The organism is Paenibacillus sp. LBL, from assembly GCF_029893715.1.
Lineage (GTDB): Bacteria > Bacillota > Bacilli > Paenibacillales > Paenibacillaceae > Paenibacillus_AQ > Paenibacillus_AQ glucanolyticus.
In genome coordinates this window covers 115,344-173,014 of the sequence record NZ_JARXYU010000009.1, presented here as the reverse complement: position 1 = coordinate 173,014, position 57,671 = coordinate 115,344, and the positions used below count along the sequence as shown (strand labels likewise).

Here is a 57,671-nt window from a genome sequence, read left to right as displayed (position 1 = left end):
AAAGGGCAGCGTCTCAAAAAATCCGCCCTATTTCAATAAAAGTCCGTCCTATGCTGTGCACCTGAATGCTTGGCGAGAACGAACTTTTTTATCCAATACGATAGCTTGAGGAGAATCTGTGTTCCGTACTTCCAACGTAACCCAAAATCCATCAACTTGCAAGTCATAACAGGCTCGTCTCATGGTTTTAGGCATTTACTTCGATGGACGCCCCGTCCAGAATCGTTACACCCTCTCCCGCATAATCTCCCAAATCCTTCATCAGACCAAACAAGGCGCCATCCTTCATCTTGGCTTCAATCATAACGTCCACCTTCGGCGTAGCGCCCGCAATCTTCCGTAAAAATGCCAGCAAAGGCACAACGTCCACCCCGTCTGCATGGCTTCGGATATCTGTAGGGCTTTTGGGACTGGACACATGAATCTTCGGCGGCAGCGGTTGTATCGGCTCAGAGCCTTCTTGAGCCAGCGGCGTCTCCCAGGTGCGGAGAATGGCCGGCCACAGCTCCCAAGGCGCCTCACCATCATTATTGACCCACTGATGATGGATATCCAGCACCATCGGCAGCCCGGTCTGCTGGCATACCGCCAGCGTCTCCTGTGCGGTAAAGGTTTTATCATCATTCTCAAGTGTCAGACGTTCCTTGATGCTCTGATCAAGCGCATGAAAGTGCTCAACGAATCGGGCTGAAGCGCTGGGCTTGTCCCCGTAGGCGCCGCCGATATGGATGTTGTTTTTCATGGAAGCAGGCAAACCCATCGCCTTCAGCATATGGACGTGTGACTCCAGGTCCCGAATGGAATTAATCAACACTTCAGGTCGAGGCGTGCTCAGCACCGTGAAATGATCCGGATGAAACGACACCCGCATCTCATGCTTCTTCACAAACTCCCCGATGGCCTGGAAGCCCTCCTTCAGCGCCGGGAAAGGGTTCCAATCATGCATATCATTGTGCGTGGCAAGCGGAATCAGCTTGGACGAGAAACGGTACACCTTGATATCATGGGCCAGATTATGTCTCAATAACCGAAGGGTATTATGTAAATTCTCGTTCGCGATCCGCTCCAGTTTGTGTATGCCGGCCTCACGGTCATCCAGCTTCGTAAAACTCTTCATGGTCATTGTCTTGGAGGGAGAAGCGTTCTGCACAACCGTGGACATGGCTACATAACCGAAACGGACAATCATGCATGGTCTCCGAAGAACATCTCATGAGCGAGCGCGGTCTGAACGCGTGCTTCCTCATCCGTCAATTTGCGGATCAGCTGCAGCTCAACCGAGGTCACCTCACGACCCTGGAAGTTAATCTCCGATACACATGCCGTAATCAGGACAATCGCTACCGCCTGGTTATCCGGCGTATAGGCGATGACCTTCTGTCCTGTCGGAAACACCCTCAGTCCGTCCTTCAGCATTTTGCCGCGGCCGTATTCCAGCAGCTCGTAAAGCTCCTGCTCACTCTTAAACTTACAAACGGAATTGAACTCGGTTTGAAATCCCATATCACGAATCTTCCTTTCATCCCAAAATATTAGACTCAAGGGGAGCCGTGATGAATAGCGCGGACTCCCCCTGGTCAATCGTATCCTATTGTAAAACGGCTAGCTTATGTCTGGTTCTCATAAATCAAGGATTGCTTGCGGTTGTACCGCTCAAGCCCCAGCTCAATCATCCGGTCGAGCAGCTCGCGGTAGGAAACGCCTGTCTCCCGCCATAGAAGGGGATACATGCTGAACGGCGTAAAGCCGGGCATCGTATTCACTTCATTGATCAGAATCGCGCCGTCGGAGCGGCGTACAAAGAAGTCCGCGCGAGTGATTCCGCCGCCTTCAATCGCTTTGAACGCGTTAATCGCGAGCTCGCGCAGGCGATCAGCCACATCCGGCTCGATCTCCGCCGGGATTTGCATCTGTGACTGTCCGTCCGTATATTTGGCCGCATAGTCATAGTATTCACTGGAAGACACGATTTCACCCGGAACGGATGCCATCGGCTCATCATTGCCGAGCACGCTGACCTCCACTTCACGGGCATCCACAAACTCTTCCACGATGATCTTGTCATCGAACCGGAGGGCGGATTCAATTGCCGACTTGAGCTGCTCCCGGTTCTTCGCCTTGGAGATGCCGACGCTGGAGCCGAGGTTAGCCGGCTTGACGAAGCTTGGGAAACCGAGTTTGTCCTCGATGTCCTTAAGCACGTCGTACTGCCCCTGTTCCCACTGCGTGCGATTGAAGTAACAATATTCACATTGCGGTAATCCCGCTTGGGCGAACAGCTTCTTCATCACGACTTTATCCATGCCTGCAGCCGATGCAAGCACGCCGGTGCCTACGTAAGGAATGTCCGCCATTTCGAACAATCCCTGAATGGTCCCGTCCTCGCCAAACGTTCCGTGCAGCAGCGGAAACATAATGTCCACTGCCTGATTTTCTTGACCATACAGCCTGCTGAACACAGCGTTCAGAGCCGTCTGCGTCCCTTCCCCTTCGGCCAGCTTCAAATCCTCCAGTTGGCTAAACGGAGCTGATAGCTTGCTCCCGATTCTCCAGGTTCCCTGCTTCGAAATATAAAAAGGAATCATTTCGTATTTATCAAAATCAAAAGCGTTCATGACTGCAAATGCCGTGGAAAGCGACACCTCATGCTCGCCAGATTTTCCCCCGTATACCAAGCCAACCGTTAATTTATCCTGTTCCATGTTTACCTCTCTCTTGTCCGTATTGCAGCATGACATGCTGTCATCTTAAAAATAATCGGGTATATGGTAAAACCGATACTCGGTGTTGTCGTTCCATGCGTAGGAATCCCGGTAGTCCCAGTAGCGATGACGGCTTGATACCGTATGAGCATTGACCAGCGGCATACCGCCAGCATCAAATGCCGTCACAATGGTGCTGTGCTGAAACGCCCCATCACCGTCCCAATCATACACGATGACATCCCCAAGCATCAGCTGCTCAGGCCGTTCTACCCGCTCGGCTCGCAGTCCCGAGGTACTGGAGTTCAAATAATGCGCGAAGCTGTTCGAAACCGCCCAGCTGTAACTCCACCATTCCCGTTTGCTTACATACCCCTTGTACCACCATCCCGTTTCTCTTTTACCAGTATAGAGGATTGGGGCTTTACCTGCAAAGAGGCACTGGGAGATATAATTGGTGCAATCCACGTCAAATTCTTCAAACTCCGGATTGCCGGAATCCCACCACCTGTCGGCATAAGCAGCAGCGGCTTCACGCTCGTATCGACCGGACCGCGGACTGCTGCCAGCCGAGTAAACACGACCATTCATGAATGGAGTGGACGGTTCTCTTCCAGCCGAGTCCTGGCCTGTGAACGAAGCATCGGTTCTTTGCAAGGGATGGCGTTCGTCCTGCAGACGTTCAATGCCAACGATCAGCCAGGCTTCCCCATCACGGATCAGCGTCAGCCGCTCCCGTGACACCGTGTCCTCACGGTGCGTCATGCCTCTTTTCTCATAATAGAACACGCTATGAAGCCTTACATCGGCAACAACGTCATCCTCCGTCTCTCTGAGTACACGCTGGAGCCGTGCACGAGTCTCGCTCTTTAGCGGGGTTGCTTCGCGCAACTCGTACCATGACTGCAGTCGGAACTGCCTTTCTCCTCTCTCTACCAGGAAATTCAGATCTGCTACAATTTGCTCTTTCAGGCCTGAAGAATAGTCCACGCGATTTTGGTTATATTGATTGACGTAAATATATAAAGCTTGCTTCCATGGCTTCTCTGCTTGCTTCAGACTGTTCATCTTCTCTCCTCCTCTGACCTTGCCTTTCACGCAGTTCCCTATCACACTATATGAAGCAAATCTTCAGGCTATGAACTTCGGTAAAGAGAATACAGAAACACTGAATCAGGGCAGCCGTGTCAGCTTAAAAAACGGGCGAATTTTCACGGTTTTGAAATACGTTTCTTCTATAAAAAATGCTTTACGCGGCGAGTTGAAAACGTTATACTTAAGTTAGTTAATTTATGAAATTAGGTTTCATCTAGTGAAACCACAAAAGGTTTAACTCAGATCGTCATAATAAGATCAAATGAAATGACTCAAGGAGGTTCATCTATGCCAGCAAAGGATCAATTCTCCATCTCTCGCAACCTAGAGGTGGGCGGTAAAAATTACCGTTATTTCAGCCTGCAGGCGCTCGAAGAGCAAGGATACGGAAGTGTATCCAAGCTTCCTTTCTCCATTCGGGTACTGCTGGAAGCGGCCGTACGTCAATTTGACGGACGCGCCATTACCGAGGATCATGTAAAACTTTTGTCCACGTGGAATGAAGCACGCGACAACAACAAGGAAATTCCGTTCATCCCTGCCCGTATCGTATTGCAGGACTTCACCGGTGTTCCGGTTGTCGTGGATCTTGCAGCCATGCGCGACACCGTTAAAAAATCCGGCGGCGACCCGAAACAGATCAACCCTCTCGTTCCGGTCGATCTCGTTATCGACCATTCCGTCATGGTTGACGCTTTTGGTACCGACCAAGCGCTTGAATATAATATGAAGGTTGAATTTGAGCGTAACGAAGAGCGTTACCGCTTCCTCCGCTGGGCTCAAACGGCGTTCAACAACTTCCGCGCGGTTCCTCCCGGAACAGGTATCGTTCACCAGGTTAACCTGGAGTACCTGGCTTCCGTAGCAGCTACGAAGACAGTTGACGGCGAAACCCTCGTCTTCCCTGATTCCCTCGTAGGCACCGATTCCCATACAACCATGATCAACGGTCTTGGTGTAGTGGGCTGGGGTGTAGGCGGCATCGAGGCAGAAGCCGGAATGCTCGGCCAACCGCTTTATTTTGTAACACCTGAAGTTATCGGTTTCAAACTGACAGGCAGCCTGTCAGAAGGCGCAACGGCGACCGACCTTGCCCTCACTGTAACCGAGCTTCTTCGCAAAAAAGGCGTAGTGGGCAAATTCGTGGAATTCTACGGTCCTGGTCTTGCCAACATCAGTCTGGCTGACCGTGCAACCGTTGCGAACATGGCACCGGAATACGGCGCTACCATCGGTTTCTTCCCGGTTGATAGCGAGACGTTGGCTTACCTGCGCAACACCGGCCGCACCGATGAGCAGGTTGAACTCGTGGAGAGCTACTATAAAGCACAAAACATGTTCCGTACGGCTGACACGCAGGACCCTGAGTTCTCCGATGTAATCGAATTGGATCTCGCTTCGGTTGTACCGAGCTTGGCTGGTCCGAAGCGTCCACAAGACCGCATTGAACTGACCAACATGAAGCAGAACTTTAACGACATCATCCGTACACCGATTGATAAAGGCGGCTACGGGCTCAGCGATGACAAAATCGCGGAAACCGTTAAGGTCAGTCATAAAGACGGCTCTACCAGCGAAATGGGCACAGGTGCAGTTGTTATCGCAGCCATCACGAGCTGTACGAATACATCTAACCCAAGCGTTATGCTGGGTGCAGGTCTCCTGGCCAAGAAAGCGGTTGAACGCGGTCTGAAGAAACCTGGTTATGTGAAGAGCAGCTTGACTCCAGGCTCCCTTGTCGTAACCGACTACCTTGAGAAGTCCAACCTTCTGCACTACCTGGAAGCTCTCGGCTTCTATGTTGCAGGCTATGGCTGCGCAACTTGCATCGGTAACTCCGGTCCATTGCCGGACGAAGTAAGCGAAGCGATTACCGATAACGACATGACGGTAGCTGCCGTATTGTCCGGTAACCGTAACTTCGAAGGACGTGTGCATGCTCAGGTCAAAGCCAACTACCTGGCCTCACCGCCACTGGTTGTTGCTTACGCTCTGGCAGGTACCGTGAACATCGACCTGCAGAACGATCCGATCGGCTACGATCCAAACAATGAGCCAGTTTACTTGAAAGACATCTGGCCAACCAGTGCTGAAATCCGTGAAGCCATTGGTCAGTCCCTTAGCGCTGACGCTTTCCGTGAAAAATACGAGAATGTGTTCACAGCGAACGAGCGTTGGAACAAGATTCCTGTTCCTGAAGGCGAATTGTATGAGTGGGATGATCAATCCACGTACATTCAGAACCCGCCGTTCTTTGAAAGCCTGGGCAACGGTCTGAACGACATTCAGGATATCAAGGAAGCGCGTGTGCTGGCTCTCTTGGGTGATTCCGTTACAACGGACCACATCTCACCAGCCGGTAACATTGCACCGTCCAGTCCTGCAGGCAAATATCTGAGCGATCACAAAGTGGAACGCAAAGACTTCAACTCCTACGGCTCCCGTCGCGGTAACCACGAAGTCATGATGCGCGGTACCTTCGCTAACATCCGCATCCGTAACCAGGTAGCTCCAGGTACGGAAGGCGGCGTAACCACATACTTGCCGACTGAAGAAGTCATGTCCATCTATGATGCATCCATGAATTATCAAGCAGGCGGACAGAACCTAATTGTTATTGCAGGTAAAGAATACGGTACAGGAAGCTCCCGTGACTGGGCGGCAAAAGGTACGTATTTGCTCGGAGTCAAAGCTGTACTGGCTGAGAGCTTCGAGCGTATTCACCGCTCCAACCTCGTAGGCATGGGTGTGCTTCCGCTCCAGTTCCAGGAAGGTCATGGCTGGAAGAGCCTTGCGCTGAACGGCCGGGAAACATTTGATATCCTGGGTCTCAGCAACGATGTGAAACCAGGTCAAGAATTGACGGTTGTTGTTACACGCGAAGACGGTACTCAATTCGAGTTCCAAGCTATCGCTCGTCTCGACAGCATGGTGGACGTGGACTACTACCACAATGGAGGTATCCTCCAAACGGTACTTCGTCAAATGATCGCATCGAACCAATAAGACAATTCATCTAGGCGCTTTAGCCTTAGGAACAAATCCCCATCATCCGCTAATGGATGATGGGGATTTTTCATTTCACAGTACTTTTTTCCTGAATATTGGAAATTCCGTTTCGAATGATGCCGGAAAGGTTAAATGGTAGAAAACATTCCGGAAATCCATATCTAGGAGGATCGTACCTATGATCAAAATACATACGATGGCTTCGTTCCATTATCAATATCAACGGCCGCAGCCGGTGACGGCTCCGAAGAAAGAGGATTCGACAGATAAACCCGTCACATTTCAAGAGATTCTGAATCAAAAGATCAAAGAGAAGAATATCAAGCTGAGATAAGTACGCTCTCTTGTTAAATTACACATCGAGCAATGAAAACACGAGGACCGCCTTCCAATCCCAAGATTGTGAAGACAGTCCTCGTTTTTTTCGTTTATGAAAAACTGCGGATTGACCTTTACACCATCCGTTCCAACTGTTATACTACATAGATAACAGTTACAACGAATGCGGAGGTTCTCTTATGATTATCCAACTGGATATGCAGTCCGATGTCCCCATATACAACCAGTTAATGAATCAGATTATCGAAGGCATTGCCAGCGGCAGCCTTAAGCCCGGCGATCCCCTGCCCTCGGTTCGCAGCATGGCATCCGACATCGGGATCAATCTCCACACCGTTAACAAAGCGTACACGCTGCTGAAGCAGGAAGGCTTTATTCAGATACACAGGCAAAAAGGCGTGGTGATACAGCCGGATACCATGCCGGGCATTACCCCCGAATATCAGGATAAACGCAATGCCTATCTAAAACCTATCATTGCTGAAGCCATCTGCAGGGGCTTATCCGAAGAACAGTTGCTTCAGATCGTACGAGATATGCATAATGAGATCACCCAGACTGGGGAGGAGAATGTGTAATGGTTATGATATCAGCCTCGATTCTAGTATTTATGATTATTCCGATTATTGTACTGCTTGCCTTTATGCCTTATTACACCAGGGAAACAGTTAGCTTTGGAGTATCGGTGAGTGAAGAAATGTTCCACAGCGAAGCCCTTCGCAGGCTGCGGAAGCAGTTTGCTTCCATCAGCTGCGGTATTTATGCCCTTATCTTGATCGCCTGTCTGATCGGATTGTTATCGATTGGGAACACAGGGTTCGAATGGCTTATTGTCGGCTCCATCACGGCAATCGTCATTGCTTCACTTGCCCTGAACCTGACCTTTCATTTCAAAATGAAAGGGATCAAGGCCACTCTTCCCCCTGCGACAACCGGACGCCAGGTCGTGGCAATCGATACCAACTTCAGAAGGCAGAAGCTTGTCCTCTCTAACCGCTGGTTTATCATTCATGCCGTCATTACCATCATCAGCACCGTCTGGATTTTCCAATACTATGACCAGATCCCAGATACCATTCCCATGAAATTTGATTTTCAAGGCAGCGTGATCAACTATGCGGACAAATCATGGGGTGTAGTCCTGCTGCCCAACATTATGCAAGTATTCATGATCCTCATCTTCATGTTGATCAATTGGTCCATCCTAAACAGCAAACAGCAGATCGATCCGGGAGATCCGGCGGGCTCCTCAGCGCGCAACGCCATCTTCCGCCGCCGTTGGTCCTTCTTCAATACGATGGCTGGTCTGCTGCTTGTGCTGATGTTCTCCTTGATCCAGCTCAACATGATCGAACAGCTGAATCCCGAATTGCTGCTGGTCATCAGCTTAGCCATACCGTTGGTGATTGTCCTCGGTGCAGTGGTGTTATCCTTCACAACAGGTCAAGGCGGAAGCCGGCTGAAGAGAGATCCCAACACTCCGCACTCCACTCATAGTGCCAATGACGATAAGTATTGGAAGCTCGGCTCCGTCTATTTTAATCCGCAGGACCCTGCTCTCTTTGTGGAAAAAAGATTTAGCGTTGGCTGGACCATCAACGTAGCAAGTCCGTTAGCCTGGCTATTCCTTGCAGTTCCGATCGTGATTGCCCTGCTGACCATGCTCCTGGTTTAATTTAATCCCCTTACTTCATCATCCAGAATGAAAAAAGAGATGGCCCTGGTCTAAACTCAGGTGTCATCTCTTTGTATATTTGCAAGGGCTCCCGGCAAAACCCTGCACATCTTATCGCCATGCATCCTTCCACTCTCCGTTTAAGCTTTTTCATCATATAAGAGTAACGTTTATCCATGATATCCTCAGAATACAGACCGCCTGTAGCGGACATTTTTCTTCTCAGAGATAAGGATGGGGAGTCTTTGAAGTTTACGCTTTCTCATCTCATGTAAAATAACCGGGCAGCTGTATCACTCGGAGCTGCCCGGTCATTCAATAACTTATAGTGATGCTGTCCGCAACTCCGAAATAGAATGAATTAAATCATCATTCCCATTTCCCGCGCTGCTTCCATCAGGACGGGCGCATGTTCACGAAGTGTATCCGCCGGGAGGCGGGTGACCGGCCCTGACATCGACAGCGCGGCCGCCACTTGACCGTTCCGGTCAAAAATCGGCACCGATACAGCGGCAGCTCCAGGCTCACGCTCTTCAATGCTGATGGCGTACCCCTTCTCCAGAATTTCGGCGAGCTGCTGCCGGTACACGTCCCGATCAACAGACTCTGGCCAATCTGCCGCATTCAGCAGCTCCTCCTGATCTGCCGCAGGCGCAAAGGCCACCAGCACCTTGCTGGAAGCGCCTACCGACAGTGGCAGTCTTACTCCCACCTGGGCGACCCGCCGGATGCCCTGGTTACTCTGCACCGCCTGGATGCGAAGCCGATCGGCGCCATCCCGCAGATACAAGCTGACGGTTTCCCCCAGCCGGTCCCGCAGCGCTTCCATCGCGGGAAGAAGGCGAATGGCAGGATCATCGCTCTGGGACAGATGCATTGACAGCTCCCATATTTTAAGGCCGAGCCGGTATTTCTCCGTCTCTTTGTTCCGCACCACAAATCCTTGGTCTTCCAGCGTTGTAAGCAGTCGATGGACCGTGCTTTTATGCAACCCGATAAGGGAGGCTATCTCCGTCAGAGCAAGCTCATTATTTTTCGTAAAGCACATCAATATATCAAGTGCCCGCTCTACAGCACGTACCGTTAATTTTCGGTCTTCCATCCCGACCTGCTCCTCTCGTGTTTCATTGTATGAAACCTGGTTACAATAATTATATGAGAATTATTCTCAAAAGTAAACCATTCGCACCGGGACTTTACATTTGTCTTACAATCTATTGATTTGCATTGACTTTATAGGCCACCGGGCATACGATTATTATAAATTTCGATATTTTCACTTTAACGAAAAAAAATCCGACTATATGGTAAGGAGGGGCCACTTATGAGTACAACAACTGGTAGTAATGCCCCACTCTCCCAATTGAATGACACGCCAGCCGAGCTGTCGACAGGCCTGGTTCGTTTTAAGCATATTATATTAGCGTTGTTGTTATCTGTCGTTTTTTTTCTGGTTTTCTGTTTTATTGCACTGCATGCCTATATTGCTTGGGTACTGTCGAATCCGACGGTTGCTCCGCTCTATTCCAATCCCAAACTCGCTAAAGATATGAATTACGAGAATGTCACATTCCACTCGATTGATGGTAAACGGAATATTAACGGGTGGTATATACCGGCAGAGAATTCCTCCAAAACCATCGTGCTGAGCCACGGCTACGGCGCCAACCGGGAGGAAACCTGGGTTCCTATGTACGATATCGCCCATTACGCGCACAACATGAATTTTAATGTGCTGATGTTTGATTACGGCTTTGCGTCCCAGACCAGCAAGGAAGTGGCGACCGGCGGCAAGGAAGAGAAACGGCAGCTTCTCGGTGCCATTGAGCATGTGAAACAACGAGGCGCGAAGCAGATTGTCGTCTGGGGTTTCTCCATGGGTGCCGGTACTGCTCTCCAGGCGGGGCTTGAGACCAAAGATGTGGACGCCATGATCCTGGACAGTGCATTTTTGCTCGAGCCGGACACGCTTTACCACAATATCCATAACCAGATTAATCTTCCGCGGCATCCATCTCTGGAGATTCTGGAGCTGCTCTTCCCGGTCCTCAACGGCACAAGTCTGGATCAGATCCCTTACAACGAAGTGAAGAAGCATGACTATCCGTTCCCGACCTTGTTCATTCACGGAACGAAAGACGATAAGGCGCCTTACCCGATCGCCGAGAAAATTGCGTCCAATCAGAGTCATGCGGATTCGGATTCCTGGATCGTAGAAGATGCCCATCATGAACTTATCTTCCGTGAGCATCCTAAAGAATATTTACGCAGAGTATCAACCTTCCTCGGCAAACTTGAAACACCGGAAGGACCGTGACGTTCCGGATAATAGCATTCATTGCGAGATGCCGCAGCTCCATACTATGTTCCAACCCCCTACTGCCTGGAGCAGTGAGGGGATTTTATTTTTTCCACATAATACAGGCTGCAAAATGAATATAGTGAGTTTAGTGAAGCTGATACTGGAGGGAACGGACATGTTATTTCATTATGGAGCGAAACTCCCGGTACGATTATTGGAGGAAATTCGCTATTGGAAACATCAGGAAAGGAAACATACCGGGCTGATTAAAGCCGTAGTTCCTGATCTGGAACCGGTCTACGTTCAGATGCTGGATCAGTGGGCCCTCGTATTTGCCGATACAGAAAAAGTCGCTGACGAACTTCTGCGCCACATTCTCAGCAACCATGCGCCTCCTTCACCTCAAGTGCTGGCCCAGGTAGAGCAGCTGCTTCGAGCCTCCTGCGAGCAATCCAGAGAGTTCATCCGCCAGCTGCACGGACTGAAGGAGAATAGCGAAGCCGTTCAGAAGGTACCGCTTGCCGGTACGGTTGTACATCACGTCATCCGGGAGTCCGAGTATTTCCTGAACGCACTGGAGACCCTCAACTCCGCTGGAGCATTGGAGCGATTCATGGATATGCCGCAACAATCCATGACGCTTCATGAGGCCTCGTCCCCTCCACCATCTCTCTCAGAGGCTGAGCTATCCATTCAAGGCATGGGCGACAGCGGTCAGGCCGTCCCGATTGGTGGACACCGCCTCCCCCCTCTCCCTTACGCTTATGATGCGCTTGAGCCTTACATTGATGAAAAGACAATGCGGATTCATCATGACATTCACCATAAGAGCTATGTCGACGGCTTGAACAAAGCGGAGAAGAAATTGGAGGAAGCCCGAAAAAGCGGAGATTTCGAACTCGTGAAACATTGGGAACGCGAGCTGGCCTTCAATGGTGCCGGCCATTATCTGCACACGATCTTCTGGAATATTATGAACCCTCGGGGCGGCGGCGAACCGGGCGGGGAGCTTGCCCAGCAAATCAAGAATTATTTCGGCAGCTTCGATCGCTTTAAGAATCAATTTACCGAAGCAGCAGACAAGGTGGAAGGCGGCGGCTGGGCCATCCTCGTCTGGAGCCCGCGCAGCCATCGGCTTGAAATTTTACAGGCTGAGAAACACCAGAACCTGTCCCAATGGGATGTCGTCCCTCTCCTCACCCTGGATGTATGGGAGCATGCCTATTACCTCAAACATCAGAATAAACGGAAAGATTACATTAACGACTGGTGGAAAGTGGTCTACTGGCCAGAGGTTGCGGATCGCTTCAAACATGCCAGCAAGTTAAAATGGAAGCCGTTCTAAGCAAAATCCAGCTGGATTGCTTCGCAATGGTTAATATTGGGTATTAAGCTATAGCCCTCCTTACTTCGCTTCTGAAGTTTAGGGAGGGCTTATCCATTATTTCAGATAACCACGTTGTTAGGTCTTAATAACCATTACTCTGGTTATTTATTCGGTTGAAGTCTCCTATTTACTGGATTATGATAAAAAGAATGAATGAACATCTGGAAGGGATGAAATTGATATGCTTACCCGATTAGGGTGGAAAAAACCATTCATATTCCTTATGTTAACAATGGTTGTACTAGGGGGTTGTCAAAATATGAATTCAAATAAAAACAACAATACCTCAGGTATCACGGATGACATTACAAACCATGATGATGAATTAATGAGCCAAACCAGAGAAACTGCAATTCAATTCTTCAAGGAAGAATATGACCTGGAAGTTGAGATAACAAACCAAAAGAAAATGCCTACCTATGTCGCAGATGAGATTGATGTTGAAGGATATGTCATTGGACATAAAGATCAAACATTTAATATTTCTGTAAATTACAAAACCTTTCAAACCAAAAATTTTGTCATGAGTCCTGAACTAAAGAAGGTTATCCAATCTAAGAAGCAAAAATAATGAATTATGTTTGATGGAGGAACTCATCATGGTCAATGATGAAACATATAACATTTTATCCAGATTGGCATACAAGGATCTAAAAGAAGGCTCTCAAATTGAGGATCTTCCACAATGGGAGGTTTTAGAAAATACTAAAAGCTATAAGTTGTCAGGATTTGATGCTGTCACTTTTGTGAATAGAGATACTGGGGAAGCGGTCATTGCATACAGAGGGACAGAGGGAGAAACGCAGTTATCAGCATCTATACCTGATTATGTAAGTGATGTTGGAATTGGAATTGCGGAACTCAAAAGGAAAGCTGAAATTGAAAGACCATTTGAGGACCATCTAACCAAATTTGAGGATGCGGTTGGAATTAGCAGCATCAACGATGGGCTCGGCGAAACTTCAAGAAAGCTTGATAAGAATATGAATATTCTGGGTACCAATCAGATGTACCAGGCGGAAGACTACGCTAAAGAAATGCAGGAAAAACATAAAGATCTAAATTTTTCTCTGACAGGTCACTCACTCGGCGGTGCAAATGCACAATATGCTGCTGCTTATACAGGTATGACAGCTGTGACTTTTAGTGCCCCCTCTGTTATTGGGAGTCTGTCTCCGGAATTTAGAAGAAAAGCCGAGGATGGGGGGTTCGACTCCCAGATTATTAATTTTGCGCATCCAGGTGATATTATTGCCAGTGGCACTTTGGGAGGTTATGACGGCCACGTAGGCTCTACCTATTACATAGACTCTAGTTACCAAGATGCTAACGATGGGATTAGCATAAAACAAAAAATTGATAATACACTAGGGGGTCCGAATTATCATCAGCTTGAACGATATCAATTCGAGAATGGGTACATTTCCAACCCTCTGTATGACGGCAGCTCTGACAAGTCTATCGAGTCTCCCCGAGTCCCATCAGAAAGCATGCTCTTTGATGGGTTGAGGAACATGATACTTGGAACTGCAGGAGCCTTATCTCCATTCTTGGGCCTAAATAGAGATGCTGCAGGCAGTTCCTCCAGCACCATCCAGGTCACCCCTGCCGAGCTCCGAAGTGTGGCCGAGAAATGGAGAACACACGCCCAGCAAAGCGATGCCGAAGTTCAAGGAATCAGGCAGCGTCTCGCTAAGTATATGTATTCCAGTCACAGCAGACGCCTCCAGCCGATTGTACAGCAACTGGATGCATCCATCATGTCGATGAGCCAGTGGCATTTGCAGCATACCACGGATATTGTTCAGTACATTAAATTCAAGGCTGATCTATTTGAGCGGACAGACAACATCGGGTAAACATCTATAAGAAGTGACCGGGAGGGAAACATATGAGTCGAGAAATTTTGCTGGAACTTGATGATTTGCTTCAAGCAGAACGTGAGCTGTCGGGACTGCTGGCCGCCATCCAGGCTGACGAACAGGAAGCGAAGGTCATGTACGCCCGTCTGCAGGATTGGAAAGGCCAGTCAGCCCATGTTTTACGGGAGCAGATCGAAGCCTTCTTCCTGGAAATGTCCCGCCGGATCAAGGATATCGAGGAACACAAAAGCAACCTCACCCAGTATGTACAATATATGAAACAGGTAGATGGCGCATCATAGGTCCTCATGCTCATCTTGAAGTATTTAAAATATCCATTCATCATACAGCAAAAAAAGGCTTCGCCTCCGTGGGCGAAGCCTTTTTCCATTATCCTCATTCTTAGTCTTTGATCAAAGACAGGAATTCCGAACGCTGCGCGGAATCGCTCCGGAAGCTTCCGCGGACAGCTGACGTTACAGTCTTGCTGCCTGGCTTCTTCACGCCGCGCGCGCACATGCACAGATGCTCGCCTTCCACAACGACCATGACACCGTTTGGCTCCAGCGCCTCGACCATAATATCCGCGATTTGCGAGGTGATGCGCTCCTGTACCTGAAGCCGGCGGGTAACCGCCTCTACCAGGCGTGCCAGCTTGCTCAGGCCAGCGATTTTGCCGCTTGGGACATAACCGATATGAACTTTACCGAAGAACGGCGCCATATGGTGCTCACACTGACTGTAATAGACGATATCCTTTACAATAACCAGTTCCTCGTGATTTTCGTCAAATGTAACGCCGAGAACATCCTTAGGATCGACTTCGTATCCCGCAAAAATCTCCTCGTACATCCGTGTCACGCGGGCCGGTGTCTCAAGCAGTCCCTCACGCTCGGTATCTTCACCGATCAGCTTCAAAATCTGCTCTACATGGTACTCGATCTGCTCTCGGTTTTCGCCTACTTTGTTATTTACATAATCTTTTACGCCCGCCACAGTACATCCCCCTTTCCGTCCCAAAAAAAAGCAAACGGTTAACTTATAACCGCTGTTAGCGGCCTTTTTAAATAGAAATGCCCCTCCGTCCTAAATGTAGACGCGAGCGGGCCTTCTGGCATTATGATTTGCGTTTACGACCTTGACCTTTACCAGGCATTGGCTGATTTTTCATCATTTGCTGCGCACGCTGCATTTGCTTGCCGTTCATGTTGTACCCCATTTGTTTGGCCATCTTCTGCAGCATTTGCGGATCATTCTGCATCTTCTCCAGCTGCTTGCGGAGATAGAATACACCGATGAAAAATCCGCCAACCAGACCCACGATCAATGTAATAATCGGAATGACATAGTTCATCACTTGACCACCTTCTACTATACTAATATTTACCATTTAATGGCGCATATACGAACCTATCATAGCATGTCCTTTTCGACACAGCAAATGAAAATAACGGATATATAGCAGCCAGGCAGTCCCATGATGGCACCTTAGATCCCTTACGACCCTTTCCGGTCAGGCATAGCCCCTTCCAGCGTTAACAAGGTACGTTTAATTTCCGGGCCGCCGGCATATCCAATCAGCGCCCCGTCGGTTCCAATCACCCGGTGGCATGGCACGATAATCGGCACAGGATTTTTGTTGTTTGCACCGCCTACAGCACGCACGGCTTTTGGACGACCGATGGATTCGGCTATATCCTTATAAGAACAAACCGTCCCGTAAGGAATGGATTTCAAAGCTTCCCATACTTGCAATTGGAATGAGGTTCCCCGCATATCCAGTAGGATCTCAAACTCCTTCAGCTCACCTGAAAAATACCGTTCCAGCTGCGCTGTCGCAGGAGCTAACCTCGCCTCGTCCCGCTGGTAACCGCCGTTGCCGGCCCAGGTCCGAGACCACTGCTGGATGACTGCTTCCTTTACATAGAAGCTGCCGAACTCAATCAGACAAAGTCCCTTCTCCGTTGAACAAACCGTTAAAGGTCCGATCGGCGATTGAATTTCGTCATAATACAAAACTTCGGGTCCGCCTTCCGGAATGGCCATAGGCTCTACTCCATGAATGGCGGGGCTCTCCTGTTCCGGCTTATCTCCCTTATCCGGGGAAGCCGGCAACGCGTTGCCACTGGATAAAACTTCTGCCCCGGCTTGCGCCTCAGTTGGGGCCTCTTTCTCATTCGATTCAGGCTTCAATTTATTCAAGGCTTGCTGCAGCATATCTCGTACTTGGGAATCCCCTTCTGATTTCATGCTTTTCTCTAAGTTGTTCAACGCTTCTTCGCCTCCAATACGGCCCAGAGCCCATGCAGCGGTTCCCCGCAGCTCCGGGCGCGGGTCTTTCAGCAGTACTTCGCTCAGCTTCGGTACAGCTGAAATATCTTTAAAGTTGCCAAGCGCGATGACAGCGTTGCGCTGTATCGGCTTTCTGCCGCGCCAAGCGGCAGATGTATCTCCGAACGTTTCCTTGAATTCACGGTTGCTTAAATCAAGGATCGGCAGGAGCAGCGGCTTGGCCTTTTCAGGATCGGGTTTGAAGGCCTCTTGATGAGTCCAGTTCTTGCCCCGATTCTTCGGACAAACAATCTGACAGGTATCACAGCCGTACAGCCGGTTGCCAATCTTGCGCATGACTTCTTCGTCCAGAAACCCTTTGGTTTGGGTCAAAAAAGAAATACAGCGCTGGGCGTTAAGCTGTCCCGGGCCCACAAGCGCGCCGGTAGGGCAAGCATCGATGCACTTGGTGCATTCCCCGCAGTCCTCGGTAACCGGCGTATCCGGCGGAAACGGGATATTGGTGATCATCTCGCCAAGGAATATCCAGGAGCCTAACTTCGGAGATATGATGGCACAGTTCTTGGCACTAAAGCCAATGCCTGCACGCTGGGAAACCGCCCGGTCGACAAGCGCTCCCGTATCGACCATGCTTTCAAGTCTTGCATCCGGTACCCGTTCTCTTATAAAATCCTCCAGACGGCTCATGGCCTCCCGAAGCACCTGATGGTAATCTCTGCCCCAAGCAGAACGCGCCATAATTCCCCTGTACTTTCCAGGCTCCGATTTTGGCGGGTTGTCCATTTTGGAATGGTACGTTATCGCAATCGCGATTAAGGACATGGGCTCGCTTCCCGGGAGAGCCGGAGTAACCCTCTTATCCAGATCCGGCTCTTCAAACCCGGATTCATAACCTTTGTCCCGATGATTCTGCAGGATTCCCTTCAAGGACTGAAACGGTTCCGCCGAAGCAAAGCCGATATCATCAATACCAAGCTCTGGGGCAACGGATTTCAGTTCCTGTTTGAGCTCCTCCCAAACCGAAGGCGGAGGAGCGTGCGAGCCGAGTGTGTAGGTCATTCTCCAGCGCCTCCTTTCCTGGGATGATGTCCAATTGGCAGCTACAGCTTTTTGATCTCGGACAGCGGCCAGAATATGAATTCCGCCCTGCCTACAATGTCGCTTTCCTTCACACTGCCAAACATGCGGCTGTCCTTGCTCTTTCCGAGATGACGGTTATCTCCCATAACAAAATACCGTCCCTCCTCGAGGGTAACAGGCTCAAAGCCTGGATCTTCGATCGCAACATCGGTGTATCCTTCCTCCTTGGCCACACCGTTAACATACAGCGTCTGATCCTTTACTTCAATGGTATCCCCTGGAACGCCGACAATACGCTTCACCAAAAACTCCTTCTTGTCTGGACCATCGCTTGGATCCTTGAGCACGATGACATCACCATGACTCGGTTCTGCAAAGCGATACACTACTTTATTAATAAATAGCCGCTCCGATGCTACCAGTGTCGGCTGCATTGATTCACCTTTAACCATGGACAGGTTGAACACAAACATATTTAGAAGCACCATAATAACAAATGCAATCGTAATCGTCTTTACCCAGTCCCAAAGCTCGGCTGCCCACCCGTTCTTCTTGCTGGGTTGATTCTGTGGTCCGTTGTTCTCGCCATTCTCAGTTGAATCCGGAGGAATCACTTGTCCCATACTGCACCTACCTTACTTCGATTTCGCCTACAAGCTCCGACGGCGGCACCCTCAAAAAAGGTACATTAATAGAAAAGCATATCTCCCAACCATTTGCAACGGCCGGTAGATATGCTTCATATAGAAAAAATGTCGTTTCTTATCTCTGTCGAAGCTTAAAGCCGCCGTTTTACGTGGCTCGTATGTACCGCTAGTCGTTCAACTATTGACCTAGGATACTGAGCTTCTGGAACGACCGCAGGATTTGGCTGGCACCGTATCCCATGGCTTCATAAAATGGCATGGCTGCGGCGTTGTGCTCGTCTCCGGCTACCATAATCCGACTGACCTTACGTGATTGAAAACGCTGTTCCATCGCCGATATCAGAGCCTTGCCAATTCCTTTTCTGCGATAGTCAGGATGAATGGCAATGCGGTAATAACAACCATGATTGCGTTCGATCGTACCAATTAGGGCACCAACGATTTCACCGTTTTCTTCAGCCACCATAATCAGATCAGAGTCCCAAGCGAGCTGTCTGGAGAAGGGCTCCATCGTGTTTTCGTAGCAGTCTTCCGATAAAGCAATCTGTAGTAGCTCGGTTACGGGGGTACAGTCACTCAACTGAAAGGAACGAACATGCATTTCAAAATCTCCCTTTTCGTTAGCATGATGCGGTTTACCCGGTTTACAAAGATCTAGTATTCCGTTAACGCAAACCTGACATTTGTGTTTACTACAAAAAACGCGAAAATCCTGTTTCCTTGTCCATTAAACCACATCTTTCTCGTAAATTCACGAGTTTTCTTCTGTAAGCGCTTTATCTGAAGCGGTTACATTTTTATTGATGGATTTACTTCCATATTTTTGTTGAATGTATATGCTGTTTCCTGCTGAAAACTGTTAGCGCACTGTAAAAATCAACTCCAATACTTTCTATACATGCTTTTTGTATCTGTACTAATTTTACAAAGCGACCCACTAAATCCTCTGCTCATCTTATTGGGAAGGGGACGAATAGAAAAGCAGCGTCCTCCCGGCTATATGCCGTTAAGAACGCTGCGTAATCGATTTCTATTTTTACTGGAGAACCACAGTATCGCCTGATTTCAGTCCTGACAGGACTTCGATTTTGTCGAGAGTCTGCATACCGGTCTCAATATCCTGACGTTCAATTTGACCGCCGCCCCTATCCACCATGACGTATGATTTCCCCCCATCCGTCATGACGGCGAGTTTGGGAACGACAACGGCTTTGTCCTTCCGCTTGGTCACAATGTCTCCGTTAAGCGTCAATCCGCCGATCAAGCGGTCATTCTTAGGCAGCGAGACAATCACCTTGAACTGCGGTGTCTGAGACGTTTGTTTTTCCTGGGCGGTTGCCTCAGCGAATTTGGCCACCTCCAGCACTTTCCCCTTCAGCTTCAAATCCTTGATGGAAGGCATCTTCACCTCAACCGCCATATCCGGTTTAATGTTGAACACCTCGTTCTCCCCTACATATGCCACGAACCGGAGGGAATCCAGATCGACGATTTTACCGATATACTGGTTCGCCGTGACCGATTGCGGCACCTGCTGTGTCGGGTCGAACAGAAACAACCCCGTAGCCGGAGATTGATATGTGGACTTCTTCAGTCTATCATTCAGATCATTCATCGTCTGTCGTTCAATATCATTGTTCACTTCGTCCAGCTGGCTGCTCAGCCGCGCATTTTCCTGGTCTGCCAGCATTTTCAGACGCTCGGCCTCGGTTGCCCCGACTGGCGCGTTATCCAGGTCCTGATTCAGCGTGAATTCCTTCAGTTCCTGCTCCAGCTTCTTCTTCTGCAGTTCGGCCTCTTTCTGCTGAAGCTGCTGGCGGATCGCTGTTTGCTCCAATTTAAAGAGTGTATCGCCCTGCTTGATCTGCTGGCCATTCTCTACGCTCCATGACTCGACCTTCGCTTCAAAAGGGGCGTACACATTCGTCTCCCGTCCGTACTCGGACGTTCCCTTGACCTGCACGGTCGAAGTGATGGTTTCCTCGGTTACGGGAAACGAGATGACCTGGGGTTCTTCCATCATCGGAATTTCAGGCTCTTTCGGTTTCACCTGTCCATATCCCCAATAACCCACCACACCCAGCACAGCCACGATAATTGTCCATTTTATGATTTTTTTGATCATACCGATTTAGCTTCCTTTCCGATGCTCATAATCCTAATCCCGCTTAATGGCAAGGAGCGCATTTGTTCTTGCTGCGCTGATCGCCGGATAAATCCCCGAGAGGATTCCGGTCATCACCGCGAATGCGATGCCGATGGGCAGCGTGCCCAGCGTAACTGCAATCTGCAGCCCCGACATCCCTGCAGAAGCTGTAATGAATGAATTCAACCCGTTGATGATCAAATACGCGAACACGATGCCAAGCAAACCGCCAAGCAAACCGAGCAGACTGGCCTCCACGATAAACATATTGCGGATTTGCGGCATATTCGCCCCCAAGACCTTCATAATGCCGATTTGCCGGCGGCGCTGATGCGTAGACATTGTCATGGCTACAATGATCGAAATGGAGGCCAGCAATAGAATAAATACGCCTACGCCCAGTGCAATCGCCTTGAATGTGTCCAATTGGGAAGCGATCTGATCGCGCATCGCCAGATTGTCGCTTGCATTAAGCGCAAGTTTTGATATCAAATCCTCAAGTGGTTTAATATTCTGCAGGTCATCCACTTTGACCGTTACGCTGTCGTATACCCGCTGCTTGGAAGCCGTCCCATTTTGCAAATTCAGGCTGTCTGCAAGCCATTCAGCCGTATCAAAGGAAACATAGGCCTGCCTGTCGTAGATGGCAAACTGGGCTTCCCGCCCCGTAGGCACATCCAGCACACCCCCTACGTACATCTGCGGACCCAGCAGCTTCTTTTCGTTGTCCATCTGCTCAAGCTGAATGCTTTTGCCGCTCATGTCCGTCACGGTGCCCTCATACATCTGGAATTCTTCCCACAGCTTCGGATTGTTGGGATCGGTATTCATCATATTGGTCAATCTCTCGCTTGTCTCTGCATCCTTCCATCCTGTTGTGGCTCCATAATTGAGGACGACGGCGCCTATCTGCTCAAGCGCACCACCCTCCTTGAACCTTTGTCCCTGCTCTTTGAGTTTGGACAGGTCCACGGCCACTACATTAACACCTTCGCTAATCAGATTGTCGGACGAAATGGATCGGAAATATCCAAGCTGCTTGGTCGCGATAACGGATTTGACATGATTAAAGCCCTGAATCACCTGAACCTTATCATCCGTAAGCAATCCACGCTCCCCACCGGCAGCGCCGCCCCCCTCTCCGGGTCCACTGCTGCCCTGCGGGGTCACCGTAATCTCATCCAGCTTCATACCGCCTATAATCTCGGTCTCCAAATAACCCTGGGCGGCGTTGCCAATGCTGATCGCAACAATGATTGCCGCACATCCAATGGAAATACCGGTCATGCACAGGGCTGTCACTACTTTGCGGCGCTTGATCTGCCCCCATGCCAGCCGCATGCTGTCTAGAATTTTCAGCTGACTTCACCTGCCCCCTCCGAATGAACCTCGACACCGGACGGAAGCGATGAGGCATTAGGCGCCTTAGAGCCTCCTGCTGCCGGTCTCGTATATTCCTCCGGTTGAACTAAGTAACCGTCACGGAGCATGATCGTTTTTTTCATTTGAGCCGCAACTTCCATCTCATGGGTAACGATGACAAATGTCGTATTCATGGACTCATTCAGCGCCATCATAATCCGGATGATTTCCTCTTCCGTTTTGGTGTCCAGATTGCCTGTCGGCTCGTCCGCAAAAATGACGGAAGGCTCCGTGATCAGCGAGCGCGAAATACTGACGCGCTGCTGCTGTCCGCCGGACAATTGGGAAGGGTACAGTGCTGCCTTATCGCCAATTCCCGTCATCTCCAGAAGCTCCATCGCTTTCTTCCGGCGCTTGGACGGTGAAACGGACTGAAAAACAAGCGGCAGCTCCACGTTTTCCCGTACCGTCAGGGTCGGAATAAGCTCGTAGGCCTGAAATATAAATCCGATATGCTTGCGCCTGAAGACGGCAAGTTTGTTCTCCCCGTATTTGACAATATCCTGATCGGCAATATAAATATGGCCCTCCGTGGGCTTCATCAGTCCAGCCATCAAGTTGAGCAGCGTCGACTTGCCCGACCCTGAGCTGCCGAGGAGAGCAATCATCTCTCCCTTCTGGACTTCAAACTGGATGTTATGAAGCACCTTTAACACTTCGTTGCCGTTCTTAAAGCTGTGCGATACATTTTCCAAACGCAACATGTTCGCTGTTCCTTTCCGATTCTTAATCTATCTCTCCTCATTCGGATCCACAGTAGGCTGGAATGTCAGATTATAGCTTTGGCTGCCAAGCGTGATTCGCTCATTCTGGAATTCGTCCACAAGGGTCAGGTTAAACCATCCGCCGCGAAGTCTTTTATATTGATCGTCCGTCAACTCGATCGACATCGACCGAGTACCTGGCACCTGGATATCCGTACCTGGCGTAAGTGTGCGCTCCTGTGTCTGTCCCAGCACGTCTTTGATGATCAGAATCAGCTTGTGGCCGGAATCCGCGGCAGTAATACTCTCGCTGCGTTTCACGTCAAACGTGACATTCAGCGAAATGGAAGAGCTGCCTTCCTGCAAATGCCCTGACGCCTTCGTGACGGAGACGTTGTAAGGATACCAATCGAGCTGCGTCAGCCCGGAGCTTGCTGCCGGTCTCACCGGATTCAGCATCAGTTTCTTCACGCCCATCACACCGGTAACGTCTTTCCCCGTTTCCGCAAGCTTGCCGCCGGACATCGCCGTGCCAAGAGCTAGTCCCAGTTCGCCCGATACCCCTTTTGGCACCCTTGCCCAAAAGACAACGGACTGCTTGGACCCTGGCTGTAGCGCGGCTTCCGGCTGAATGGTGTCCGCTTCGTAAATCATTCCGTCCGCGCTCTGGAAATACCCTTTCAGCATGGCCGCTTGCACACGGCGCTGTTCATTGCTGGTCAGCAACAGCTCGGAATAGACAATGTCGGTATCTACCCCCTCATAGATCACGGTCCGTCGCTCCTGCGCATCTGCACGTTTACCGATAACGGTAACCGAGTAGGGTTTTCCCTTCTCCAGCACTTCAATCGACTGCGTGGCTCCTGAAGTGGTTACGGTCAGGAAAGAAGATTTAGCTGTATCTTTCTGGGTAAACAGCTCGAAGCGGAGCGAACGGATGTCCTTGGTATAAGGGATCCGCGCCATGACATACACCTCTGTTGATGACCCGGGGGCAATCAAAGAGCCCTGTTCCTCTGCAATAACCTCAGAGCCGGTCAACACCGTTTTTTCGTCCGATGTGACGTTTGCCTTAAGCTCAGGCAGCGGCAGCGATTTGGATTCCTGAGTATTTCGCAGACGCAGCTTGGCAACAATGAGATCTGTATCCTGCCATGGGAGACGCTGCATGGATACAAGCGTGTAAGCAAATCCCTGGGCAGACTGCGCGCCGTATTCGACACCGATGGAAGCCTTGCGCTCCGTTTGATACGAAATGTCAAAATAGGCAATCGGCAGGGCCACTTTCTCCTGAGCTCCTGACGCCGATTCGCTGCCCGGCTCGGCCGGATTAGCAGGGGTTTGGGTTGAAGGATCATCCCCGGCAGAGGATTCAATCATTTGCAGCTTCAGCTTGTCCTGCTTGAGCTCAAGCGGAAGCGAAATTTCCATCGACATCGTTTTCTCTTCGCCAGGTCGCAGTGTCAGACCCACTTTGTTATCCGGATTGTAAGGATGGAAGGAGCCTTCCGAGGCTTTAATCGCAAAATCATAACCCGGCACTGCCACCGATTTCTTGCCTTTGTTCTTGAAAGACATCTCGATGTTCCATATGCCCTCGCCCCCGGAGGAACGCAGCGAAGCCTGCCTGATTCTGGCTTCAACCGGAATCCCCTTGATCGTCATCTTCTTGGCTGCCCCCGCCGCGATATCCCATTTAGGAGCTGTTGCCGCTGGCAGCTTAAAGGACTCGACCGGCAAGGTGAGCTTCAGTGTGTCGTCGTTTTCGGTCCATAGGAAACGCAAACCGGCCGATTTAAGATAAGAGGGAATTTCCGTTATGTAATATACCAATTTCTTCTCTTTCGGCTGGATGGGTACCCCCTCTGTACCTGCTTCGTGATGAAGAAGGAATGAATTGCCGCTTGCTGTCACCAGATGAGGTTCGAAACCGCGGTCGCTCCACACTTTCCCGCCATGGTTTGTCATGTACATGCCGACTTTGGCTATCACTTTGCCGTCATACTTAATGATCTCCAGCGATTCCGCCTGAACGGTAACCGGCGTACCGCCCAATTGCAGCTTGGTACTCGATCCCGGTGCGGCAGCTGCCGAATAATTGGCAGGCAATCTGTACGTTCCGACACGCTGCAGGTAGCCTTTGGCTTTCGGATTCCATACGTCCATCACCAGCTTCATGCCGGATAAGGAGTTGCCTTCGGTTTTGGCATAGTAGGTCACGCTGAGGCTCTGACCCGGTTCAATCTTCTTCTTGGCAAGATCTCTGGTAATTGGATTAGCAGCTGTCACAGAACCGCCGGGTAGCACCACCTTAGGAAAATAGGATACCAGCCGTGCGGAGCTCTTGCCCCCGTTTTTGTACTTCAGGGTAAACACTGCAACATATGTGCCGTTTTGCTGCCATCCGTCGGCATGCTCCAGCGTTGCCGTAACGTTATTGCCAAGCGTTACGTTCCATGCAGGCACTGCATGATTCTGCGAATTGGATTTCGTGACTTGCGATGGCCCCGTCTTAGCTGCCGCTGCCTCTGCTTGCGGTGCCGCTGCCAGAATTGCAGCCATTAAGACGGCAGTCACTCTGAACTTTGTACTACTCATGTTTTGAAACGACTCCCTTCTACCTCGGCATATCCCTTTCATTGTCCCATGCAGATGTCATCGACTTGTGTCCATGGTCATATATATAACGACAAGTTTCACAGGAAAGTTCTTCATAAATTTTTGCTGATTTATCAGGTCTTTCGGACTTTTCAAACATAAAAGTTGATTTAATCACCCAAAACGGTTTAATATATGTAGTGTAGCCGGATTACATATCTCATTGCTCCGGGATGATAAAGACTTCCTGATGAAGGAAGACCTTTCATCATAACCAAAAACTAAATTTACAGGAGGTTTTTATTATGGCATTTCAATTACCAGCACTTCCTTACGCAAACAACGCGCTCGAGCCTCATATCGACGCACAAACGATGGAGATCCACCACGATCGCCACCATAATACCTACGTAACGAACTTGAACGCTGCGCTTGAGAACGCTCCTGAGCTTCAAGACAAATCCCTTGAAGAACTGATTGCTAACCTTGACGCTGTTCCAGAAAGCATCCGCACAGCAGTTCGTAACAACGGCGGCGGCCATGCAAACCACTCCCTGTTCTGGGAAGTTATCGGACCTAATGGCGGCGGACAACCGACTGGCGCATTGGCTGATGCTATCAACAATGAACTGGGCGGCTTCGATAAATTCAAAGAAGATTTCGCAAAAGCAGCTACAACACGTTTCGGCAGCGGCTGGGCTTGGCTCGTTGTTAAAGACGGCAAATTGGCAGTAACCAGCACACCTAACCAAGACAGCCCGATCATGGAAGGTCAAACACCTGTCCTTGGCCTTGACGTTTGGGAGCATGCTTACTACCTGAACTATCAAAACAAACGCCCTGATTACATCTCCGCTTTCTGGAATGTAGTCAACTGGGAAGAAGTCGGCAAACGCTACGATAACGCGAAGTAATATCGTTTAACTAAGCCGATGCATACAAAAAGGCTGCTTACAGCTGTAGATCATGTCTACCGCTGTAGCAGCCTTTTTTTGATGTCTACGACTATCGATTTAATGGATGCCGGTCGCCGTCACCTTATCGGACTCGTAATAGCGGACTTTGGATGGTGCATAGATGACACCCCATAATACGACCGAGATAAGAACCGCTGCACCTGCACCGATCAGGCAGACGGCCTGCAGTGACCATACATCAGCTGCAAAGCCTAGCAGAAGCGTAAGAGCGATCTGAAGCATTCCTTCCAACATACGGGTCACGCTGGTGAAACGTCCCATCAGATCGATAGGCACCTGATTTTGAAAGAATGTGGTAAACCCCGCATTGGCATACGAAGAGAAAAAACCAAAAATGATAAATCCGATTACTGCAGTCACAAGGCCGGAAGCTGCATAGAAAATCATATAACCCGCACTCGACAGCAGGACGCCAGCTCCGATAAACATACGCAGCGACAGCCATTTTACCGATAGAGACGCTGCCGCCGAGCCTGCCAAATACCCTGCTCCTGCTACACTTATAAGCAAACCGTAATCCTCATCTCCGAGCAGCAGCACCTGTTTAATGAAGGTTGCCTCCTGGGAATCGAGCGCAAATCCGAGCAGCATCGCGCATTGAAACAACAGGTAGACCAGCATGAAATATTTCGCGGCTTTGCCGAAATCAATGACAGCGATCCAGTCCTGAAGGAGTGTCTTCATCGTGATGACATTCCGTTTGCTGCCATCCAATTCCTCCCCATCCACATCGGGAAGAAAGTAAATGACCAGTGCGCAGATAAAGAATGATACCGCATTAATAACAATGCTGATTCGAATATCCGTATAAGCGATCAATAGTCCGGATATAGCGGGACCCAGCAGTACGGCTCCGGAAGTAGTAAAGCTGGACCATGCATTAAACCGCTTTCGTTCCTCTGTCGGAATCAACTTCGTGACATACGTCATTGAGGTAGGCCCGAAGAAGGAGCCCGCCACATTTATCAGGAACATGATGATATAAATCCCCCACACGGAGGACATAAAAGGGATTGTGGCAATCAGGACACCCCGAATAATATCGGTTGAAATCATAAGCTTGCGCTTATTCATCCGGTCAATGATGCTCCCTGCCCACGAGTTAGTCAATAAGGTTGCAAGCGGCCGGATGATGAACAATCCAGCCACGGCAGCAGGAGAGCCTGTCATATGCAGCACAAGCAAATTGATCGCAACCAGATAGATCCAGTTCCCGAGATTGGAAACCCCGATACCAAAAATGTACAACAGCGCATTCTTCCAGCTATGCAACAGCTTCACTACTCCTTATGCTGTTTCCTTCTATACTTCTCCTAGGAAGGAGAACAGCTTCAAGATGAGAAATACGAATGTAAAATACGGATGAACACGTTCGGGAACGCGTAGCGTTCCATGTCATGCACGTGAATCCAGCGGAATTGCTCGATGCCCGTCTCATACGCTGCTGCGCTTTCTGCGGCTTGCAGGGAAGATATCGGCGCATCCTGCCATGTGCAGCGGTATACCCCCATATTCCAATGAATATGGCTAAAGGTATGCTCCGCGTCCATCACATGGCCGATTGGCAAAACCGGAATCCCTTCCTCCAGCAAAGCGCCTTGCAGATGGCTCATAGCCGGCTCCTCGGGCATCACAGCCGGGTTTGCCGATGCCGGCACAATGACATGAGGCAGCTCCCACATTCCTGCCAACAGGCCGGTTGATGGCCGCTTGCGGATCAGGATTTTCCCTTCGTGCACGCCCGTACCCTCTACGATGGCTGTAAGGCGATATTCAGGACGAGGGGGCTTCGCCTTTGTCTTAATCGGAAGGGACTCCTCCTTGCCCTCATACCGTGCCGTGCAGTGCTCCATGACCGGGCACACCAGACATTTGGGCGACTTCGGCGTACAGATTAATGCCCCCAGCTCCATCAGTGCCTGCGTAAAATCCGATGCTCGTCCCTCAGGGACCAGAGTAAGCACCAGCTCCTCCATTTTGGTACGTGTCTTCACTTTCATAATATCTTCTTCAATCAAAAAATAACGGGACAGCACGCGCATCACGTTACCATCCACCGCGGCCGCGGGAATGTTGAATGCAATGCTGCGAATGGCGCCTGAAGTGTAAGGACCGATGCCTTTTAGTCCCGACACTTCGTCTTTACCGCTTGGCATAACGCCACCATACAGCTCCGTTACTTGCCTTGCAGCAGCCTGGAGATTGCGTGCCCTGGAATAATACCCTAGACCCTCCCAGCATTTCAGCACATCGTCCTCCGGTGCATCTGCAAGCGATTGGATCGTCGGGAACCGCTCGATAAACCGATGAAAATATGGAATAACCGTATCCACCCGGGTCTGCTGCAGCATAATTTCCGATACCCAAATATAATAAGGATCGCGGTGTCTGCGCCATGGCAGATCCCTTTTATTCACCTCGTACCAATCCAATAGCTCCTGGCTGAAATATCGTTTAAGTTCTGTGTTATACATCTATATAAATCCCCTTCATAACCTTACTATAGTGTCTCAACAACCGCGAAGGCCGAAGCCAGCTCTGTCTGATGCGAAATCGTCAAATGAATCGTGTAATCGGCAGGTTGGTCAATTCCGAGGCGTGTCCAGGCTTCCTTGGACAGAGTGGCGATGGGTTTCCCGAGGCCATTTGGCAGCACTTCAATGTCCCAGAATCCGATCAGGCGACCGATTCCGCAGCCAAAGGACTTGGATATCGCTTCCTTGGCAGCAAAGCGCCCGGCAACAAACTCCGTCCGTTTAGCTCCCTTACGGGCAGCGATTATCCGCTCACCCTGTGTAAGTACACGTTCCATGAATTTCTCTCCATGCGGGCCTGTCATCAGAATGTCCATTCGTTTCATGTCCAGCACATCATGTCCAATTCCGTAAATCACATCTTCCGCTCTCCTTCACTAACCCGTCTTCCGTCCATAATCAAACTCACTACTATATTGTATCAGTCGATGTACGTCAACGCGAGACTGTCGTGTTACAACAACATGAAATCATTCAATTTGTGTCATTTCAAATTTTATCTGTTTAGACGGTTCAAGCCGCATCCTGATGGGGTGTGGGGTCCCGAATATAAAAAAACAAAAGCCTTCTGGAAGGTAATCCCCCAAAAGGCTTTTTGGCCTGAAAATCGTTATATTAAATTCCTGGAATCGTGTTGCGCTTGTGAGCGGTTTTTACGTAATAACTCTCCAGTTTCTCCTGAACTTCAGGATTGATTGTCTTGCCCTCCAAATAGTCACTGTTATCATCGTAGCTGATTCCGAGCTCTTTCTCATCCGTCTGTCCTTCCCATAGCCCAGCGGAAGGCGCTTTGTCCAGGATCGATTGCGGTACTCCCAAATAGGATGCAAGCATACGGACCTGACGTTTGTTCAAGGAACTTAGCGGCGTGATGTCCACTGCTCCATCTCCCCACTTGGTGTAAAAGCCGGTGATGGCCTCAGACGCATGGTCAGTCCCGACAACAATCAAATTCTGCTCAAACGCCAGCGCATATTGCACCACCATGCGAACTCTGGCTTTTACGTTGCCTTTGCCGGGAACACTGATATGTTTATGAACACCAATATTTTTCAGACCATGCTCAACCTCAAGAGCAATCTCATTTACAGCTTCCTCGATATTGGTCTCCACGGTATGCTTCAGATCGAAGGCTTTGGCCGTAGCATAGCTGTCGGAAATATCGGCCTGTTCACCGAATGGCTGAAATACTCCAAGTGTTTTGTATTCCTTGCCAGTCTCCTCGGTGAGCTCGTCGGTTGCCCGCTTGCACAGACCCGCTGCCACAGCGGAATCGATCCCGCCGCTAATAGCGATCAGCAGCCCCGAAGTGCCTGAGTTTTTCACATAATTTTTCAGAAAATCAACCCGTTTGCTGACCTCTTCCTCCACATTAATGGTTGGTTTGACACCCAGTTCAGCAATAATTTGTTCTTGTAGGCTCATGATTCAAAGACTCCTTTCAGTATGCTCTCTCTTTCTTAAGTACGTAACATATACAACAAAAGCCCCGCGGCTTCGGAATATGCCGAATGCTTCGGGGCCTATGTAACTGCCAGCTTACTGGCAGTAGCGATTGAATGCGTCGGACAAATCAGCCGCGATTTCTTCTGCGGAACGGTTCTCCACTTGGTGACGCTCAATAAAGTGCACCAATTCCCCGTCCTTCAGCAGAGCAATCGATGGTGAGGATGGCGGATACGGAGCAAAATACTCACGGGCTTTTGCCGTTGCTTCCTTATCCTGTCCAGCGAATACGGTATACAAATGATCCGGCTTCACTTGGTTCTCAAGCGCTATGGCTACACCTGGGCGTGCTTGCCCTGCAGCACATCCGCATACGGAGTTTACAACAACCAGTGTTGTACCTTGCGCATTTGGCAGCACTTCCTCTACCGCTTCAGGAGTTGTGAGCTCCTTGATTCCCAAACTGGTGAGTTCATCCCGCATCGGTTGAACCATATCGCGCATATATCGGTCAAAAGACATACCCATAACTGCTTCACTCCTTATATAAACAAGATTGTTCGAATTATAACAGCTCATCGATATCTATATTATACAATCCTAAAGAGTGAAAGCAAGAAAATACAAAACGAGCAGCATCACAAAATGGGATACCGCTCGTCTTTAACTGTTTCCGGTGGTTTAAACTAGGTAGCAGGATAGTTGGCCCCATCCTTTTTCTTGTCAACGATGGGTTCGCCACGACGATCCTTGTTTTCGCGCTGCTGCTGCTCCTGCTGTTTCGAATCATTTTTACTCATCCGAATCCCTCCTTTGCCATTAGCTCTGCCTTATGATGCCTATTCATCCTCCTAATTATTCGGACGCGGCAGCGCTTTGGGATTCCATTAAGCCCTGAGGGTACGAGCGGACAGAAAATGAGATAATGAACACCGTTCCCTCGCCTTGCTGTGACTTCACATCGATCGTTCCATGATGCCGCTGAACAATGCTCATACACAGGGCGAGCCCAAGCCCCGTTCCCTTACTCTTCGTGGTGTAGAAGGGCTCAAACAAACGCTCCAGCTCGCTCTCCGACATGCCCGTTCCGGTATCTGCCACATACAGCTGCACTTGGTCCCCTTCGATCCTGGTTTCAAGGGTCAACGTTCCTTTGTCATCCATAGCCTCCATGCCGTTGCGACACAAATTCAGGATCAGCTGTTTCATCTCTTTAGCATTCAGGTGCAGCTTGGGGACATGGGTTCCGAGCTTCAGTTCAATGCTCTGTCCACGCAAGTTCGCGTCAGCCCACAAGAGCGGGCTCAGCTCATGGATAATATCATGAAGATGACAGTCTTCCTTCTCGGCAGCCCGGTTCTGGGCCAGAGACAAAAAGTCATTAATGATGCCATTGGCACGGTCCAGCTCCTCCATGACGATCCGGTAATAGTGATCGAGTGTCTCCGGGCTCTTCTCCTTCATCAGCTGCAGGAACCCGCGAACCACGGCCATCGGATTACGAATTTCATGGGTAATGCTTGCCGCCATTTGGCCAACCAGGCTCAGTCGTTCTACATTAATAAATTCGGTTCGAAGCTTCTCAAGCTCCGTGATGTCTTCCATAACACCCACCGCACCCAAGATGTCGCCTTTCTCATTATGTATAAGCGGATAAATGCCCGTTGAATAAACTCGCGTTGGGCTGCGCATAATCTCGCCGGTGCTTTCAATTCCCTCCATGGCCTTCAGAAACCGGTTGCGGAGATGTTCCTTCTGAATCATACCGTCCAATAAATCGAACAGCGGTCTTCCAATCACATCTTTGGACGTCAAATTCGGAAACACACTCCGGCAACTGCGGATAAGAAGTTGGTTAAAAGCGATGATGTTCCCTCTTTTATCCACGGCCACCATTCCTAAAGGGATCATCTCTATTATTTTTGTCAAAGAGATCATTTCTTCACTCTTCACGTCATATTGGCCCGAGGCCAGACGCTCGCTGGTCAGCTCGATCCAATACACAATCATGCCGGAATAAAAGATACCAATCAGCATATAGAGTATGGTCACCAGGATTGTATCCGGATTCAGGTGATCATTATTAACCTTTCCTTCAATGGCATGAGAGGCTACAATGATCAACATAGCCGGAATCAGTGCACTCCACAGCCAGCAGATCTTCTCGGTCTTGGAGCCTTTCTTGAAATTGGAGGAAATCCAGGGCAGAAGCGAGTAAACCAGGACCAGTACATTGAGGATGAAGTCGATCATCGACCAGCCGTTTATCAGCCCATGGCTTGTCATATACAAGACGGCAAGACATAACCCTGAACTTCGACTTCCATATAATATGCCTAAAAATAACGGGATCACGCCAAGATTGATCGGAACGTAATATTCGTTCATCGCTGAAATCAGGACGCAGAGTACGGTGCTGACTCCGCTCGAAATTACGATATGCTTGTGAAATCGAAGCAGATCATTCGGATTCTTCTTGTTCAGCCACTTGAGATGTCTGTCGAGGAGAAGGGGTAGATGAAAGATGAGTGTACCAGACAGCAAAACTTGCAGCAAAATATCCTTCCATAGGCTCAGCACAGTGATCAATCACCTCAATTGGACAACGTGTCTAATATTTCTGATTAAAACACAGGCGACATCATTTTACAATATCTTGTAAGTTCCTGTTGAAGCAACAGAAAACCCCGTCTTACGTCCTATTCATGAGGTTTGGGTTAATTCGCGAATACCTATATAATTATAATAAGATTCATCTATTCATTGATATAACCTCAAAGGAGCTATGAGCAAACATGCTTGATTATGATATTATTGTCGTCGGCGGTGGACCTTCCGGATTGATGTCCTGCGTAGCTGCAGGAGAAAGAGGAGCTTCCGTTCTGCTGATTGATAAAGGGGATAAACTGGGCCGCAAGCTGGGCATATCAGGCGGTGGAAGATGCAACGTAACAAACGCCAAGGAACAGGATGAATTGATAGCCAACATCCCGGGCAACGGTCGTTTTTTATATAGCGCTTTTCAGCACTGGAACAATCGGGATATCATGGCCTTCTTCGAGGGACTCGGCATCCGGCTCAAAGAAGAGGACAATGGGCGCATGTTCCCTGTGACGGACAAAGCATCCAGCGTAGTGAATGCCTTGATTGGCAAAGTGAAGGAGCTCGGAACCGATATCCGGACGAACAGTCCGGTTAAAAGCGTTCTGTTCGAGAACGGCCAAACGGCTGGAATTCAATTGAAATCCGGGGAAGTGATCAAATCCTCCTGTGTCATCATAGCCACAGGCGGTCAGTCCGTTCCTCAAACAGGCTCGACCGGGGACGGTTATCCTTGGGCGGAAGCAGCTGGCCATACCATTACTGAGCTGTACCCCACTGAGGTCCCTATCGTCTCAACCGAGACGTTCATCGCATCCAAAGAGCTGCAGGGTTTGTCGCTGCGTGATGTTGAGCTGTCCGTCTGGAATCCCAAAGGGAAAAAAGTGATCGCTCATCGGGGAGATATGCTGTTTACCCATTTCGGGGTGTCCGGCCCGATCGCTCTGCGCTGCAGCCAATTTATCCGCCAGGTGCAACGGAAGTTCGAAATCGTGAACGTGGATATGGCAATTGACATGTTTCCTGATCGCTCGCAGGCCGAAATCGAGACCGAGCTGAAGGAGCGCTTTGAGGCTGAGCCCAAAAAGAGTATTAAAAACGTTCTTAAGGGTATGCTGCCGGAGCGCATGATTCCGCTGCTGCTGTCCAAATCATCTATCGACAGTGACATGATCTGCAGCGGTTTATCCAGAACTGCACTTACGTCCCTTGCAACCATTTTGAAAAAATTCGCGTTCCGAGCTTCAGGCACCCGGTCGCTGAAGGAAGCCTTCGTGACCGGAGGCGGCGTCAGCCTTAAGGAAATTCAGCCGAAAAGCATGGAATCCAAGCTCATGCCCGGCCTGTTTTTCTGCGGCGAGATTTTGGATATTCATGGATACACCGGCGGCTATAATATCACGGCGGCGTTCGCAACGGGTTATACGGCGGGCAAGCACGCCGCGGAAGCGGCAGCGTATAACAAGAACTGATCCAATGGTATTGGAAATTACGAATAAAGCACGAAGCGCGCCAGTATGCCCTTTCCTACCCGGGTCATACTGGCGCGCTTTTATTCATCTTGCTGATGCTTATCCTCCCTGTACATCGGCCATGACATCAGTGATGGTGCGATCATGACTGCCGCAGCCGTCAATGCCAGCGCGGCCAGCCATCCGATTCCCCCCTGAAACAGCGTGAGCCCTGCCACCAGGGAATACAAAAATGCCGGGAGAGCAAGCAGCGTTCTAACGGCAAGAATACCCGCAGAGCGGTGCTGTTCATTCGTAAAGGGAAGCACGTGCATAAATTCAGCCTTCGCGAACACGGCCCACCGTGTATTGAGCCAATACGATATCATCAGCACAAGCGCGATATACACAACGATTTTAATGATTAACGGCGGGAGCCATACGGCCGGAATGCCAACCAATGTAATCTGAATATATAATGTCAAACTCTCAGGGTGACGCAAAATCGCTTTTAACCCTGCATCGGCAAGCCTCTTCTCCGCTGTGCCCTTGAACAACCGGCCGGACTTGCGCATAAACCAGGTCTTGCTTCGCACACTCGGCGGTTTGCCGACAGCTTGAACCAGCAGCTTCTCGGTCAACTGGATGCGGGTCCTGGCATCCTCCCTTGTATCCGCCATAAAGGTTCCTTGCATGGCAAGACGCCTGCGGCTCAGAAGAATTAATACAATCAGCAGAATGACGACGATTGTCCATAAGACTGCATAAACCTCAAGCCACAAGGATACAAGCAGCGTTATTAATCCAACGGAAAGCCAGCGAACCGCATAAATCATCAGGTGCTGTCGCCACCCTTTGCAGCTTGAGCGAATCATCCCGGCCCATAGATTCGTACACCAGGCACAGACAACCGTAATCACCAGCAAGGTTATCAAGGTACCCCCGGTAATTTCATGTTCCCTGACCAGGATTGGCAGGGCAAGCAGGGTAAACAACAGTCCCTTTAGCGCTGACATAGCATGGCTGTATGCCATGCCTCTGATCAGCAGCCCCTTCATCCATTCCCGCTGCTGGCGGAGAAACAATACGTCAGCCTCTTCGAGGAACAGCAGCACTCTGCCGGAGAACATAAAGAGCAGGATGACAACCACCGCTTGGAGGGGCAGGAACTGTGCCCACCCTGGAAGGGGGCTTGTCCACAACTCACGGTATAACCCGCCTCCCAGAAGCAGGCCTGGAATCAGAATATAGAGCATCACGATCCAATCAACCACGGTCGCCAAGCTTTTACGTTGATAGGTCCAATGTGCAAGCACCCTTCTCCAGAAGAGGGCCCCCGGATGGCTAAGCTGCTGTGAGCGATTCATATCCATCCCCTCCCTCATGTCAGCGCATCGAAGCAGTCAAACAACGATGCGCCTGGAAGTCCCGCGGCCTTACGAAGATGATATAGCGTGCCTTCGGAAACAATCCGGCCCGCGGATATGAGCACAAACCGATCACAAATCTTCTCTGCGGTGTCCAGCACATGCGTAGACATCAGCACACCGGCACCACGGCGTCTCTCCTCCAGCAATAAGTTCAAAAAATCGCGAGTAGCCCGCGGATCCAAACCGATAAACGGCTCGTCTACAATATAGACATCGGGCTTGGAGAGGAAGCCGATCATCAGCATCATCTTCTGCTTCATCCCTTTGGAGAAACCTCCCGGCAGTTCGTTCCGTACAGTCTCCATTCCAAACTGCCGAAGAAGCTGTTCGGCCTGCTCTTCGAAATGGTTGTCATCCATTCCGAAAGCAGCAGCAGCCAGGTCCAAGTGCTCCCACAGCGTTAAATCCTCGTAGAACACAGGCTGCTCGGGTACATACGCATATCGGGGAGGATCACCCGCAATCCTGACATCAGCCTTGCAGTCCTTCAAGAGCCCTAACACCGCCTTGATGGTTGTGCTCTTTCCGGCACCGTTCGGCCCGATCAAGCCGAGCAGTTCACCGGGAACCACTTGAAACGATATTTCGTGTATGCGGGGTCGGCCAGGTTCGTACCCGGCTTCCTGAATGTCTACTTCCAGCACCGGCTCGGCCCCGCGAATGTTCTCCAGAATCCTATCCTGCATCCTAACACCCCATCCATTCATTCTATTTCCATTATTACGCAGATGGACAAGGATTAGTTGCAAGCACCGAAACTTTCTTTGTGGTTTTACATTGTCGAGGGTTCAGGTACCATAGGGACTGCGTTCAAGGAGGCAGAGGCTTCGTCCTTTCTTTCAATCCTTCCCTTGAACAGGAGTAGTACGCCTCCCACTGCAGCAGTTCCGAGTCCTGCAACAATATATGTTGGAACAGCGCCGATTCCCGTGATAAGCGCACCACCGATAGTAGGTCCGACAATGGCCGCGCCGCTTGTAAGGCTGTTGACCGTTCCGAATACACGGCTGGTCATATGCTCCGGCGTTCTTTTCATGAGCAGCATCTGGAAAGGAACCAGCACGAATCCTCCACCAGCGCCCGCCAGAAAGAATGAACCGAACAGCACCACGCTCTGCAGCAGATGCGGCATCTTTGTCACTACAACTACGGCACATACGGCGAAGACCAGACCGGCTGCGGTAGCGCCGGCGCCCATCTTGGCAAGAGTGCTCCAGCTCAGCTTGCGGACAAACATGGCTGCGATTAAAGTACCTAAACCGCTGGCGGAAATACAGTAACCCAGCAGATCCTCCGATACATTAGGAATCAGCCGGAACAGGGTCACGATCTGGGAGTCGGCCATCTGCAGCACCAGCACTACTGCACATATCGTAACAACTCCTCCCAGCAGCAGGGGGATGCCATAAATCAATTGCAACCCTTCACCGATCTCCTTCAAAAAGGATTTCTGCTCGCCCTGACCAGCCCGCACTCCATGGTGCGACTCCCCGGTCAGGCCTTCTTGTTTAACGATCTTTCGGCCTGGAACACCGAGCAGAAGCAGCGCCGATACCACAAAAGCGCCTGCATCAATGATGAAGCATAACTGTATGCCGAACAGAGCCATCAGCAATCCGCCCAAGGACGGCCCGATAATTTTGGACATTTGCTCAATCGAAGAACTGATCGTAACCGCCTGATCGATATGCTTAGGATCTACAATTTCTTTAATTTTGCCGCTCTTGGCAGGAGAGAACAGAACATCCATCAGTCCCTTAAGGATGAGCAGAACATAAATTTGAATTAAATTCCCTGCCAACAAGACTCCCAGCAAAATGAAGACTCTCACAACATCCGAAATGACCATGATCTTTTTCCGGTCATACCGGTCGCCGATCCAGCCTGCTATCGGTCCTCCGATCAGAACAGGAAGCGCCATGCATAACGTCATGGCGGTAATTTCCCATGGCGCGGCTTGCCACTTCAATCCGACAAGCGTCAGGAGCGCGATGATATACAGCCATTCGCCCATGTTGGACACCAGCTGAGACCCCATCAACAACATATAGTTCCGATTGCGGAGCAGCGGTTTAAATCCCTCTGATTCTACGGTTTGTACTTGATTCATTCTCCCACCCTTTTCTTCCCATTCGAATAATTTCATTATAGAATCGGCATTCAGGGAACGTATCAGGCTTAAGGCGTAGTTGATACCGGAGCTGGAGAATGAAAATGTTTCGGCAGCATTGTGACAAATCACATGTTGAAATTGTTCATTTAAGCGTAATCTTAGATTTGAAGTAATTCAGGACATGAGTCCATATCAAAGGCGGGAGAATGTATGAAGGTATTACATGATCGCGATACACAGCTTGCTATGCACCTGTATCGGGTGTTTGCCAAGTCATTCAAGAGCGTCAACGAACATGTCGTGAATGGCAGCAAAATCGAAGGCTTTAACCCCACCTCTTTTGCCGTAATGGAGGTGCTGTTCTACAAAGGCCGCCAGCCTATCCAGCAGATCGGGGCACAGCTGCTTCTGCAAAGCGGAAATGTCACCTATGTGGTTGATAAGCTGGTCGCAAAAGGATATGTTCGCCGCAGGCCCTGTCCCGAGGACAGGAGAGTCATCTACGCCGAACTGACTACTACCGGAGAGCAATTGATGCAGAAGCTGTACCCCATACATGAGCAGCACATCCAGCATGCGCTTGGCGGACTGAACGAAGAAGAGAAGCAGCAGCTGATCAGCCTTCTCGCCAAAATGGGAAAACATGCGGAGCTGGCGCAATTGATCGTACGACAGTAAGTGCAAAACGAAGAGAAGAACCCTCCTCCTTGACTTCGGAATCAGGGTTCTTCTTATTGAAATCGTGTTTAGCTATACTCAGTCTTTGAATCCCTCCAGTGCGAGGGTCGGTTTCCCATCCGCCTGCCAGGTCCCCTTGTTATAACCTGCATTGTAACCCGGTGCAGCTTCCGGTTCCCAATAAAATACTCCAAGCCCCGTTCCTCCTGGTAATCCGCGCACTTTGGTTTTGATGCTCTGAATAAAACTCTTGGCAGCAACCGGCTGGCTGTAATCCATGCCGATTTCACTGATCATGATGCTTTTTCCATACCTAGCGGTCATGTCTTTGGCATTGGTGATGGTCTGATCCACCTTCGTTGACCAGTCGCCCGCTTCCGGGTACAGTGACATGCCGATAATATCAAAGTTCGCACCGTTACTGATCAAGCCGCCGATGTTCCATTTGAACAATTCATTATCGTAGCCGTTGGATAAGTGGACTATGGTCTTGGTCGAGCTACTGACGGACTTAACCGCATTATGCCCCGAGTTGACAAGCCATGCATAATTTTTCATGTTCACCGAAGCTTTGCCGTCCTCCCATAACATTCCGTTGTTGGTTTCGTTGCCAACCTGTACCCAATCCGGCGTCACGCCCTTATTCTTCATGGTGTTCATCACGTACACGGTGTGGGAATAGACCGCATCCATCAGCTGCTGGAAGGTGAAGCTGCGCCAGGCATACGGCTTGTTCTGCTGCCCCGGGTCGGCCCAGGAATCGCTGTAATGCAGCGTGAGCATAATGCTCATGCCTTTGTTCTTGGCACGCAGAGCCAGCTCAGCCGCTTTTTCCGCATTCAGATAACCGTTCATGTAATCATTCATATTGGGATTGACCCAGACTCGAATCCGCGCAGAATTAATCTGGTAATCATTCTTCAAAATGTCGAGAATATCGCGCTGAATCCCATTCTTATCCTTCCATTTATACCCCTGAGCCTCCATGCCGGTGACCCAGCTGATGTCGGCTCCTTTGGCAAAAGCCGGCGCCGCCTCAGCCGAGCCGTTACCCGTGAAACCGAATGATAACGCAAGCATCGATAGACAAAGAAACATCCTGAACAGAACTCCTTTCGTATCCCCGGTCATCATCATACCCCCTTCGTTATTCGTTCACTGCGCAGTGACACCCCTATTGTAAGCGCTACCCAAACAAAGCCACAGGGCATAATCCCAACATTTCCGGTGCTTTTTCAAGTAAAATCAATTCAGTCCAAAGAAGCTGACTGGTCGAAACCTCTTCGGACCGTACGGGCTTCCAACATGAGATGCATCACATGCCGATATCGCCGTGGACGAAAATATAAAAAAAACAGGTGCCAGCATGCAACACCTGCCATATTAAGGTGATACGCTTGATGATCTAATTGAATTAAGGCTTATTAACCATTCACTTTGCGCGTAATCACCTTCACGCCATAAGGCGCCAGTTCTAGCTCCGCACCCACTGCCTCGCCTGAGACCAGATCGCTGTACCGAGCCCCATCCAATGCAACCTGCCTTGGCTCGTTCGAGAAGTTCATTATAAAAATATAATCCGACTCTCCATCTGTGCGAATGGATGAGCTTACGCAGGAAGGCAGCTTCGCGGCCAATGCCCGCCGAACGGCGGTCTGTTCAACGAGTTCCTTGTAGAAATCCGAATGAAAAGGCTCCTTGTTGCGGGAAGCGATATAATAGGCTCGACCCTTCCCAAGCTGATTGACCGTCAACGCCGGGCGCCCGGCATAAAAATCAGATCGGTAAACGGCCAGCGCTTCGGCCGTCTCCAGATGAATCAAATCGCACAGCTCAGCGGCATCATACGCTTCCGCCAAGCCAAGTCCACCGCCGGCATTCGTCACAATCCCATTGACATCATGATCATGCAGGGCGTCGATTTCCTCCGACCATATACCAAGCGTCTTTCGGAGCGGACCGGGAAAACCGCCCAGGAAACAAAGATCATTCTCGTCCACGATGCCGGACCAGTACGTAGCAACAAACGTGCCGCCCGCCTCCACAAATTGGTGAATCCTCTCGCCCACTCCCGGTCGGACCATATACAGCATCGGCGCGACCAGCAGCTTGTAAGGGGCAAAATCCTGCTCCATATCAATGACATCAAGAGGAACTCCTTGCTCCCACAATGCCCGGTAATGCGCCTGCACGGTGTCCTCATATTTGACCCCCATATTCCGCGGACCCTGCGCATCGTTGATCGCCCAGCGATTCTCCCAGTCAAAAATGATCGCGGCTTCGGCCGGAACGCCCGTTCCGACCACAGCATTCATCTTCTTGAGCATCTCTCCGACCTCAGCCACATCATGGAACACCCGCGTGTGTTCGTGACCGACATGATCCACGACAGCGCCGTGCAGCTTCTCGCTTGATCCCCTGCTCTTGCGCCATTGAAAATATTGCACGGTGTCCGATCCATGGGCGATGGCTTGCATGGAGGACAGGAGATGCATTCCCGGCCGCTTCAGCTTGCTCACCTGCTGCCAGTTCGTAAGACTCGGCGTGCTCTCCATCAGCATCCATGGCTGTCCGCCTTTGATCGAGCGGATGATATCATGCATCATGGCAACACGGGCCGCCTGAGCGGCATCATCCCCGCCACGATCATGCCAGGTCGGATAGCTGTCCCAGGATACCACATCCAGCAAATCGGCAAACTTCCAGTAATTCAGCCCTTCAAAATACTCCATCAGGTTGGTTGTGACCGGAAGGGATGGATTGATCCTGCGGAGAGGCTCAATCTCATGCCGGATGAAATCGGCCGTCTGATGCGTCACAAACCGTCTCCAGTCCAGGTTCATTCCGTGGACCTGCGTCTCTCCATGAGGCGCCGGGGATTCGATCTGACTCCATTTCGTAATCGTATGACTCCAGAATGCGGTCCACCAGACATGATTCAACTCATCCAGTGTTCCGTACTTATCGTGAAGCCAGGTTCGGAATGCCTCCTGGCAATAATCGCAATGGCAATCGCCGCCAAACTCATTGGATATATGCCAGCCGATGACCGCAGGATGATGGCCGTACCGCTCCGCAAGCTTCAAGTTGATCGTATGAACCTTCTCCCGGTATACAGGCGAAGTATAACAATGATTATGCCGGAAGCCGTGCAGGTTCCGAACGCGCCCTTCGCTTACGCGCAGCACCTCCGGGTACTTCTCCGACATCCAGGCCGGTCTTGCGCCGCTTGGCGTAGCCAGAAAAGCGTAAATGCCATTGGCCGCAAAACGGTCCAATACACCGTCAAGCCAGTCGAACGTAAATACCCCCTCCTCCGGCTCCAATGAAACCCAAGAGAATATACCAACGGACATCACATTGCAGTTCGCCAGCTTCATTAGCCTGATGTCCTCTTCCAGCACTTCGGGATAACGGAGCCACTGCTCCGGATTATAATCTGCGCCATGCAGCATATGCGGAACGCGCGGACTGATCGGATCAAACGTTTGCTTCATGTTACGAGAACCTCCTGTTTCCTGATATGATCTCAACTCTTATTCTTTGACAGAACCCAGCGTCATTCCTTTAACGAAAAAGCGCTGCAAAAACGGATACACCAGCAGGATTGGCGCTGCGCCGATAAATATCTGCGCGGCATTCACCGTTGTCTGGGACAACATCTCCATCTCCTTTGGGCTCATGCTCATTGAGCTCATGTCCCGCTGAATAATAACTGTCTGCAGGAAGGTAGCCAATGGGAAGTCCTTGGCGTTGTTGATATACAGCAGCCCGTCAAACCATGAGTTCCAATGGAACACCATGCTGAACAGCGCAATGGTTGCAATCGAAGGCAGCGAGATTGGCAAAAAGATTTTAAACAGCGTTTTGAAATGACCCGCTCCATCAATCAAAGCCGCTTCCTCCAGCTCTTTCGGGATCCCCCGGAAAAAATTCAGCATCAGAATCACCAGGAAGGTATTCACGGTGCTCGGCAGCACCAGCACCCAGAACGAATTGATTAATCCCAGCTTCTGAATCACGATATAGAACGGCACCAGCCCGCCGTTGAACACCATGCTGAACACAAACAGCCAGGAATAAATGCTGCGGCTGCGGAAGACTCGGTTGTCCTTGGACAGCGGATATGCGGCCAGAAACGTTACAGCGAGTGTCAGAGCGGTTCCCAATACGGTGCGTGCAATGGAAACCCAGATCGAGTGCAGAAATGCCGGGTTGTTGATCGTTTTCTTGTAAGCCTCAAGTGAAAAATCGACCGGCCATAAACCCACCAGACTGGCATCAGCAGCTGCTTTGGAGCTGAATGAAATCGCCAGCACATGGAGCAGCGGAATGATGCAGAGAATGGCCAGCGAGACAAGCAGGCACGTGTTAAACACATTGAATATCCGGTAGTGCATCGTTTTATGGTACATGGCTCTCCCTCTTTCACGTAACTAGAATATACGGTACCCCGCCCACTTGTAGGCCAGACGATAGGATACGAGAATCAGGGCCATACTGATGACCGATTTAAACAATCCAATAGCCGTTCCGAACCCCATCTCCCCGTTCAAAATAGCCGTCCGGTACACAAACGTATCAATGATATCGCCTTTTTCGTACACCAGCGGGTTGTACAGGTTGAAGATTTGATCAAAGCCGGCATTCAAAATGTTGCCAAGCGCCAATGTTCCGACAACGATCGTGATCGGGATCATCGAAGGGATGGTAATATGCAGCGTTTGTTTCAAACGATTGGCCCCATCCATTTCCGCCGCTTCATACAAAGTCGGGCTAACACCTGCCAGTGCAGCCAGGAACACAATCGTGTTGTAGCCAAACTCCTTCCATACATCTGACACAATCACCGTGAATCGGAACCAGTTATTGTCGCCGAGAAAAAAGACCGGGTCCAATCCAACCGCCGCCAGAATCCGATTGACAAAACCGTCCACAGCCAGCATTTCGATCAGAATGCCGCCCAGTATGACCCAGGACAGGAAGTGAGGCAGATAAACCATCGTCTGAATGCTCCGCTGAAGCGCTGTTTTGCGAATTTCATTCAGCAGAATGGCAAATACAAACGGGATGAGCAGATTGAACACAATTTTCATCACCGCGATGACCAATGTGTTCCATATGACCTGCATGCTGTCCTGTCGTTCGAACAAATAGCGGAAGTTATCTAAGCCCACCCACGCAGAGCCGCCAACGCCTTCCCACGGCTTATAGTCCTGAAAGGCCATAATGATGCCGCCCATCGGCAAATAACTGAACAAGAACAGACAGATCAGGGCCGGCAGCAGCATAACGTGGAAAGGCCATGTTTTTTTTATCCTCTTCATCCAAGATCCTCCCGTTAAATCAATCTACCTCCTGATTATAGGGCCCGTCCCAAGAGCTGTAGTAGCCTACAAAACCAATATTCATGGCACGATATCAATCAGTTTGGGAAGGATCCCTCATTGAAAAAGGACGGCCTTGGCAGGCCGCCCTTCATACAGATCAGATATAAACTATTTCACGCTTTGATACCAGTCGTTAACCTCTTTCGTGATCTGTTCTCCGCCCCCGGCTTTCCACGTCTCCACGAATTGATCAAACGATTCAACAGGCTGCTTGCCGTAAATAATTTCGTTCAGCGTTTGGTTCTCAATCTTTGTCAGGTAATCCCATTTCGACTTCATCGTTGCCGTGACGGGTCCCGTAAACATGTCTTTCTTGGAAATCTCCTCTTGGGATAACAGCACCTCCGCGGCGGCTGGAGTATCCTTGCCGTAGTTTACCGCTACATCCTTCTCCAGTCGGCTCTCCGGCTTCCCGCCTTTTGCCAGCTTCAGAAGCGCCTTCATCTGTTCATCGGGAATCCGGGCTCCGTCACGGACCAGCAAGTAGCGAACAACGTTGACGTAACCGCCTTGGATTTCATCATTCGGCACCATTTCGCCGTTTGCATCAAGTTCAAAATCATAACCCTCGAACAGACCGTTGGCAAATTCGCCGCCTTCCTTGGACACGGCAAAGTTATCAAACAGATAGTTCTGATACGTAAAGAACGCTTCCGGATGCTCCATGTCTTTATGGATCAGCGTAACGCCATTCGTATACTGTGTTCCATGACGCATCGCCGTACCGTCCGGCCCCGTCGGAATCTGCACCGGCTTCCAGACGGCCTCCGGCGCATTTTTCACCGTATCCAGCAGCGGCCAGCCGCTCATCCAATAAGGCCCCGGAATAATCCCGGCGGTTCCGGCTACTGCCGGCTCCGCTGTCTTGTTCTCATCCCACAGCGCGGCTTCCTTCGGAATATACCCTTTATTCATCCACTCGTTCAGCTTGCTCAAGCCTTGCTTCATGCTTGCGTTGACCGAGCCGTACTCCAAACTGCCGTCCTCGGCCACGTTCCACTGCTGCGGCAGCGTTCCGTAAGCGCCGAATATCCAGGACGGATCTCCCATCCAAGTGTTCATGGACGTCTTAAAGCCAATGCTGAGCGGTGTGACTTTATCCGGGGCAAGCCCCGACGGATTCTGGTTCTTGAAGGCATCCATCACTTTCTCAAGTTCATCCATCGTCTTCGGTGCACCCATGCCCAGCTTGTCCAGCCAATCCTGCCGGATCCATAACACGTAGTCATGATTATAGGCAAAGTCCAGCACCGGGATACCCATGCGTTTTCCGTCCCGGCTGTATTGATTCCACACGTTGGAATCCAGACTCATCGCGCTCTTCCAATTGTCCGATGCATACTGGTCAAACCATGTCCCCACCTCAGCAAACATACCGGAATCGATTAAATCCTGAGCCAGCTGCTGATTCTCCGTTCCGAGCGTTACAATATCCGGCATTTCCTGTCCGGAAGACATCGCCAGACGCAGCTTGGTTGCAAAAGCGCCATTGGTGTCCGTAATGGACCACAGCGATTTGATGTTAATGCCAAACTTCTCTTTGGCCCACTTCGTGGCCACGTTGTTCTCAATGGTTTCCCCATTCTTGAATTGCAGCGTCGGATCGACGCCCCATACCGTCGTAATCGTAACTTCAGGATCATATTTGTCTTTGTAGACGTTTTCAGTTTTGGGTTCGGCAGGCTGTGCTGCTTCCGATTTCGGCTCACTGCCACCGCCCGAGCATCCCGCCAGCGTTCCGGCAAGCAAGATAGACGCGGCCAGGGTTGGCAGCAGCCAATTCTTCCTTCTATCACTCATATCTAAATCCCCCTTCTACCACCTTATGGATTACATGTTTAATTATAGAGGGGAGCGCATAAGCATCCTATGTCACGAATCGAACATTTCTGCACCTTTAGCAACATCCTTGATCCCTGTATTCGTTCGGGGTCATCCCGTAATGCTTGCGGAACATTTTACTGAAATATTGCGGATTCTGATAACCCAGCTCTGCGGTAATTTCGTAAATCTTCTTGTTTGTATGCTTCAGCAGGTATACTGCCCGCTCCATCCTTTTCCGAATGATATAGTCACCGAGGCCCTCACCGGTCTCGCTTTTATAAATTTTGGATAAATACACCGGATGCAGGTATACCCGGTCCGCAATCGTTTTGACGGACAGATCATGACCACAATCGGTAGTCACCATCTCCTGCACCTGTTTGATAATATGGCTTTTGCTCGTTGTCTCCTGTTCGGAGGAAATAGCCTGAAGTTTATTCAGCATATCAAGCGACCAGGACCGCAGCTTGGCAGCCGACTGAACAACCTGCTGAATATAGAGCGGGTCCCAGCCTGCCTGGTCCAGCTGGTGGATATAATATCCCTGCTTGTGGGCCATGTACATATAGGCATTCGTAACTGACAAAAAAATCTCGTATAACGCGCTCTGTCCGATGAAGGCGGTTTCAAGTTCCACGAAGAGCTGTTCTATTTTCTCCCGAGCGGAGTCCCACTGTCTCGTCTCCAGAAGATGGAGCAGACTGGGCGGCTTCATGAAGGAATGGGTGGCATGGGAGGCCGAGTCGCGCCGACTTCCGTCGTTGTCAGCAGCGAAACGAATTGCTTCATGGTCCCCGCTCCCTCCTATATAAAGTGAGCTTAGCCCTGTCCGATAAACGCATGCCAGCTCGCTCGGAAAATCAAAGCTTGCCGACACGAGAACAGAAATGCCGCCTTTCAAATAACTTCCTACATCTTGCTGAAACTGGGTCACATACCGCTTCATCACATCGGAAGCAGCAGGCCCATCCGTCCCTTCTGATAGGAGTTCTGTCTTTAATTGTGCCAGCAGAATCATCCCGCTGTGCGGGGTCTTGCTCGGCCACACGCGAAACAGCTCCGCAAACACCTCTTCGGCGATGTTCCCGATGGCATATTCCATCAGACTGATCGAATGATCGTCCATGCCGGTGAACTTCGGTCCAAGCTGGATCAGCAGCATGGTGGTCCTCTGATCGGTTCCAAGAGGGATTTCATATTCACGAAGCTTGTGGTCAATCACATGCCGCGGCATCTCGTGTCCCAGCAAGAGATCATGCATCAGACTGGTTCTCAGAATCCCGATATCCGATTTACGACTGTACCTAAGCTGTTGGTATTCTCCAAGCTCCTTCCGCTCCTCCCGGATCGACTCCAGCGCTGATTGCACACTTCGCATGAATTCGCCATCGTCCACCGGTTTTAAAATATAGTCCGATGCGTTCAGCCGAATCGCCTGCTTCGCATATTCAAAATCGGAGTATCCCGTCAATAAAATACAGCGGATATGAGTCCACCTCCCGGCAATGGTCTCTATCAGCTCCAAGCCGGTCATGACCGGCATACGAATATCGGTGACGACCACATCAATGTCCTGCTCCTCCAGCAGATCAATCGCCTCCAGGGCAGATGAAGCCTGATAGACTTGTCGTATATTCAGCTCACGCCATGGAATCGTCTGAAATAAACTCTCCGTAACGTAACTCTCGTCATCAACCAATAAGAGATTCATCATTTTCATGCCCCCTGCCCTGGCTTATACTGCCATGTGATTGCGGTATTGGCCAATAGAGAATGGCCCGTACGCCGCCTTGAGGAGATGCCATGAATCGCAATCCGGCATTCTCTCCGTAACGCAGCCGCATCCGCTGGTGAACATTCCAGACGCCGCAGCCCATTTCTTGATCCATCGGCTTGTTTAACCGCTCCTCGATGTCGGACAGCTTCTGTCCATTCATCCCGATCCCGTTATCATCGATCAGAATGCAAGCCATACCGTCCATACTCTGAAAGGTTATCCCGATTTCGCCTTCGCCGGAATGGGGTTCAATGCCATGCAGCACGGCATTCTCCACTAACGGCTGAATGACCAGCGGCGGAATTTCAGAGCGGCCCGCTCCCTCAGTCAAAGCGACATAATAACGGAGCCGCTTCATCCGCATCTGCTGAATCTCCAGATAATGAGTAACAAATTCCAGCTCATCCGACAAGGGGACGAGCTCCCTCTCCTGACGCGTGGTATAGCGGAAATACCGGGACAGATTATGCGACATCGCCACCACGGCTTCGTATTTCTGAAGTTTGGCCATGCTGGTAATAAATGAGAAGCAGTTATAGAAGAAATGAGGATTGATCTGCGACTGCAGCTGCTTCAGCTTCGCTTCCCTGACGTGGATTTTCTCCATATATACATGCTCAAACAGCTCCTGGATCTGCTCCACCATCGAGTTGAACCTTGCAGCCAGAAAACTGAATTCGTTTCTGCCCGAAACTTTCACCCTTACCCCGTAATCACCGGCTTGCAACCTGCGAAACACATATACCAGCTGCTTGATCGGTACCTGAACCTGAGAGTACAGCAAATACGCAGCGAGGCAGCTCATCAGAAGCAACGCGCTGATCGAGATATAAAAGAGCCTGTTTGAAGTAAGGATAGGCTTCATGATGTCCGATAGCGGGATATAATCAATCAAATACCAGCCGGTCGTTTCCGACAATACGATGCTGACCGAGTAGGTTTTGCCGTCTACTTCCTTCACACGATTCTCTACATCCTGGAGCGGCTCGCTGCCAAGCTCCGCAATCATCTGATGGATCAGCTCTTGATCCGCGGTTCGGTTATAAATCACGCCCGAAGCCGGTTTATAGTAGAACGGATCGCTCCTTCCGTCACTCTTGAAGCGGTCCAGCATATCCTGGATGTTGGTGCTGTCGAATTCAACCTTGATGATGGTATTTGACTTCCCTGTATGCTGCTGAGTGGAATAGGGTGCCACCGAATACCACACGAACAGAAACCGCTGATCGGTCCCCTCCTGATAAGGAGTCACCTGCCAGCCCGGCTTCACGTCCTGCGCTAGCTCCTCCGGCGAGTAGAATCCGGCATCACTCTCTGTGACCACCCGCCCGAGAGACGGGGAATAGATGGCCAGATGGCTTCGCCAGTTTGATGAACTCTCCTGTATGCTCAGCTTCGTCTGGATCTGCTTCACCAGATTGATCGCGTCCAGATTCAAATACTTGTCCTGCAGATAAATATCCCGAAAGCTGGAGATGTCCGGGTCATGCAGCAGTAAATTCGGCCATGATGCCAGAATATCGATGTTGGTATTCACCTGATTCTGAAAGAAGACAAGCTGGTTGGTATTCGATTGGCTGAGCTCATCGCTAAGCACATTCGTAGTGGTTTGATTGGAATAAAAATAAAGACCGACAATCGGGATTAACATCAGGAAGATAAACAGAATGATTTTTCGGAACAGATTAAATCTGGACATGCTGCAGCAGCCCCTTGGTTTATGTAGTATGAGGAGTTCCTATTATAATGAAATATGTTTATTATATCGGAGTTCCGTCAGGGCCGAATAGGGTATTAATGCAATATTTCGGGCACTTTCGAAGGGTTTGGTCATGAAGAGAGACTAGTGTTGAAAAAGCGCAGCTTTTGATGGTCCACAGCCATCCAAGCATGCCCCGAACCACGCATCGTGCGCACAAGGAGAAGTGCGTACGATGTACAATACAAAACAAGGGACCCCTGCGTCCAAAAGGCAGGGGTCCTGTTATTCTTCTATATCATGAGTTAATAAAATGAATGCTTAAGATTTCACGGAAGGCTGCGCTCTCCCGTCCCTTCCTCCGGCTCAGGAGGAGCATTGCGGAAGGCGGCCACGATAAACAAACAGATCACGGACATTACGGCCATCACCACAAACAGCGAATTCAGACTGCCCTCCAGTATTCCGCTCAGTAGACCGCCTGACCCTTCAGGCAGTTCAGCGATTCCATGCGGAGAGAGCAATTTGTTAATGTCGTCGCTGGTAATACCTGCAGCATCCGGCTCCGCCGCAAGTCTGCCCGCAATTCCCGCGTTGACCCATAATCCGAACACCGCTACGCCCACGGTCTGACCGAACGTCCGAATGAAGGAGTTCAGCGCCGTGGACGCTCCCCGAACCTGATAACCCACCGAGGATTGTGCAATGATCTGGAACAAAGTCGAGATGTATCCGAAGCCGACGCCATAAATGAAAGTAAAGACCAGCAGCACGCCCAGCGCCGTATCCTTATGCATATAAGCCAATCCCACCGCTCCGATCATCAGGAATACGACGCCGATAATCGCCGTTTTCCGGGAGCCGGATTTAACGATCAAACGGCCGCTGATAATCGAACCGATGAGCCATCCGATCGACATCGGTGCCAGCGTCAGGCCCGACAAGGTTGCATTGCCGCCTCGAACGCCTTGAATCCACAGCGGCAAATACGTGGTCAACCCGATGATAAGCGCACTGACCAGAATGTTGGCCACCGTCGATACCGTAATATCCCTGATCTTAAACAGATGGAGCGGCAGCATCGGTTCCTTCACCTTGCTCTCCACCACCAGGAATGCAAGCAGCAGCACCACGGAGCCGATGATCAGACTGAGCATAAATGGAGAAGTCCAGGAATAGGTCTCTCCGCCACCTACCGCGAGCGCAAATAACAGCGCCGTCATCCCCACGGTAAACAGAGCTGCTCCCCCGTAATCAATCGACACCTCGCGGGTGGTCCGTTCCTCTTTGAAATAACGGAAAATCAGCCATATCGATAACAGCGCAAACGGTACATTAAAGACAAAGATCCAGTGCCAGGACAGGTAATCGACAAAATACCCGCCAAGCAGCGGACCAATCAAGGAGGATATTCCCCATACGGAGCTGATCATCCCCTGAATTTTTCCACGCTCCTCCAGATTGTAAATATCCCCGACAATCGTGAAGGTCACCGGAATGACGGCGCCCGCCCCGATCCCTTGGATCGCTCTAAAAATAATAAGCTGCGTCATGTTCTGTGACAGACCGCACAGCAGCGAACCTGCCAGAAAGATTAGCGAGCCGTATAGAAATACAGGCTTGCGTCCGTATAAATCACTAATTTTGCCGAAGATCGGCGTTGTCACAGCCATCGTTAACAGATAGGCCGTAAATATCCAACTCATCAGGCTCACACTGCCGAAGCTGCTAATAATGGCTGGACCAGCCGGTCCGACAACCGTGCCTTCAATCGCAGCCATAAAGGTGGATAACAGAATCCCGACCAATATGTAACTGCGTTTATCCTGTTTCAGTACGTTCACGTTCCTTACTCCCCTTTACTTTAGACAGCCCCTGCCGAAGCAGGCATTTTATTGGATATCTTGCAAGATATATGCCAAAATCGGGGCTCATAGCATAAAAAGCGCCTACCTGATATCAGGAGCGCTTCCACATCATGTAATATTTCTATTATAAAGGTTACCTCGTAGTATGCACAGTCACATTTTACCGTTCCTATAGATGAATGAACGATGTGGCATGTTCCTTTATGAGCTCGGGATCGTGAGTAATCATGAGTATGGCCGATCCTTCTTCCAACATATGCTGGCAAAGGCCAATCACCTGGTCGATGGCGGCATAGTCCATCCCCGAGGTTGGTTCATCTAATATATACAAAGCCCGCGGAAGCATCAATTGGCTGATCACACTCAGAAGACGCTTCTCTCCCTGACTGAGCAGATAAGGGGACATGTGAAGCCGGTCCGTCAGCCCAGCCTTCTCCAACAGGAACCTGGCCCGCTCTTGCTCGGCAGCCGACAACTCCCGTCGTTTCTTCACGGGTACCCCTCCATGAAGGCTGTATATCAGTTCCTCCCATACGTTGGGGGCAGTAAACATATATTCGGGCTGCTGGAACACGTAACCGATCTGCTCGGCCCTGCGGTACACGGCCATGCCCTTGATATCTTCCCCCTGCCAACGTATACTGCCTGCTGGAGCTGGCAGCAGTCCCATGATCAGGCGGCTGAGGGTTGTTTTGCCCGACCCGTTCTCACCGGTCAGCAGCACCCAGTCGCCGGGGTATATCTTGGCATGGATGCCGTGCAGCGCTTCCCGGCCCCCGGGATAGGCAAATGTTAGCGAATCGACCTCAAGCAATGGGGAGGCGGCAGACTCCCTCGCGCCTTCTGCATGGAGTACCGCGGCAGGAACGGAACCTGCGGCGATCGGCTTGCCCGCATGGCGTTCAGCCGAATGCGGGGGAGTTGCCGCCGGGACAGGTTTGTCCCCGGCGGCGGCACCCGCTGCCTCGCCTGGAGGACGAGGCAGCAAGCCCAGCTGCGCCAGCTGCTCCCCGCAGCAGCGCAGCAGCTCCTCCGGCGGCCCGTCGAGCACGACGGTCCCGCCGTCCAGGACGATGACGCGCTGCGCGGCGCGCGCGGCATCGTCAAAGCGGCCGGACGCGGTAATGAGCGTCCGGCCCTCCGCCTGCAGCTTGAAGCACAGCTGCAGGAAGTTCGCCTGCGCCGCGGCGTCCAGGCTCGCGCAGGCGTCGTCGAAGACGTAGAGCCGCGGCCGCAGCGCCAGCACCGCTGCAATGGCCGTGCGCTGCCGCTGTCCGCCGGACAGGCGGCGCACCGGGTCCAGCCGGCGGTCAAGCAGCCGGACCGCGGCAAGGGACTGTGCCACCCGCTCCTCAATCTCCGCCGGTGATACCCGCATGTTTTCAGGACCGAAGGCCGCTTCGTCCTCTACGATGCCCTGCACAAGCTGCGCATCCGGGTCCTGAAACAACACCCCAACCGCCTCCGCTATGCTAGCAATCGGCGCCGCTGCGGGATCGATGCCATCGAGCAGCACCTCCCCTTCTCTCGTGCCCCCGCCGCTGCGCGGAAGGAGACCGCACAGCAGCTGGCACAGCGTAGATTTGCCACTGCCGCTTGCTCCGATGATCGCCACCCGTTGGTTGCGCGCTATCTCCAGATTGATATCTTGTATAACCGGCTGTTCTTCTCCATCATAAAGAAAACCCAGTTTCCGGCATGTTATCGTTGTTCCTGACATCCGTTTATCCCTTCGTTGAGGCGGCAAACCGGCGAAGCAGCCCCGTCTTCACTAAAGCCTCTCCCAAAACTTTGGTTACCAAACCACAGAGCAACACACCGCTGAGAATCCGCACAACGAGCGCGATCCCAAGCACTTCAAGCGGCCAGGATGTATACCCGAACATATTGGCTGCGAACAGGAACCACAGCGGAACCATCGCTCCGCCAACCAGCATGAGGACGCCCGCGCTCCATTTTTGATAACGGAAGATCGCAAATATCGTCTCTGCCACAATCATATAACAAGCAGCAGCCACGAAACAGGAAGGAATGCCGTACACCGTTCCCGTCAGAGCCTGTATCGTGCCGCCAATGGCAAAGGTGACAACCGCTGTTCCCGGTTTGCGAATGATGTAATAAGCCAAGAGACCATAGATCATATAGATTCCGGTTGTAGTCGAAGTTGCAATGGGTCCTCCAAGACTGTTCAACAGCTTGTTGACCGGCCCTATGTATATCGTAAGAACGGCATTAACAGCGGCAAGCATCGCCATCAGGATAATTTCCTGGGTAGTAAAAGCAAACCATTTTTTCTGGGATGATGATGAATTCAAGTGGAGTCCTCCTTAATTCCAGTCATGAATGACTGTACTTGCATTCGAATGCTTCATTATCATATTTTGCATCCTTCTGCCCTTATCGTCAACTCGGTTTTTGATATATCCGGTTAACAATTTAAACAATCCACCACAGCCACACCGTTGCAAGCACATAAATCACAGCCGATACGGCCGCCCATGAAGGTATGTTAACCTCCGTTCGGTACGTTCGGTCCGGATACGCCCCAAACCCCTTGGATTCCATGGCTCCCGCTGTTTGCTGCACACGTCGCAGCGCATTGAGCAAGACTGCCGATACAAACTTTAATCCATAACTTATGCGGCTTCCTAATCCCTTCGGCGGACGATGTCCCCTAACCTGCTGGGCAGCCAGAATATGGTTTCCCTCTTCCTCCAACAGCGGAATGAACGTGAGGGCAGCCGATATGCCGAATGCAAACCGATAAGGGACCCGAAGACGCCGGGTCAACTCCGCCACCAGCTCCCTGGGGTCTGTTGTAATGATGTACGCCATGGAGGTCAGGAACAGCGTAAACATTCTCAGGGTCATGGCCCCTGCAGCATTCAGCGCTTCTATGGTCACCGATACCGATCCCCATTGCAGCCACACGGTCTCCCCTTGAACGGTCAGACTGGTCAGAATAAAATAAGGCACCGCAACGATGGCAATCAGCCGAATGCCTCCCAGCAGCTGCCTGCCTGACATATGTCCAGCATATCGGGCTTGTCCGATACAGAGAAGCAGAAAAACCGCCTGCTGCCAGGCCTGGTCAAGCAGCATCGCAATCACGGCTGTACAGAACAATATCACAAGCTTGCTTAAAGGATCATATCGATGAAGAAGCGAGCTGCCCTTCTCATATTGAATCAACACGTCACCACTCCTGCCTTTCCCTTGCCTTAAGCCAATCTTGCCTAAGCAGTGAAAACACTGCTGCATCCACATAACCGCTGGATGTATGCCGGTACTCCCGCAGCACGCCCTCGCGCATATAACCGATCTTTGCAAACCAACGGCATGCCCGCTCGTTTCGGGGATCCACAAAGGCTTCGATCCGGTTTAGCCCCATGGATGAATATCCGAAGTCAGCTGCCAGTTTCGCCGCTTCCGACATGAAGCCTTGCCCCCAATAAGCACGGGTCAGCTCGCAGCCGAATTCAGCCCGGAACGCACCCTTGAGCTGCCAAATATTAAATCCACAGCTGCCAATCAGCTCCCCGGTTTCGATGATTTCGACTCCCCAGCGGATGGCTTCATCCTGCTCGGCAAGCCGAAACAGCCATTGAATCAGTGCCTTCGCATCCTCAGCTGAATGCATGACCGGCAAATCCAGATAAGCCGTGGTGGCCGAATCCGACCAACAGCGGAACATCGCTTCCGCATCTTCTGCTGTCATCCTTCGCAGCCGTATTTGCCTACCTTCCAGTTCAGGAATATTTCCTTCACAAATGTACATGGATCTGAGGTCCCCCCTTACAAAAAAACTGACTTGTATCCGCTGTTTCCGGTGATACTATCTATGTGTATAAATGAGTATAACGAAAAATCCGATCCGTTCCTGGTCATCCATCAGCATCCTAGAGGCTGGATGTTTATATATTGATGGATTCGGGAGGCTTCCGTCAATATGTGTTGCACAGCCCCCTTGTACAGTACGGAAGAAGGAGGAAGTCATCTGAGTATGTATATCGCGATTGTATTGCTGTTAACCGTCGTTATGGTCGCCGCTGCCATTACCCAAATCGGATATCTGCAGATTACGCGGATGAGAGTGAAGAATGATCTCAAACTGTTCACGGTGCTGGAAAAAGCCGGACTTTACAGCAGGGAGCGATATGAATCCCTTCGAAAGAGTGAAGTGGCTATCACCAGCTTTGACGGATTGAAGCTGTGCGGAGCTGCCATAGAAAACAACCCCGGTTCCAAGCACTGGATGATCCTCGTGCACGGTTATACCGGCTCCCGAGCAGTTTCCACCCAATTCATTGATCTGTTCACGGAGGAGGGCTACAACGTACTCCTCATTGATCAGCGCCGGCATGGACGAAGTGAAGGACGATATACCACCTACGGTTATTATGAGAAGCACGACGTGCAGGCATGGGTTCGCTGGATCACTCAGCAGTATGGGCAGGACGTGGCCATCGGGCTGCATGGCCAATCTCTGGGGGGTGGAACCGTACTGGAATATCTGTCTATCGCCGAGCCGCAGGTCAAACTCGTTATCGCCGATTGCCCGTATTCCGATTTGACAGATTTAATGCGACATCAGCTTACCCGCCTTAATAAAATCCCTTCCGTGCCATTTCTGTCGTGGGTGAATGCAAGGATTCGGCGCAAGGCCGGATTCAGCCTCGACCAGGTCAGTCCAATCCGCGCTGTTCGGAACAGCACACTTCCGGTCTTGTTTGTCCATGGCACCCAGGATCATTACGTACCGACCCGAATGAGCATCGAGATGTTCAAGGTTAAACCGGAACCGAAACAGCTGCTCCTTATTGAAGGAGCCATTCATGCCAACGCATACCATATAGACCCTGAGTTATACAGGGCAGGTGTGCATGCTTTCCTTCGCAAGTATATAGGCCAACCCGTGAAGACATATCAACCGGAAGCCGCTCAAGTATCTCAGACGGAGGAAACTCCTCCCTTACATCCGTTTCAATTGGAGCTGGACGGTTCTCTTGAGACGATATAAATGGTTTGCTGCAGCTGAAGCATGGATACTGAACCGACAGCATAAAGAGCCCCCGCTCTAACGCACAGCACCTAGTGTTAGTCGGGGGCTTCTTTCTCATTATTCATCATTATTCATCATTATTCATGTTATGCCATGGAATCTTCCTTCTTCGATTTTACCGGCTTGAGCACTTCTCCGCAGAGATCCTTAAGCTTGCTCTGAATCTCCTTAAACTCTTCGATTCCGGCACCAGTCAAGCTGTAGCCCTCACCGTGTGCAGTCAGGAAATTCTCTTCCGTCAAACGTTCGAGCTCATGCTTAACCTCCCGATCGCCGACCTTATATCCTTGTCGCTCCAGTTCAGGCTGCATCTCACTTATCGTAAGGTCACGCTCGTGTGCGTGATAGAGCATATGAATCCCAATAAACAAATTTTGTACGTCTGCCCGCATTCGCTTTCTCTCCCTCCACCTGTTAAGTTGATACCTGGTCTTGTCATTCATTACCCTTGCACCCTGACGGGGAATCAGCCGTCTGGCCGGATCAAGCTCCCCATGCTCGTCCCTTGACGAATATCTTATACTTATACTATGGTGAATGAACTACGACGATATAATGGAAGGCGGAAATCAGCATGTTTCAAAATACACCTTATGAAGGCACCCGGAGCGAGCAATATGCCCAGGTCCTGAATCAGTTAAAAGCACTTATACACGATGAGCCAAACGCGATTGCCAATCTGTCTAATGCAGCCGCTCTGCTCAAACAGTTTCTGTCCGATACAAATTGGGCCGGATTCTATCTCTATGATGGCAAAGAGCTGGTGCTTGGCCCATTCCAGGGGCTGCCCGCATGCATTCGCATTCCGATGAATCGAGGAGTTTGCGGCACGGCTGCCGCTAAACAAACGACGCTGCTTGTAGACGATGTACACGAGTTTCCCGGACATATCGCCTGCGATGCTGCCTCGAACAGCGAGATTGTTGTCCCTATTATCGTAGAGGGTGCCTTGTATGGCGTTCTCGATATCGACAGCCCTCTGAAGAGCCGGTTCGATCAGGAGGACCAGCTATTCCTGGAGGAGTTCGTCCACATATTGGAAGCCCAGCTCACCTTATAAACAGGATGTTTTTGCGTATTCTTCCATACACTAACCAGGAGTTTGAATCCAACAATTCTTAGGAGGAATACAAGCAATGTATCAAATGAACAACAATAACTCACAAATTTCGCAGCAAATCCGTCAGTGTGAGCAAATTCTTCAACAGTTGACCCAGCAAACGCAGCAGGGCTCAGCCATGTACCAACAACTGCTGCAGCAGGAACAGCAGAATGCAGCCCGTCTGGAGGAAATTGCTCAACGCGAACGTCAAGCAACTCAAATGATCCAATCCGCTCTGCAGGGCCATCAACAAGCCATGCAGCAGTACCAGCAAATCTCTCAGCTTGTCAAACAAGTGGAGCATACCGCGCAAGCTCACAATCAAACACAGCACATTCAGCCTTCCTTCGGGCAGCAGGGTTTCCCTAACATCCACCAAGGGCAAGGCTTTCAATAAGAACATCAAGAAGGGGTACCCACGATCTGGGTACCCCTTCTGCTGTTTCTGCCATGTGACAG

Annotated in this window: 51 protein-coding genes and 1 pseudogene; 15 read left to right on the top strand and 37 right to left on the bottom strand. The window is 50.5% G+C overall.

Features of this window, described 5'->3' with window-relative positions:
- Nucleotides 1–187: 187 nt before the first annotated feature.
- The 4 genes from uvsE to M2277_RS19545 form a co-directional block, all read right to left on the bottom strand.
- Nucleotides 188–1,189 carry a UV DNA damage repair endonuclease UvsE gene (gene uvsE / locus M2277_RS19560; protein WP_280755394.1) on the bottom strand — a complete coding sequence of 334 codons (1,002 nt, stop codon included), beginning with the start codon at nucleotides 1,187–1,189 and terminating at the stop codon, nucleotides 188–190.
- On the bottom strand, nucleotides 1,186–1,503 hold the full coding sequence (locus tag M2277_RS19555) for a hypothetical protein (RefSeq protein ID WP_006208215.1): 318 nt from the start codon (nucleotides 1,501–1,503) through the stop codon (nucleotides 1,186–1,188). The genes uvsE and M2277_RS19555 overlap by 4 nt, the downstream gene beginning before the upstream one ends.
- A 104-nt stretch (nucleotides 1,504–1,607) precedes the next feature.
- Nucleotides 1,608–2,702, bottom strand: coding sequence for a D-alanine--D-alanine ligase (locus M2277_RS19550; RefSeq protein ID WP_280755393.1), 1,095 nt, complete (start codon nucleotides 2,700–2,702; stop codon nucleotides 1,608–1,610).
- Between the two features lie 45 nt (nucleotides 2,703–2,747).
- Nucleotides 2,748–3,770 (bottom strand): amidase domain-containing protein, encoded by a 1,023-nt coding sequence (locus M2277_RS19545; RefSeq protein WP_036638768.1) that lies wholly within the window; start codon nucleotides 3,768–3,770, stop codon nucleotides 2,748–2,750.
- A gap of 315 nt (nucleotides 3,771–4,085) precedes the next feature.
- Here M2277_RS19545 and acnA point away from each other — a divergent pair, with 315 nt between their 5' ends.
- The 4 genes from acnA (at nucleotide 4,086) to M2277_RS19525 (ending at nucleotide 8,820) form a co-directional block, all read left to right on the top strand.
- Complete coding sequence (gene acnA / locus M2277_RS19540; protein ID WP_006208212.1) at nucleotides 4,086–6,803, top strand: aconitate hydratase AcnA; 2,718 nt, start codon at nucleotides 4,086–4,088, stop codon at nucleotides 6,801–6,803.
- A 181-nt stretch (nucleotides 6,804–6,984) separates the two neighbouring features.
- Nucleotides 6,985–7,140, top strand: coding sequence for a hypothetical protein (locus tag M2277_RS19535; RefSeq protein ID WP_006208211.1), 156 nt, complete (start codon nucleotides 6,985–6,987; stop codon nucleotides 7,138–7,140).
- A gap of 184 nt (nucleotides 7,141–7,324) precedes the next feature.
- The gene (locus tag M2277_RS19530; RefSeq protein WP_006208209.1) at nucleotides 7,325–7,723 is read left to right on the top strand and encodes a GntR family transcriptional regulator; all 399 of its coding nucleotides are present in this window, start codon (nucleotides 7,325–7,327) and stop codon (nucleotides 7,721–7,723) included.
- Nucleotides 7,723–8,820 (top strand): DUF1648 domain-containing protein, encoded by a 1,098-nt coding sequence (locus tag M2277_RS19525; RefSeq protein WP_280755392.1) that lies wholly within the window; start codon nucleotides 7,723–7,725, stop codon nucleotides 8,818–8,820. The genes M2277_RS19530 and M2277_RS19525 overlap by 1 nt, the downstream gene beginning before the upstream one ends.
- A 361-nt stretch (nucleotides 8,821–9,181) precedes the next feature.
- On the opposite strand, the gene M2277_RS19520 is transcribed toward M2277_RS19525, so the two are convergent.
- Nucleotides 9,182–9,922, bottom strand: a complete 741-nt coding sequence (locus M2277_RS19520; protein ID WP_148248194.1) for an IclR family transcriptional regulator — start codon at nucleotides 9,920–9,922, stop codon at nucleotides 9,182–9,184.
- Nucleotides 9,923–10,144: 222 nt separating this feature from the next.
- On the opposite strand from M2277_RS19520, the gene M2277_RS19515 reads away from it, so the two are divergent.
- The 5 genes from M2277_RS19515 to M2277_RS19495 all read left to right on the top strand — a co-directional run bounded on the left by M2277_RS19515 (nucleotide 10,145) and on the right by M2277_RS19495 (nucleotide 14,673).
- Nucleotides 10,145–11,137 carry an alpha/beta hydrolase gene (locus tag M2277_RS19515; RefSeq protein WP_006208206.1) on the top strand — a complete coding sequence of 331 codons (993 nt, stop codon included), beginning with the start codon at nucleotides 10,145–10,147 and terminating at the stop codon, nucleotides 11,135–11,137.
- Between the two features lie 160 nt (nucleotides 11,138–11,297).
- Complete coding sequence (locus M2277_RS19510; protein WP_006208205.1) at nucleotides 11,298–12,467, top strand: Fe-Mn family superoxide dismutase; 1,170 nt, start codon at nucleotides 11,298–11,300, stop codon at nucleotides 12,465–12,467.
- Nucleotides 12,468–12,768: 301 nt separating this feature from the next.
- The gene (locus M2277_RS19505; RefSeq protein WP_006208204.1) at nucleotides 12,769–13,080 is read left to right on the top strand and encodes a hypothetical protein; all 312 of its coding nucleotides are present in this window, start codon (nucleotides 12,769–12,771) and stop codon (nucleotides 13,078–13,080) included.
- A gap of 28 nt (nucleotides 13,081–13,108) precedes the next feature.
- Nucleotides 13,109–14,368, top strand: a complete 1,260-nt coding sequence (locus M2277_RS19500) for a Tle-like phospholipase domain-containing protein (protein ID WP_280755391.1) — start codon at nucleotides 13,109–13,111, stop codon at nucleotides 14,366–14,368.
- A 32-nt stretch (nucleotides 14,369–14,400) separates the two neighbouring features.
- Entirely contained in the window at nucleotides 14,401–14,673 is a 273-nt protein-coding gene (locus tag M2277_RS19495; RefSeq protein WP_006208202.1) for a hypothetical protein, read from the top strand.
- 100 nt (nucleotides 14,674–14,773) lie between these two features.
- Here the strand turns inward: M2277_RS19495 and folE are convergent, their stop codons facing one another.
- From folE to M2277_RS19450, 9 genes are all read right to left on the bottom strand, one after another.
- Entirely contained in the window at nucleotides 14,774–15,367 is a 594-nt protein-coding gene (gene folE, locus M2277_RS19490) for a GTP cyclohydrolase I FolE (protein WP_006208201.1), read from the bottom strand.
- A gap of 121 nt (nucleotides 15,368–15,488) precedes the next feature.
- Nucleotides 15,489–15,725 carry a YneF family protein gene (locus M2277_RS19485; RefSeq protein ID WP_006208200.1) on the bottom strand — a complete coding sequence of 79 codons (237 nt, stop codon included), beginning with the start codon at nucleotides 15,723–15,725 and terminating at the stop codon, nucleotides 15,489–15,491.
- A 143-nt stretch (nucleotides 15,726–15,868) separates the two neighbouring features.
- Entirely contained in the window at nucleotides 15,869–17,722 is a 1,854-nt protein-coding gene (gene queG / locus M2277_RS19480) for a tRNA epoxyqueuosine(34) reductase QueG (protein WP_280755390.1), read from the bottom strand.
- A 41-nt stretch (nucleotides 17,723–17,763) separates the two neighbouring features.
- Nucleotides 17,764–18,366: a signal peptidase I gene (gene lepB / locus M2277_RS19475; RefSeq protein ID WP_006208198.1), complete on the bottom strand. Its 603-nt coding sequence runs from the start codon at nucleotides 18,364–18,366 to the stop codon at nucleotides 17,764–17,766.
- A 202-nt stretch (nucleotides 18,367–18,568) separates the two neighbouring features.
- On the bottom strand, nucleotides 18,569–18,991 hold the full coding sequence (locus M2277_RS19470) for a GNAT family N-acetyltransferase (RefSeq protein ID WP_006208197.1): 423 nt from the start codon (nucleotides 18,989–18,991) through the stop codon (nucleotides 18,569–18,571).
- A gap of 435 nt (nucleotides 18,992–19,426) precedes the next feature.
- Nucleotides 19,427–20,515, bottom strand: a complete 1,089-nt coding sequence (locus tag M2277_RS19465) for an efflux RND transporter periplasmic adaptor subunit (protein ID WP_006208196.1) — start codon at nucleotides 20,513–20,515, stop codon at nucleotides 19,427–19,429.
- 33 nt (nucleotides 20,516–20,548) lie between these two features.
- Entirely contained in the window at nucleotides 20,549–21,877 is a 1,329-nt protein-coding gene (locus M2277_RS19460) for an ABC transporter permease (RefSeq protein WP_051449146.1), read from the bottom strand.
- 14 nt (nucleotides 21,878–21,891) lie between these two features.
- Nucleotides 21,892–22,662, bottom strand: coding sequence for an ABC transporter ATP-binding protein (locus M2277_RS19455; protein WP_036638752.1), 771 nt, complete (start codon nucleotides 22,660–22,662; stop codon nucleotides 21,892–21,894).
- 27 nt (nucleotides 22,663–22,689) lie between these two features.
- Nucleotides 22,690–25,260: a hypothetical protein gene (locus M2277_RS19450; RefSeq protein ID WP_036638750.1), complete on the bottom strand. Its 2,571-nt coding sequence runs from the start codon at nucleotides 25,258–25,260 to the stop codon at nucleotides 22,690–22,692.
- Nucleotides 25,261–25,565: 305 nt separating this feature from the next.
- Here M2277_RS19450 and M2277_RS19445 point away from each other — a divergent pair, with 305 nt between their 5' ends.
- On the top strand, nucleotides 25,566–26,174 hold the full coding sequence (locus tag M2277_RS19445) for a superoxide dismutase (protein ID WP_006208191.1): 609 nt from the start codon (nucleotides 25,566–25,568) through the stop codon (nucleotides 26,172–26,174).
- Between the two features lie 99 nt (nucleotides 26,175–26,273).
- On the opposite strand, the gene M2277_RS19440 is transcribed toward M2277_RS19445, so the two are convergent.
- The 6 genes from M2277_RS19440 to M2277_RS19415 form a co-directional block, all read right to left on the bottom strand.
- A complete protein-coding gene (locus tag M2277_RS19440; RefSeq protein WP_036638746.1) occupies nucleotides 26,274–27,509 on the bottom strand; it encodes an MFS transporter in 1,236 nt (411 codons plus the stop codon).
- A 59-nt stretch (nucleotides 27,510–27,568) separates the two neighbouring features.
- The gene (gene mutY, locus M2277_RS19435; protein ID WP_006208189.1) at nucleotides 27,569–28,711 is read right to left on the bottom strand and encodes an A/G-specific adenine glycosylase; all 1,143 of its coding nucleotides are present in this window, start codon (nucleotides 28,709–28,711) and stop codon (nucleotides 27,569–27,571) included.
- Nucleotides 28,712–28,737: 26 nt separating this feature from the next.
- On the bottom strand, nucleotides 28,738–29,130 hold the full coding sequence (gene acpS, locus M2277_RS19430) for a holo-ACP synthase (RefSeq protein ID WP_006208188.1): 393 nt from the start codon (nucleotides 29,128–29,130) through the stop codon (nucleotides 28,738–28,740).
- Between the two features lie 256 nt (nucleotides 29,131–29,386).
- On the bottom strand, nucleotides 29,387–30,196 hold the full coding sequence (gene nadE, locus M2277_RS19425; protein WP_006208187.1) for an ammonia-dependent NAD(+) synthetase: 810 nt from the start codon (nucleotides 30,194–30,196) through the stop codon (nucleotides 29,387–29,389).
- A gap of 114 nt (nucleotides 30,197–30,310) precedes the next feature.
- The gene (locus M2277_RS19420; protein WP_006208186.1) at nucleotides 30,311–30,745 is read right to left on the bottom strand and encodes a BrxA/BrxB family bacilliredoxin; all 435 of its coding nucleotides are present in this window, start codon (nucleotides 30,743–30,745) and stop codon (nucleotides 30,311–30,313) included.
- Nucleotides 30,746–31,072: 327 nt separating this feature from the next.
- Nucleotides 31,073–32,797, bottom strand: coding sequence for a two-component system sensor histidine kinase NtrB (locus M2277_RS19415; protein WP_036638743.1), 1,725 nt, complete (start codon nucleotides 32,795–32,797; stop codon nucleotides 31,073–31,075).
- Between the two features lie 215 nt (nucleotides 32,798–33,012).
- Here M2277_RS19415 and M2277_RS19410 point away from each other — a divergent pair, with 215 nt between their 5' ends.
- Nucleotides 33,013–34,290 (top strand): BaiN/RdsA family NAD(P)/FAD-dependent oxidoreductase, encoded by a 1,278-nt coding sequence (locus M2277_RS19410; RefSeq protein WP_280755389.1) that lies wholly within the window; start codon nucleotides 33,013–33,015, stop codon nucleotides 34,288–34,290.
- An 80-nt stretch (nucleotides 34,291–34,370) separates the two neighbouring features.
- On the opposite strand, the gene M2277_RS19405 is transcribed toward M2277_RS19410, so the two are convergent.
- From M2277_RS19405 to M2277_RS19395, 3 genes are all read right to left on the bottom strand, one after another.
- Complete coding sequence (locus tag M2277_RS19405) at nucleotides 34,371–35,636, bottom strand: ABC transporter permease (protein WP_280755388.1); 1,266 nt, start codon at nucleotides 35,634–35,636, stop codon at nucleotides 34,371–34,373.
- Nucleotides 35,637–35,650: 14 nt separating this feature from the next.
- The gene (locus M2277_RS19400; protein ID WP_280755387.1) at nucleotides 35,651–36,385 is read right to left on the bottom strand and encodes an ABC transporter ATP-binding protein; all 735 of its coding nucleotides are present in this window, start codon (nucleotides 36,383–36,385) and stop codon (nucleotides 35,651–35,653) included.
- Nucleotides 36,386–36,471: 86 nt separating this feature from the next.
- Nucleotides 36,472–37,809, bottom strand: coding sequence for an MFS transporter (locus M2277_RS19395; RefSeq protein WP_063478559.1), 1,338 nt, complete (start codon nucleotides 37,807–37,809; stop codon nucleotides 36,472–36,474).
- A 213-nt stretch (nucleotides 37,810–38,022) separates the two neighbouring features.
- Between M2277_RS19395 and M2277_RS19390 the strand changes: the two genes are divergently transcribed.
- Nucleotides 38,023–38,490 carry a MarR family winged helix-turn-helix transcriptional regulator gene (locus tag M2277_RS19390; protein ID WP_006208179.1) on the top strand — a complete coding sequence of 156 codons (468 nt, stop codon included), beginning with the start codon at nucleotides 38,023–38,025 and terminating at the stop codon, nucleotides 38,488–38,490.
- A 78-nt stretch (nucleotides 38,491–38,568) separates the two neighbouring features.
- Here the strand turns inward: M2277_RS19390 and M2277_RS19385 are convergent, their stop codons facing one another.
- The 13 genes and pseudogenes from M2277_RS19385 to M2277_RS19325 all read right to left on the bottom strand — a co-directional run bounded on the left by M2277_RS19385 (nucleotide 38,569) and on the right by M2277_RS19325 (nucleotide 54,826).
- On the bottom strand, nucleotides 38,569–39,624 hold the full coding sequence (locus M2277_RS19385; protein WP_040680251.1) for a glycoside hydrolase family 53 protein: 1,056 nt from the start codon (nucleotides 39,622–39,624) through the stop codon (nucleotides 38,569–38,571).
- 290 nt (nucleotides 39,625–39,914) lie between these two features.
- On the bottom strand, nucleotides 39,915–41,987 hold the full coding sequence (locus M2277_RS19380) for a beta-galactosidase (RefSeq protein ID WP_280755386.1): 2,073 nt from the start codon (nucleotides 41,985–41,987) through the stop codon (nucleotides 39,915–39,917).
- A 39-nt stretch (nucleotides 41,988–42,026) separates the two neighbouring features.
- Nucleotides 42,027–42,905: a carbohydrate ABC transporter permease gene (locus M2277_RS19375; RefSeq protein WP_036638729.1), complete on the bottom strand. Its 879-nt coding sequence runs from the start codon at nucleotides 42,903–42,905 to the stop codon at nucleotides 42,027–42,029.
- 21 nt (nucleotides 42,906–42,926) lie between these two features.
- Nucleotides 42,927–43,817, bottom strand: a complete 891-nt coding sequence (locus tag M2277_RS19370; RefSeq protein ID WP_006208175.1) for an ABC transporter permease — start codon at nucleotides 43,815–43,817, stop codon at nucleotides 42,927–42,929.
- A 171-nt stretch (nucleotides 43,818–43,988) separates the two neighbouring features.
- Nucleotides 43,989–45,680: a type 2 periplasmic-binding domain-containing protein gene (locus tag M2277_RS19365; protein ID WP_006208174.1), complete on the bottom strand. Its 1,692-nt coding sequence runs from the start codon at nucleotides 45,678–45,680 to the stop codon at nucleotides 43,989–43,991.
- A 97-nt stretch (nucleotides 45,681–45,777) separates the two neighbouring features.
- On the bottom strand, nucleotides 45,778–47,418 hold the full coding sequence (locus M2277_RS19360) for a response regulator (protein ID WP_280755385.1): 1,641 nt from the start codon (nucleotides 47,416–47,418) through the stop codon (nucleotides 45,778–45,780).
- Complete coding sequence (locus tag M2277_RS19355; RefSeq protein WP_280755384.1) at nucleotides 47,396–49,180, bottom strand: sensor histidine kinase; 1,785 nt, start codon at nucleotides 49,178–49,180, stop codon at nucleotides 47,396–47,398. Before M2277_RS19355 ends, M2277_RS19360 begins: the two co-directional genes overlap by 23 nt.
- A gap of 329 nt (nucleotides 49,181–49,509) precedes the next feature.
- Nucleotides 49,510–51,024 carry an MDR family MFS transporter gene (locus M2277_RS19350; RefSeq protein ID WP_280755383.1) on the bottom strand — a complete coding sequence of 505 codons (1,515 nt, stop codon included), beginning with the start codon at nucleotides 51,022–51,024 and terminating at the stop codon, nucleotides 49,510–49,512.
- A gap of 193 nt (nucleotides 51,025–51,217) precedes the next feature.
- Entirely contained in the window at nucleotides 51,218–52,099 is an 882-nt protein-coding gene (locus M2277_RS19345; protein WP_280755408.1) for an energy-coupling factor ABC transporter ATP-binding protein, read from the bottom strand.
- A 210-nt stretch (nucleotides 52,100–52,309) separates the two neighbouring features.
- Nucleotides 52,310–52,768 (bottom strand): annotated as a pseudogene (locus M2277_RS19340) (energy-coupling factor ABC transporter ATP-binding protein); the annotation flags it as partial.
- Between the two features lie 4 nt (nucleotides 52,769–52,772).
- A complete protein-coding gene (locus M2277_RS19335; RefSeq protein WP_051449151.1) occupies nucleotides 52,773–53,303 on the bottom strand; it encodes an ECF transporter S component in 531 nt (176 codons plus the stop codon).
- A 181-nt stretch (nucleotides 53,304–53,484) separates the two neighbouring features.
- Complete coding sequence (locus tag M2277_RS19330; protein ID WP_036638720.1) at nucleotides 53,485–54,243, bottom strand: energy-coupling factor transporter transmembrane component T family protein; 759 nt, start codon at nucleotides 54,241–54,243, stop codon at nucleotides 53,485–53,487.
- 1 nt (nucleotide 54,244) lies between these two features.
- Nucleotides 54,245–54,826, bottom strand: a complete 582-nt coding sequence (locus tag M2277_RS19325) for a GNAT family N-acetyltransferase (RefSeq protein WP_006208167.1) — start codon at nucleotides 54,824–54,826, stop codon at nucleotides 54,245–54,247.
- A gap of 171 nt (nucleotides 54,827–54,997) precedes the next feature.
- Between M2277_RS19325 and M2277_RS19320 the strand changes: the two genes are divergently transcribed.
- Nucleotides 54,998–56,068, top strand: coding sequence for an alpha/beta hydrolase (locus tag M2277_RS19320; RefSeq protein ID WP_280755382.1), 1,071 nt, complete (start codon nucleotides 54,998–55,000; stop codon nucleotides 56,066–56,068).
- Nucleotides 56,069–56,196: 128 nt separating this feature from the next.
- Here the strand turns inward: M2277_RS19320 and M2277_RS19315 are convergent, their stop codons facing one another.
- The gene (locus tag M2277_RS19315; RefSeq protein WP_006208165.1) at nucleotides 56,197–56,502 is read right to left on the bottom strand and encodes a hypothetical protein; all 306 of its coding nucleotides are present in this window, start codon (nucleotides 56,500–56,502) and stop codon (nucleotides 56,197–56,199) included.
- A gap of 182 nt (nucleotides 56,503–56,684) precedes the next feature.
- Here M2277_RS19315 and M2277_RS19310 point away from each other — a divergent pair, with 182 nt between their 5' ends.
- Nucleotides 56,685–57,170 (top strand): GAF domain-containing protein, encoded by a 486-nt coding sequence (locus M2277_RS19310; protein WP_006208164.1) that lies wholly within the window; start codon nucleotides 56,685–56,687, stop codon nucleotides 57,168–57,170.
- 76 nt (nucleotides 57,171–57,246) lie between these two features.
- Nucleotides 57,247–57,609, top strand: a complete 363-nt coding sequence (locus M2277_RS19305; RefSeq protein ID WP_006208163.1) for a hypothetical protein — start codon at nucleotides 57,247–57,249, stop codon at nucleotides 57,607–57,609.
- Nucleotides 57,610–57,671 lie beyond the last annotated feature (62 nt).

Coding starts and splice junctions, on each gene's coding strand:
- uvsE (WP_280755394.1), bottom strand. CDS start 1,189: ATGATTGTCCGTTTCGGTTATGTAGCCATGTCCACGGTTGTGCAGAAC.
- M2277_RS19555 (WP_006208215.1), bottom strand. CDS start 1,503: ATGGGATTTCAAACCGAGTTCAATTCCGTTTGTAAGTTTAAGAGTGAG.
- M2277_RS19550 (WP_280755393.1), bottom strand. CDS start 2,702: ATGGAACAGGATAAATTAACGGTTGGCTTGGTATACGGGGGAAAATCT.
- M2277_RS19545 (WP_036638768.1), bottom strand. CDS start 3,770: ATGAACAGTCTGAAGCAAGCAGAGAAGCCATGGAAGCAAGCTTTATAT.
- acnA (WP_006208212.1), top strand. CDS start 4,086: ATGCCAGCAAAGGATCAATTCTCCATCTCTCGCAACCTAGAGGTGGGC.
- M2277_RS19535 (WP_006208211.1), top strand. CDS start 6,985: ATGATCAAAATACATACGATGGCTTCGTTCCATTATCAATATCAACGG.
- M2277_RS19530 (WP_006208209.1), top strand. CDS start 7,325: ATGATTATCCAACTGGATATGCAGTCCGATGTCCCCATATACAACCAG.
- M2277_RS19525 (WP_280755392.1), top strand. CDS start 7,723: ATGGTTATGATATCAGCCTCGATTCTAGTATTTATGATTATTCCGATT.
- M2277_RS19520 (WP_148248194.1), bottom strand. CDS start 9,922: ATGGAAGACCGAAAATTAACGGTACGTGCTGTAGAGCGGGCACTTGAT.
- M2277_RS19515 (WP_006208206.1), top strand. CDS start 10,145: ATGAGTACAACAACTGGTAGTAATGCCCCACTCTCCCAATTGAATGAC.
- M2277_RS19510 (WP_006208205.1), top strand. CDS start 11,298: ATGTTATTTCATTATGGAGCGAAACTCCCGGTACGATTATTGGAGGAA.
- M2277_RS19505 (WP_006208204.1), top strand. CDS start 12,769: ATGAATTCAAATAAAAACAACAATACCTCAGGTATCACGGATGACATT.
- M2277_RS19500 (WP_280755391.1), top strand. CDS start 13,109: ATGGTCAATGATGAAACATATAACATTTTATCCAGATTGGCATACAAG.
- M2277_RS19495 (WP_006208202.1), top strand. CDS start 14,401: ATGAGTCGAGAAATTTTGCTGGAACTTGATGATTTGCTTCAAGCAGAA.
- M2277_RS19485 (WP_006208200.1), bottom strand. CDS start 15,725: ATGAACTATGTCATTCCGATTATTACATTGATCGTGGGTCTGGTTGGC.
- queG (WP_280755390.1), bottom strand. CDS start 17,722: ATGACCTACACACTCGGCTCGCACGCTCCTCCGCCTTCGGTTTGGGAG.
- lepB (WP_006208198.1), bottom strand. CDS start 18,366: ATGGGACAAGTGATTCCTCCGGATTCAACTGAGAATGGCGAGAACAAC.
- M2277_RS19470 (WP_006208197.1), bottom strand. CDS start 18,991: ATGCATGTTCGTTCCTTTCAGTTGAGTGACTGTACCCCCGTAACCGAG.
- M2277_RS19465 (WP_006208196.1), bottom strand. CDS start 20,515: ATGATCAAAAAAATCATAAAATGGACAATTATCGTGGCTGTGCTGGGT.
- M2277_RS19460 (WP_051449146.1), bottom strand. CDS start 21,877: ATGCGGCTGGCATGGGGGCAGATCAAGCGCCGCAAAGTAGTGACAGCC.
- M2277_RS19455 (WP_036638752.1), bottom strand. CDS start 22,662: ATGTTGCGTTTGGAAAATGTATCGCACAGCTTTAAGAACGGCAACGAA.
- M2277_RS19450 (WP_036638750.1), bottom strand. CDS start 25,260: ATGAGTAGTACAAAGTTCAGAGTGACTGCCGTCTTAATGGCTGCAATT.
- M2277_RS19445 (WP_006208191.1), top strand. CDS start 25,566: ATGGCATTTCAATTACCAGCACTTCCTTACGCAAACAACGCGCTCGAG.
- mutY (WP_006208189.1), bottom strand. CDS start 28,711: ATGTATAACACAGAACTTAAACGATATTTCAGCCAGGAGCTATTGGAT.
- nadE (WP_006208187.1), bottom strand. CDS start 30,196: ATGAGCCTACAAGAACAAATTATTGCTGAACTGGGTGTCAAACCAACC.
- M2277_RS19420 (WP_006208186.1), bottom strand. CDS start 30,745: ATGGGTATGTCTTTTGACCGATATATGCGCGATATGGTTCAACCGATG.
- M2277_RS19410 (WP_280755389.1), top strand. CDS start 33,013: ATGCTTGATTATGATATTATTGTCGTCGGCGGTGGACCTTCCGGATTG.
- M2277_RS19405 (WP_280755388.1), bottom strand. CDS start 35,636: ATGAATCGCTCACAGCAGCTTAGCCATCCGGGGGCCCTCTTCTGGAGA.
- M2277_RS19400 (WP_280755387.1), bottom strand. CDS start 36,385: ATGCAGGATAGGATTCTGGAGAACATTCGCGGGGCCGAGCCGGTGCTG.
- M2277_RS19395 (WP_063478559.1), bottom strand. CDS start 37,809: ATGAATCAAGTACAAACCGTAGAATCAGAGGGATTTAAACCGCTGCTC.
- M2277_RS19390 (WP_006208179.1), top strand. CDS start 38,023: ATGAAGGTATTACATGATCGCGATACACAGCTTGCTATGCACCTGTAT.
- M2277_RS19385 (WP_040680251.1), bottom strand. CDS start 39,624: ATGATGACCGGGGATACGAAAGGAGTTCTGTTCAGGATGTTTCTTTGT.
- M2277_RS19380 (WP_280755386.1), bottom strand. CDS start 41,987: ATGAAGCAAACGTTTGATCCGATCAGTCCGCGCGTTCCGCATATGCTG.
- M2277_RS19375 (WP_036638729.1), bottom strand. CDS start 42,905: ATGTACCATAAAACGATGCACTACCGGATATTCAATGTGTTTAACACG.
- M2277_RS19370 (WP_006208175.1), bottom strand. CDS start 43,817: ATGAAGAGGATAAAAAAAACATGGCCTTTCCACGTTATGCTGCTGCCG.
- M2277_RS19365 (WP_006208174.1), bottom strand. CDS start 45,680: ATGAGTGATAGAAGGAAGAATTGGCTGCTGCCAACCCTGGCCGCGTCT.
- M2277_RS19360 (WP_280755385.1), bottom strand. CDS start 47,418: ATGATGAATCTCTTATTGGTTGATGACGAGAGTTACGTTACGGAGAGT.
- M2277_RS19355 (WP_280755384.1), bottom strand. CDS start 49,180: ATGTCCAGATTTAATCTGTTCCGAAAAATCATTCTGTTTATCTTCCTG.
- M2277_RS19335 (WP_051449151.1), bottom strand. CDS start 53,303: ATGGCGATGCTTGCCGCTGTTAATGCCGTTCTTACGATATACATAGGG.
- M2277_RS19325 (WP_006208167.1), bottom strand. CDS start 54,826: ATGTACATTTGTGAAGGAAATATTCCTGAACTGGAAGGTAGGCAAATA.
- M2277_RS19320 (WP_280755382.1), top strand. CDS start 54,998: ATGTGTTGCACAGCCCCCTTGTACAGTACGGAAGAAGGAGGAAGTCAT.
- M2277_RS19315 (WP_006208165.1), bottom strand. CDS start 56,502: ATGCGGGCAGACGTACAAAATTTGTTTATTGGGATTCATATGCTCTAT.
- M2277_RS19310 (WP_006208164.1), top strand. CDS start 56,685: ATGTTTCAAAATACACCTTATGAAGGCACCCGGAGCGAGCAATATGCC.
- M2277_RS19305 (WP_006208163.1), top strand. CDS start 57,247: ATGTATCAAATGAACAACAATAACTCACAAATTTCGCAGCAAATCCGT.